This window comes from Ochrovirga pacifica (assembly GCF_000220525.1).
In the GTDB taxonomy this organism is placed as follows: domain Bacteria; phylum Bacteroidota; class Bacteroidia; order Flavobacteriales; family Flavobacteriaceae; genus Ochrovirga; species Ochrovirga pacifica.
On the sequence record NZ_AFPK01000029.1, the window covers coordinates 115343 to 173013 of the forward strand.

At 33.9% G+C, this 57671-nt stretch carries 49 protein-coding genes and 1 tRNA gene (2 of these 50 running past the window's edge); 21 read left to right on the forward strand and 29 right to left on the reverse strand.

Annotation, left to right across the window (positions count from 1 at the left end):
- From FS85_RS0105190 to FS85_RS0105225, 8 genes are all read left to right on the forward strand, one after another.
- A protein-coding gene (locus tag FS85_RS0105190) for an NAD(P)/FAD-dependent oxidoreductase (protein WP_010135031.1) crosses the window boundary here: on the forward strand, positions 1–473 show its end. It extends 853 nt beyond the left edge of the window; 473 of the gene's 1326 nt are visible here — the last part of the coding sequence; the start codon falls outside the window, past its left edge; it ends in the stop codon at positions 471–473.
- Positions 474–562: 89 nt separating this feature from the next.
- The gene (locus FS85_RS0105195; RefSeq protein WP_010135032.1) at positions 563–2176 is read left to right on the forward strand and encodes a 4Fe-4S binding protein; all 1614 of its coding nucleotides are present in this window, start codon (positions 563–565) and stop codon (positions 2174–2176) included.
- On the forward strand, positions 2173–3036 hold the full coding sequence (locus FS85_RS0105200) for a toxin-antitoxin system YwqK family antitoxin (protein ID WP_010135033.1): 864 nt from the start codon (positions 2173–2175) through the stop codon (positions 3034–3036). Before FS85_RS0105195 ends, FS85_RS0105200 begins: the two co-directional genes overlap by 4 nt.
- Complete coding sequence (locus FS85_RS0105205; RefSeq protein ID WP_010135034.1) at positions 3029–3724, forward strand: glycosyltransferase family 2 protein; 696 nt, start codon at positions 3029–3031, stop codon at positions 3722–3724. The genes FS85_RS0105200 and FS85_RS0105205 overlap by 8 nt, the downstream gene beginning before the upstream one ends.
- Before the next feature lie 15 nt (positions 3725–3739).
- The gene (locus FS85_RS0105210; protein ID WP_010135035.1) at positions 3740–5347 is read left to right on the forward strand and encodes a cellulose synthase family protein; all 1608 of its coding nucleotides are present in this window, start codon (positions 3740–3742) and stop codon (positions 5345–5347) included.
- A 49-nt stretch (positions 5348–5396) separates the two neighbouring features.
- Complete coding sequence (locus tag FS85_RS0105215) at positions 5397–6734, forward strand: glycosyltransferase family 58 protein (protein ID WP_010135036.1); 1338 nt, start codon at positions 5397–5399, stop codon at positions 6732–6734.
- Entirely contained in the window at positions 6731–7153 is a 423-nt protein-coding gene (locus FS85_RS0105220) for a DUF523 domain-containing protein (protein ID WP_010135037.1), read from the forward strand. Before FS85_RS0105215 ends, FS85_RS0105220 begins: the two co-directional genes overlap by 4 nt.
- A gap of 77 nt (positions 7154–7230) precedes the next feature.
- Positions 7231–7839 carry a superoxide dismutase gene (locus FS85_RS0105225; protein ID WP_010135038.1) on the forward strand — a complete coding sequence of 203 codons (609 nt, stop codon included), beginning with the start codon at positions 7231–7233 and terminating at the stop codon, positions 7837–7839.
- A 63-nt stretch (positions 7840–7902) separates the two neighbouring features.
- On the opposite strand, the gene uvrB is transcribed toward FS85_RS0105225, so the two are convergent.
- The 4 genes from uvrB to FS85_RS0105245 all read right to left on the reverse strand — a co-directional run bounded on the left by uvrB (position 7903) and on the right by FS85_RS0105245 (position 16791).
- Positions 7903–9891 (reverse strand): excinuclease ABC subunit UvrB, encoded by a 1989-nt coding sequence (gene uvrB / locus FS85_RS0105230; protein ID WP_010135039.1) that lies wholly within the window; start codon positions 9889–9891, stop codon positions 7903–7905.
- 66 nt (positions 9892–9957) lie between these two features.
- Entirely contained in the window at positions 9958–10884 is a 927-nt protein-coding gene (locus FS85_RS0105235) for a transglutaminase family protein (protein WP_010135040.1), read from the reverse strand.
- Positions 10884–13439 carry a circularly permuted type 2 ATP-grasp protein gene (locus tag FS85_RS0105240; protein WP_010135041.1) on the reverse strand — a complete coding sequence of 852 codons (2556 nt, stop codon included), beginning with the start codon at positions 13437–13439 and terminating at the stop codon, positions 10884–10886. The genes FS85_RS0105235 and FS85_RS0105240 overlap by 1 nt, the downstream gene beginning before the upstream one ends.
- 10 nt (positions 13440–13449) lie before the next feature.
- A complete protein-coding gene (locus tag FS85_RS0105245) occupies positions 13450–16791 on the reverse strand; it encodes a transglutaminase family protein (protein ID WP_010135043.1) in 3342 nt (1113 codons plus the stop codon).
- 410 nt (positions 16792–17201) lie between these two features.
- Between FS85_RS0105245 and FS85_RS0105250 the strand changes: the two genes are divergently transcribed.
- Both FS85_RS0105250 and FS85_RS0105255 read left to right on the forward strand, forming a co-directional pair.
- Positions 17202–18668, forward strand: a complete 1467-nt coding sequence (locus tag FS85_RS0105250) for a circularly permuted type 2 ATP-grasp protein (RefSeq protein WP_010135044.1) — start codon at positions 17202–17204, stop codon at positions 18666–18668.
- 6 nt (positions 18669–18674) lie between these two features.
- Complete coding sequence (locus tag FS85_RS0105255) at positions 18675–19616, forward strand: alpha-E domain-containing protein (RefSeq protein WP_010135045.1); 942 nt, start codon at positions 18675–18677, stop codon at positions 19614–19616.
- A 72-nt stretch (positions 19617–19688) separates the two neighbouring features.
- Here FS85_RS0105255 and FS85_RS0105260 read toward each other — a convergent pair whose 3' ends face one another.
- The 13 genes from FS85_RS0105260 to pdxA all read right to left on the reverse strand — a co-directional run bounded on the left by FS85_RS0105260 (position 19689) and on the right by pdxA (position 30227).
- Positions 19689–20168, reverse strand: a complete 480-nt coding sequence (locus FS85_RS0105260) for a GNAT family N-acetyltransferase (RefSeq protein ID WP_010135046.1) — start codon at positions 20166–20168, stop codon at positions 19689–19691.
- 126 nt (positions 20169–20294) lie between these two features.
- The gene (eno, locus tag FS85_RS0105265) at positions 20295–21587 is read right to left on the reverse strand and encodes a phosphopyruvate hydratase (protein ID WP_010135047.1); all 1293 of its coding nucleotides are present in this window, start codon (positions 21585–21587) and stop codon (positions 20295–20297) included.
- Positions 21588–21751: 164 nt separating this feature from the next.
- Positions 21752–22225 (reverse strand): ExbD/TolR family protein, encoded by a 474-nt coding sequence (locus FS85_RS0105270; protein WP_010135048.1) that lies wholly within the window; start codon positions 22223–22225, stop codon positions 21752–21754.
- A gap of 10 nt (positions 22226–22235) precedes the next feature.
- The gene (locus FS85_RS0105275; RefSeq protein WP_010135049.1) at positions 22236–22856 is read right to left on the reverse strand and encodes an ExbD/TolR family protein; all 621 of its coding nucleotides are present in this window, start codon (positions 22854–22856) and stop codon (positions 22236–22238) included.
- A 12-nt stretch (positions 22857–22868) separates the two neighbouring features.
- Complete coding sequence (locus FS85_RS0105280; protein ID WP_010135050.1) at positions 22869–23309, reverse strand: hypothetical protein; 441 nt, start codon at positions 23307–23309, stop codon at positions 22869–22871.
- A gap of 8 nt (positions 23310–23317) precedes the next feature.
- Positions 23318–24127: a MotA/TolQ/ExbB proton channel family protein gene (locus tag FS85_RS0105285; RefSeq protein WP_010135052.1), complete on the reverse strand. Its 810-nt coding sequence runs from the start codon at positions 24125–24127 to the stop codon at positions 23318–23320.
- Between the two features lie 109 nt (positions 24128–24236).
- On the reverse strand, positions 24237–25193 hold the full coding sequence (locus FS85_RS0105290; protein ID WP_010135053.1) for an asparaginase domain-containing protein: 957 nt from the start codon (positions 25191–25193) through the stop codon (positions 24237–24239).
- A 71-nt stretch (positions 25194–25264) separates the two neighbouring features.
- Positions 25265–26617, reverse strand: a complete 1353-nt coding sequence (gene accC / locus FS85_RS0105295) for an acetyl-CoA carboxylase biotin carboxylase subunit (RefSeq protein WP_010135054.1) — start codon at positions 26615–26617, stop codon at positions 25265–25267.
- A gap of 49 nt (positions 26618–26666) precedes the next feature.
- Positions 26667–27161 (reverse strand): acetyl-CoA carboxylase biotin carboxyl carrier protein, encoded by a 495-nt coding sequence (gene accB, locus FS85_RS0105300; RefSeq protein ID WP_010135055.1) that lies wholly within the window; start codon positions 27159–27161, stop codon positions 26667–26669.
- 55 nt (positions 27162–27216) lie between these two features.
- On the reverse strand, positions 27217–28212 hold the full coding sequence (locus FS85_RS0105305; protein ID WP_010135056.1) for a beta-ketoacyl-ACP synthase III: 996 nt from the start codon (positions 28210–28212) through the stop codon (positions 27217–27219).
- A gap of 163 nt (positions 28213–28375) precedes the next feature.
- Positions 28376–28570, reverse strand: a complete 195-nt coding sequence (rpmF, locus tag FS85_RS0105315) for a 50S ribosomal protein L32 (protein ID WP_010135057.1) — start codon at positions 28568–28570, stop codon at positions 28376–28378.
- 12 nt (positions 28571–28582) lie between these two features.
- Entirely contained in the window at positions 28583–29116 is a 534-nt protein-coding gene (locus FS85_RS0105320; protein ID WP_010135059.1) for a YceD family protein, read from the reverse strand.
- A 73-nt stretch (positions 29117–29189) separates the two neighbouring features.
- Positions 29190–30227, reverse strand: a complete 1038-nt coding sequence (gene pdxA, locus FS85_RS0105325; protein ID WP_010135060.1) for a 4-hydroxythreonine-4-phosphate dehydrogenase PdxA — start codon at positions 30225–30227, stop codon at positions 29190–29192.
- Positions 30228–30280: 53 nt separating this feature from the next.
- On the opposite strand from pdxA, the gene FS85_RS0105330 reads away from it, so the two are divergent.
- Positions 30281–30865, forward strand: coding sequence for a riboflavin synthase (locus tag FS85_RS0105330; protein ID WP_010135061.1), 585 nt, complete (start codon positions 30281–30283; stop codon positions 30863–30865).
- A 71-nt stretch (positions 30866–30936) separates the two neighbouring features.
- Here FS85_RS0105330 and FS85_RS0105335 read toward each other — a convergent pair whose 3' ends face one another.
- A complete protein-coding gene (locus FS85_RS0105335) occupies positions 30937–31704 on the reverse strand; it encodes a glycosyltransferase (RefSeq protein WP_010135062.1) in 768 nt (255 codons plus the stop codon).
- 184 nt (positions 31705–31888) lie between these two features.
- On the opposite strand from FS85_RS0105335, the gene FS85_RS0105340 reads away from it, so the two are divergent.
- The 3 genes from FS85_RS0105340 to FS85_RS0105350 are packed head-to-tail and all read left to right on the forward strand — an operon-like array spanning position 31889 to position 37681.
- Positions 31889–34972 carry a membrane protein gene (locus FS85_RS0105340; RefSeq protein WP_010135063.1) on the forward strand — a complete coding sequence of 1028 codons (3084 nt, stop codon included), beginning with the start codon at positions 31889–31891 and terminating at the stop codon, positions 34970–34972.
- A gap of 2 nt (positions 34973–34974) precedes the next feature.
- Entirely contained in the window at positions 34975–36171 is a 1197-nt protein-coding gene (locus FS85_RS0105345) for a hypothetical protein (RefSeq protein ID WP_010135064.1), read from the forward strand.
- Positions 36161–37681 (forward strand): glycoside hydrolase 5 family protein, encoded by a 1521-nt coding sequence (locus tag FS85_RS0105350; RefSeq protein ID WP_010135065.1) that lies wholly within the window; start codon positions 36161–36163, stop codon positions 37679–37681. Before FS85_RS0105345 ends, FS85_RS0105350 begins: the two co-directional genes overlap by 11 nt.
- On the opposite strand, the gene FS85_RS0105355 is transcribed toward FS85_RS0105350, so the two are convergent.
- Both FS85_RS0105355 and FS85_RS0105360 read right to left on the reverse strand, forming a co-directional pair.
- Positions 37678–38856 carry a glycosyltransferase gene (locus FS85_RS0105355; RefSeq protein ID WP_010135067.1) on the reverse strand — a complete coding sequence of 393 codons (1179 nt, stop codon included), beginning with the start codon at positions 38854–38856 and terminating at the stop codon, positions 37678–37680. The genes FS85_RS0105350 and FS85_RS0105355 overlap by 4 nt on opposite strands.
- 97 nt (positions 38857–38953) lie before the next feature.
- Positions 38954–40201: an oligosaccharide flippase family protein gene (locus FS85_RS0105360; RefSeq protein ID WP_010135068.1), complete on the reverse strand. Its 1248-nt coding sequence runs from the start codon at positions 40199–40201 to the stop codon at positions 38954–38956.
- 157 nt (positions 40202–40358) lie between these two features.
- Here FS85_RS0105360 and FS85_RS0105365 point away from each other — a divergent pair, with 157 nt between their 5' ends.
- The gene (locus FS85_RS0105365; RefSeq protein WP_010135069.1) at positions 40359–42449 is read left to right on the forward strand and encodes a tetratricopeptide repeat protein; all 2091 of its coding nucleotides are present in this window, start codon (positions 40359–40361) and stop codon (positions 42447–42449) included.
- Here the strand turns inward: FS85_RS0105365 and FS85_RS0105370 are convergent.
- The 7 genes from FS85_RS0105370 to FS85_RS0105400 are packed head-to-tail and all read right to left on the reverse strand — an operon-like array spanning position 42441 to position 48679.
- Positions 42441–43214 carry a LytR/AlgR family response regulator transcription factor gene (locus FS85_RS0105370; RefSeq protein ID WP_010135070.1) on the reverse strand — a complete coding sequence of 258 codons (774 nt, stop codon included), beginning with the start codon at positions 43212–43214 and terminating at the stop codon, positions 42441–42443. The genes FS85_RS0105365 and FS85_RS0105370 overlap by 9 nt on opposite strands.
- Before the next feature lie 9 nt (positions 43215–43223).
- Positions 43224–43541, reverse strand: a complete 318-nt coding sequence (locus FS85_RS0105375; RefSeq protein ID WP_010135071.1) for an Hpt domain-containing protein — start codon at positions 43539–43541, stop codon at positions 43224–43226.
- Between the two features lie 3 nt (positions 43542–43544).
- Positions 43545–44588, reverse strand: a complete 1044-nt coding sequence (locus FS85_RS0105380; RefSeq protein ID WP_010135072.1) for a sensor histidine kinase — start codon at positions 44586–44588, stop codon at positions 43545–43547.
- Positions 44588–45721, reverse strand: coding sequence for an FIST signal transduction protein (locus FS85_RS0105385; RefSeq protein ID WP_010135073.1), 1134 nt, complete (start codon positions 45719–45721; stop codon positions 44588–44590). Before FS85_RS0105385 ends, FS85_RS0105380 begins: the two co-directional genes overlap by 1 nt.
- Positions 45722–45729: 8 nt before the next feature.
- Positions 45730–47706, reverse strand: coding sequence for a PAS domain-containing sensor histidine kinase (locus tag FS85_RS0105390; protein ID WP_010135075.1), 1977 nt, complete (start codon positions 47704–47706; stop codon positions 45730–45732).
- A gap of 15 nt (positions 47707–47721) precedes the next feature.
- Positions 47722–48258, reverse strand: a complete 537-nt coding sequence (locus FS85_RS0105395) for a heme NO-binding domain-containing protein (RefSeq protein WP_010135076.1) — start codon at positions 48256–48258, stop codon at positions 47722–47724.
- A 7-nt stretch (positions 48259–48265) separates the two neighbouring features.
- Positions 48266–48679 (reverse strand): response regulator, encoded by a 414-nt coding sequence (locus FS85_RS0105400; RefSeq protein WP_029489284.1) that lies wholly within the window; start codon positions 48677–48679, stop codon positions 48266–48268.
- Between the two features lie 272 nt (positions 48680–48951).
- Here FS85_RS0105400 and FS85_RS16715 point away from each other — a divergent pair, with 272 nt between their 5' ends.
- On the forward strand, positions 48952–49107 hold the full coding sequence (locus FS85_RS16715) for a hypothetical protein (RefSeq protein WP_160162389.1): 156 nt from the start codon (positions 48952–48954) through the stop codon (positions 49105–49107).
- 173 nt (positions 49108–49280) lie between these two features.
- Here the strand turns inward: FS85_RS16715 and FS85_RS0105410 are convergent.
- Positions 49281–49354, reverse strand: a tRNA-Ile gene (locus FS85_RS0105410).
- Positions 49355–49413: 59 nt separating this feature from the next.
- Entirely contained in the window at positions 49414–50385 is a 972-nt protein-coding gene (locus FS85_RS0105415; protein ID WP_010135078.1) for a polyprenyl synthetase family protein, read from the reverse strand.
- A gap of 138 nt (positions 50386–50523) precedes the next feature.
- On the opposite strand from FS85_RS0105415, the gene FS85_RS0105420 reads away from it, so the two are divergent.
- The 5 genes from FS85_RS0105420 to FS85_RS0105440 all read left to right on the forward strand — a co-directional run.
- Complete coding sequence (locus FS85_RS0105420) at positions 50524–51123, forward strand: TetR/AcrR family transcriptional regulator (protein ID WP_010135079.1); 600 nt, start codon at positions 50524–50526, stop codon at positions 51121–51123.
- A gap of 14 nt (positions 51124–51137) precedes the next feature.
- Entirely contained in the window at positions 51138–52472 is a 1335-nt protein-coding gene (locus FS85_RS0105425) for a TolC family protein (RefSeq protein WP_010135080.1), read from the forward strand.
- Positions 52473–52487: 15 nt separating this feature from the next.
- On the forward strand, positions 52488–53624 hold the full coding sequence (locus tag FS85_RS0105430) for an efflux RND transporter periplasmic adaptor subunit (RefSeq protein ID WP_010135081.1): 1137 nt from the start codon (positions 52488–52490) through the stop codon (positions 53622–53624).
- A 10-nt stretch (positions 53625–53634) separates the two neighbouring features.
- On the forward strand, positions 53635–57081 hold the full coding sequence (locus FS85_RS0105435; protein ID WP_029489285.1) for an efflux RND transporter permease subunit: 3447 nt from the start codon (positions 53635–53637) through the stop codon (positions 57079–57081).
- Positions 57082–57193: 112 nt separating this feature from the next.
- Positions 57194–57671 carry the 5' portion of an outer membrane beta-barrel protein gene (locus FS85_RS0105440; RefSeq protein WP_010135083.1) on the forward strand. It continues 116 nt past the right edge of the window, so only the first 478 of its 594 coding nucleotides appear in the window; its start codon is at positions 57194–57196; its stop codon lies beyond the right edge, outside the window.

The following is a 57671-nucleotide window of genomic DNA, read 5'->3' on the forward strand; positions in this document are numbered from 1 at the left end:
GAAGAGCTATTGAGGCAGTTTGGTACACGGGTAGAATGATGGGCGAGACCGTAGCAAGAACCATTTGCGGAAAACCCTCGGAATACCAACCTGGGCAGTGGTTTAATTCTGCTAAATTTTTGGATATTGAATACCAAACCTACGGATGGGTTTGGGCTAAACCTAGAGAAAACGAAGCTCGTTTCTATTGGGAACACAAAGATGGTAAAAAGTGTATCCATATTAATTACGACAAAGATTCTAAAGAATTTATTGGAATCAACACTTTTGGAATTCGAATGCGACACCAAAAGTTTGACCAATGGTTGCATGAAAAACAATCCGTACATCATGTGTTAGAACATTTAAAAGATGCCAATTTCGATCCTGAATTCTATGCACAACACGAAGATGAAATCTTAGCCAAATTCAACTTAGAAAATGGAACTGATTTAAAAGCTAAAAAGAAAAGTTGGAAACGAATTTTTGCTTAGTTACTTGTTCTTGGTTCTTAGTTCCTAGCTCAAAACAGCAAACCTCAGGACCATCAACCAACAACTAATAACCATCAACCAAAACAAAAATGAAAACAATTAAAAATACAGGATACATAATCACCTTTTTAGGTTTTGCTTTTTTTATAGGAAGCTTATTTGTCGGCACCTACAAGGTCACTCCAAAAGCTTATCAACAATGGATTGATAACAAAGGTATTAAAAGTGAGATTTTTATTAAAAACACCCAAAAGGAGCTTGTAAATAAAGAACTAAGCGCTTGGAAATTGTCTAACATCGTTCTAGACAACTTTAAGAAATCCAATACTTATCATAAAAATCAATCGAACATAGATTGGAACAAAGTTGTACATGTAAAATGGAGTAAAACCTCTAAAGAATACATTTACCCGTTGATAAGAAACGCTGCTACAGGTTGGTTTGTAAACCACACGTCTCTTTGGTTTTTCCTTACTTTTGGTTTGACAATTTTAGGTGGATTGATGGTGTTTGTTCCCGACTATAAGCTATTAGGACCTCCGGGAATTAAAAACAACGGAATTTTTCAACACAGTGCTACCAATAGAGGAATTATTGGTTTTATAACAGCCTTCTTTTTTATCTCATTTTATATACTTCTTTACTTTTTTCCCAACTATATTATCAATCCTATTTTGGCTGTGAATGGGGTTAGCAAAGCGCTGAATGGAAATCCTGCCAGCCAATGGTTTTTGTACGGATTTATGTATTGCTCAGTAATGACGGTATTTGCCGTTCGTATGTTTATAAAATACAGACACAATAAATATCAAACAATTCGTACTGCCGTAGTCTTATTTTTTCAAATTGCTTTTGCCTTTTTGATTCCAGAAATTTTAGTGGCTTTTAACAAACCTTGGTTCGATTTTAAGAATGCTTGGCCGCTGAACTACACTTTCTTTTTTGATTGGAATTTAAACAACTTACTCAACAGTGGTAACCTAGGAATTTTTATGCTGGTATGGGGAATTGTTTTAACGGCTATTGTAGTACCTGTAATGGTCTATTTTTACGGTAAACGTTGGTATTGCTCATGGGTTTGCGGTTGTGGAGGATTAGCAGAAACATTAGGAGATCCTTACAGACAATTATCTGACAAATCATTAGCTGCCTGGAAAATAGAACGCTGGTTGGTGCACGGTGTATTGGTATTTGCCATTGCTATGACGGGTCTAACTTTGTATGTTTACTTTGCTGAAATCCCTAGTTGGAAAGAAATTGGACTGGGAATTTCTGCCTACGATGTACAAAATTGGTACGGATTTTTAATCGGTTCCATGTTTGCAGGTGTTATCGGAACTGGTTTTTATCCTATTTTAGGAAACAGAGTTTGGTGTCGTTTTGGCTGCCCTTTGGCAGCTTACTTAGGTTTGGTACAGCGTTTCAAATCTCGATTTAGAATCACCACCAACGGAGGGCAATGTATTTCTTGTGGGAACTGTTCTACCTACTGTGAACAAGGAATTGACGTAAGAGCTTACGCTCAAAAAGGGCAAAACATTGTACGTGCTTCTTGCGTAGGTTGTGGAATTTGTTCTGCGGTGTGCCCTAGAGGAGTTTTAAAATTAGAAAATGGACCTGATACAGGAAAAACAAGAACTGAAGTGGATGACATTTTATTAGGAAATAATATTGATTTATTAAATATGACCAAAAAAAAATGATTAAACTTTTTTCATCTATATTTTTATTACTTCCTTTTGTTGTTCTTGCACAGCAAAAGGAAGTTTTACATCAAGAATATTTTAAAGATGGAAGTGTGCAGCACGAATGGTATATCCAAAACAACCACCCTGTAAAATATTGGAGAACGTACATGCACAATACCCAAAGTTATTACCAAAGAAATTACAACTCCAACGGAAAAATAGTATCAGAAGGATGGTACAAAGAACATCAAAAAACAGGATATTGGACAGAACAATTGCACCCACAAGGTAAGGCTTCAGGAAATTATATAAATAATTTAAAAGAGCTTTATTGGGAATACAAAACAAACAATCACCTTGATTCTGCAGGGTATTACCACCTCAATAACAAAACTAAAATATGGTCCTATTATATTCATCAACAATTGTCTAAACAGCAAAAATACCAACGTAAAGATTTATATTATCAAAAGGAATTTTACAAAAATGGCCAACTAAAAAACGAAGGCTGGTTCTTAAGAGACAAGCCGCACGGCTTTTGGAAAACTTATACAAATGATAATGTTTTAATAGCATCTGGCACTTATAAAAATGGGAAAAAAAACGGATATTGGCACTTTTTTAATAAGAGTGGTTTTCCTGTAAAAGAAGGAACTTATGATGAAGATAAAAAACAAAAATGGTGGATATTTTTTAATACTCTAGGACAAATTTCTCACAAATGCGAATTTAAAAACAACACAAAAGATGGGTTGTGCATTTTTTATAAAAACAACAAAATAGTAAAAGGAAGTTATTACGAAAAAGGGATTCGGAAAAAGGAATGGAAAGACTGGAAATCTTTTAGAAAAGACTACAAAAAAATACATGAATAAAGTACTTGTAATTATACCTGCTTTTAACGAAGAAAAATCGATTTCAAAAGTAATACATGATATTCCTAAAAAGGTAGTTGATGAAATTATAGTGATTAACAATAATTCTACTGACCAAACTGCTAACCAAGCTAAAAATGCTGGTGCTACTGTATTGTTTGAACCCAATAAAGGATATGGCTATGCTTGCTTAAAAGGAATGGAGTATGTAAAAAATCAAAATTTACAACCAGATATTATTGTTTTTTTAGATGGTGATTATTCCGATTATCCCGAACAAATTACAGAACTTATTTTACCAATTACAGCACATAATTACGATTTTGTAATTGGCTCTAGAAACAATCCACAAGTAGAAAAAGGAGCTATGACCCCACAACAAATCTTTGGAAACAAACTAGCGACCTCACTAATGAAACTCTTTTTTAATGCCAATTTTACCGACCTAGGTCCTTTTAGAGCTATTAAATACCCAGCTTTATTAGAATTAAAAATGCAGGATAAAACATATGGTTGGACTGTGGAAATGCAGTTAAAAGCATTAAAAAATAAATTAACTTGCACCGAAATTCCAGTAAAGTATAGAAAACGTATTGGTACCTCTAAGGTATCTGGTACCGTTAAAGGAACTATCTTTGCCGGAATAAAAATATTAACTTGGATTTTTAAATACACTTTAAAACGATAAATAGAGAACAATTCTATGAGTATTACAAACAATGAATTTGATTTTTGGTTTGCTTTCAGTTGGTTTTTAATAAGCATCTATTTCATCGCTTTAATTATGGTTCTTTTTTATGCTTTGGCCCAACTAAACCTTTTGTTCAACTACTTAAAAGCTTTAAAGAAAAATAAAGAAGTTGAAAAAAACTGTCTAAAATTTGACCTTAACAAGCCAGAAGAGGTACCGTATGTAACCATACAGCTTCCTGTTTACAATGAAAAATATGTAATGAAGCGCTTGTTAAAAAACATTGCCACTATAGACTACCCTAGAGAGCGTTTAGAAATACAAGTTTTAGACGACTCTACCGATGAAACAGTGGAAAAAACTAGAGAAAGAGTACAAACACTTGCAGATACAGGTCTTGATATTGTTCACATTACCCGTACCAATAGAGAAGGTTTTAAGGCAGGTGCTTTAAAAGAGGGACTCGCAATTGCTAAAGGAGATTTTATTGCAATTTTCGACTCTGATTTTTTACCTGAACCTAATTGGTTGTACAGAACAGTTCCTTATTTTAAAAATCCCAAAGTTGGAGTTGTACAAACCCGATGGGGACATATTAACAGAGATTTTTCTTTGTTAACAAAAATTCAAGCTTTTGCTTTAGACGCACATTTTACCCTAGAACAAATGGGCAGAAATGCCAAAGGACACTTTATAAACTTTAACGGTACTGCGGGTATTTGGAGAAAGGAATGCATTTATGATGCTGGTAACTGGCAAGGAGATACCCTAACAGAAGATTTAGATTTAAGCTATCGTGCTCAATTAAAAGGATGGGAATTTAAATATTTAGTTGATGTAGAAACCCCTGCAGAATTACCTGTAGTAATTAGTGCTGCACGTTCTCAACAATTTAGATGGAACAAAGGAGGTGCAGAGAACTTTCAAAAAATGTTTAAAAAAATCATGTGTTCTCAGTTGCCTTTCAAAACCAAAGCACATTGTGTATTACACCTGCTAAACAGCACCATGTTCTTAAACGTATTTATTGTTGGTTTGCTTAGTGTGCCTATGTTGTACATTAAAAACTACTACTCCGATTTTAAATTGTACTTTATTGCTATGAGCTTTTTTGGCTTAAGCACGCTTATTTTCTTTGTTTGCTATTGGTACGTGTACAAAAATATAAGACAGCAATCTGGTTTAGGACTTTTTGTAAAATATACTCGTACTTTTTTTACTTTTTTTAGCGTAGCTATGGGCTTGTCTCTAAACAATTCTGGAGCAGTTATTGAAGGACATCGAAGAAAGAAAAGTGAGTTTGTAAGAACTCCAAAATTCAATATAAAAAACCTGACCGACAATTGGAAAAACAATAAATATTTGCGTAAAAAACCCTCTAAAAATGTGGTATACGAAGGCTTACTTTGTATATACTTTTTGTTTGGAATTGCAAGTGCTTGGTTGGTTAGGTATATTGGTGAGAATGACAGAAACACCAACTATCAGTGGAACACAAAAACATTATTTGCTGCTAACGAATGGTATATGCCTTTTGATTCTGGTATGCTTATTTTTCATGTCATGCTATTTTTAGGTTTCGGATTTATATTTTATAAATCTGTATTTAAAAAAGTTTAATGTAACATTTTGTGCACACTAGCGACCAAAAGCGTGTAAATTTTATTGAATGTTTTCTTTCTTTTCTTCTTTAAAAATAACCAAGCTACATAGTGCCCTTTTGGTTTTGTGGACTTGTATTGTTTATTTTTTATTTGCTTACCAAACCAACAGAACCGATTTTATACAAGTATTAACGCTGTACAGTTTGTTGTTTTTAAGCTTTGGTTTGTTGTATAATTATAGTGTGTTTCAGTTTAAAACTTTGCTTGGAGTTGGTCTTGTATTTCGTTTCTTATTATTGATAGCTCTTCCAAATTTATCAGATGATTTTTATCGTTTTATATGGGATGGCAGAGCTTTCATTCAAGGCATCAATCCATATTTAATTCTCCCTGAAAACAACCCTGATATCATTCAAGACGGAGCTTTGCTGTACAAAGGAATGGGACAAATGAATGGAAGTCACTATACTTGTTACCCTCCTTTAAATCAATTTGCTTTTGGGATTCCGGCTTTGCTAAAAAACAACAGTCTTTTGGCCAGTACAATTCTTATGAGACTTACACTAATTATTGCAGACCTCATCACCATATATTACGGAGTTAAATTGCTAAAATTGTTTAGCATAGCTCCCAAAAAAATACTTTTATATTTTCTTAATCCATTCATCATTTTAGAACTTACAGGAAACTTGCATTATGAGGGAATGATGTTGGCTTTTTTAAGTGCAAGTTTGTACTACCTTTTTTGTCAAAAAAACAATTTATCGGCTGTATTATTTGCTGGGGCTGTTTCTATCAAACTAATTCCCTTAATTTTTCTACCTGTTTTCTATAAAAAATTAGGACTAAAAAAAATAATTGTATATGCAATGCTTGTAGGTTTGGTAAACCTTTTGTTATTCCTTCCTTTTTTAAGTCAAGATTTAGTCACTAATTTTATGTCTAGCATCCATTTGTACTTTCAGAACTTTGAATTTAACGCTAGCATTTATTATATCGTAAGAGCTATCGGTTATCAAGTTAAGGGCTACAACATTATACAAAGTGTAGGAAGCGTAACTCCTTTTATTGTAATTGCTATTACGTTGGTATTGTCATTAATCCCCAAAAACAAGCACCACAAAACTTTAATGACCAGTATGCTTTGGGTGATTTGTTCTTATTATTTTTTATCGAGTATTGTACACCCTTGGTACATAACCATTCCTTTATTTTTAAGTCTATTTACTCGATTCAGATTTCCTATACTTTGGTCTTTTGTAATTATCTTTAGCTACAGTGCCTATACAAATGCTAGTTACCAAGAAAACTTGTGGTGGGTTAGTTTAGAATATACACTTTTGTTTTTTTGTTTGATGATGGAACTTTTTAACTGGAAAATATTTTCTAAATTCAAAACATGAAAATCGTTAGTGCCTGCTTGGCAAACATTCCCTGTAGATTTGATGGCAAAGCAAAACCCAATCAGCAAATTATAGAGTTAGTAGCACAAGGAAAAGCTATTACAGTTTGCCCCGAAGAATTAGGAGGCTTGTCTACACCTAGAATTTCTGCAGAAAAACTAGGAGACAAAATCATCAATAAAAACGGAGAAGATGTTACGCAACAATATCAAAATGGAGCTCTAAAAGCATTGAATATTGCTTTAGAAAATAAGTGTACAGAAGCCATTTTAAAATCTAAATCTCCTTCTTGTGGTTGTGGAAAAATTTACGATGGTACTTTTACAGGGCAATTGGTTCATGGAGATGGCGTATTTTGTAAGCTATTAAAAAAACATCATCTAAAGATCTTAACAGAAAAATCACTGAAAAGCAAGTAGAAAATACTCGCTTATTTTTCGTCAAAAAAAAATTAGTTATTTATCTTTGATAGATAATCAATAAAAACAATTATAAAATGGCATTTGAATTACCAAATTTACCGTATGCAACGGATGCATTAGAACCAAATATTGATGCGAAAACTATGGAAATACACCATGGAAAGCACCACGCAGCTTATACATCTAAATTGAACGCTGCTATTGAAGGAACAGACTTAGAAGGAAAATCTATTGAAGAAATCTTAGGCAACTTAGATATGAGCAATGGAGCTGTTCGTAACAACGGAGGTGGATTTTACAATCATAACTTGTTTTGGTCTGTAATGTCGCCTAACGGAGGAGGAGAACCTACAGGAGAATTGGCTGAAGCCATTAACAAAGCATTTGGATCTTTTGAGGAGTTTAAAACAGCTTTTTCTAACGCTGCTGCTACTCAGTTTGGATCTGGATGGGCTTGGTTATGTGTTGCCAAAGGTGGAGAAGTAAACGTTTGTTCTACTCCTAACCAAGACAACCCATTAATGCCAGGTGTTACTTGTGGTAACCAACCAATTTTAGGTTTGGATGTTTGGGAGCACGCATATTACTTAAACTACCAAAACAGAAGACCAGATTATATTGAAGCGTTCTTTAATGTAATTAACTGGGAAGCTGTTTCTGCAAATTATGCTGCTGCTAAATAATTAGCCAGTGTAACTTTATAGTTTATACAAAAAACACTCTCTGATATAGAGAGTGTTTTTTTGTTATGACAACTTTGCCTTTAAAGCTTTAATATCGTCTCTTAACTTAGCTGCAGTCATAAAGTCTAGTTCTTTAGCAGCTTTTTCCATTGCTCTTTGTTTTTCTCTTATTCGCTCTTCAAGAGCTGGTTTAGATAAGTAATCTAGATCTTCTTCTGCTGCTAAATTGTGCTGAATTTCTTCGTAATTAGTTCCTGAATTGTCAGTTAGGTTGTTTCCTAAATCTTTTTTTATTTGTGTAGGAGTAATACCGTGTTGCGTATTGTAAGCAATTTGTTTCTCTCTTCTTCGAGCCGTTTCATCAATGGTAAGCTGCATGCTTTTTGTAATTTTATCCGCATACATAATTGCCATTCCGTTTACATTTCTAGCAGCTCTACCAACGGTTTGTGTCAAAGATCTATGCGAACGTAAAAAACCTTCCTTATCGGCATCAATAATTGCTACTAAAGATACTTCGGGCAAATCAAGACCTTCACGTAGTAAGTTTACTCCTATCAATACATCAAACAAACCTTTGCGTAAATCTTGCATAATCTCTACTCGCTCTAAAGTATCTACATCAGAGTGAATGTAACGACATCGAACCTGTATTCGGGTTAAATACTTAGCTAGCTCTTCTGCCATACGTTTGGTTAGTGTGGTTACCAAGATTCGCTCATCTACTTCAATTCTTTTCTGAATTTCTTCAATCAAATCATCTATTTGGTTTTGACTAGGCCTTACTTCTATAATAGGGTCTAACAACCCTGTTGGTCTAATAACTTGTTCTACCACTACTCCACCCGATTTTTCTAACTCATACTCTGCAGGAGTAGCTGTTACATATATTACTTGATTTTGCAAAGCTTCAAACTCTTCAAACTTTAAAGGTCTGTTATCCATCGCTGCTGGTAGTCTAAAACCGTATTCTACTAAGTTTTCTTTTCTAGATCGATCGCCTCCGTACATGGCATGTGTTTGCGGTACGGTTACATGGCTTTCGTCTATAACCATTAAAAAATCTTCTGGAAAAAAATCTAACAAACAGAAGGGTCGTGTTCCTGGTTCACGACCATCTAAATAACGAGAATAGTTTTCAATTCCGCTACAGTAGCCTAGTTCACGAATCATCTCTAAATCAAACTCTGTGCGTTCTTTTAATCTTTTGGCTTCTAATGGTTTTCCTGTTTCTATAAAATAATCGTATTGTTTCATTAAATCCTCTTGAATTTGATGAATTGCATTTTGCAGAATTTCTGGTGAGGTTACAAATAAATTCGCCGGATAAATATCCAATCTATCAAAACGTTCTACCACCAATTGATTTTCTAAATCATACGATTCTATTTCTTCTATCTCGTCACCAAAAAAATGAATGCGATATGCATAATCTCCGTATGATGGAAACACGGTTACTGTATCTCCTTTTACTTTAAAATTTCCGCTTTTCATTTCCTCTTCTGTTCTTGCATACAAACTCTGTACTAGCTGATGCAAAAACTTAGTTCTACTAATTGTTTGGTCGACTTCTATAGAAATGACATTCTTTTTAAACTCCTGCGGATTTCCAATTCCGTACAAACAGGAAACTGAAGCAACAACCAATACATCTCGTCTACCAGATAGTAAAGCCGAAGAAGTACTTAATCGCAATCGTTCAATTTCATCGTTTATAGACAAATCTTTTTCTATATATACTCCTGTGGTAGGGATGTAAGCTTCAGGTTGATAATAGTCGTAATACGACACAAAATACTCTACAGAATTTTCTGGAAAAAAGTTTTTAAATTCTGAGTATAGCTGAGCTGCCAATGTTTTGTTGTGAGCTAATACTAAAGTAGGTTTGTTAACCTCTTGTACTACGTTGGCAACAGTAAATGTTTTTCCTGACCCTGTAACACCTAACAACGTTTGGTATTGTTCTCCGTTTTCTATTCCTTGAGACAATTCCTTAATAGCATTGGGCTGATCTCCTGTGGGAGTGTATTTAGATACGACTTTAAAATCCATACAACAAAATTACACAAAATGGTTTACAGAGCACCTTGTAACCTCCCGCTTGTATTGTTATTTAACTTATTGTTGTTGCTGCTGCTGCTGTTGCTGATTTTCTTCTTCAGCAGGTCGGATGTCTACAGAAACCTTTAATCGGCTTGCACCACTAGTATACAATACTCCTTTTAAGGGAGCTACGTCGTAATAGTCTCTTCCCCAAGCCACAATGATGTGTTGGTTTTTAGGAACTTGATTGTTGGTAGGATCAAAATCTACCCAACCAAATTCTGGTAAAAAAACAGAAAACCAAGCATGAGAGGCATCGGTACCAATCAACTTTTCTTTGCCAGGCGGTGGTAGTGTTTCTATATAGCCGCTTACATATCTGGCAGGTAATTTTACGGAACGTAAACACGCAATGGCCACGTGTGCAAAATCTTGACAAACTCCTTTTTTTTCTTTCATTACTTCCGAAATAGGAGTTGCTACGTTGGTAAAACTAGTGTTGAATTCAAAGTCTTTAAAAATACGTTCCATCAACTCATAAGTTGCCTCATAAACAGATCGGTTAGGTTGAAAAGATTGCTCTGCATATTCTTTAATGTTTTTATCAATGTCATGTAACAAAACAGAATCTAACTGAAATTGCCTGGCATCTAAAATTGCAGGTTCATAACCTTTTAACATAGCCAGTGTTTCTGTCAAAGTTCTGTTTTTTGCTTTCGGATGTACATCAATGTCTTTTTGTTGGGTATAGTCTCTACGTACCAAGCTTGTAGCCGTAACTTTTAATTGCTTGTGATGTTCTTGAATTGAAAAACGAGTAATGGTGTTCTTAAAAAAGTCTTCCCTTTCAGAAAACTCTGCTGGTTCTGGAGTAATTTCTAACTGATAATCTACCAAAGCTTGCCCCTTTATGTCCTTGGGTTTTAGAACAGCCATGTTGTGACAAAAGGTTACTCCCTCATCATAATTGTACACAGTGGTATGTATAACTCTGTAAAGCATCAGACTTCTATTTTTTGTTGTACCATTTGAGTTTGTTGATAGGTATGATCAAAATACGTCGTGGCAATTGCCAACGATGTTTCGTGTAGCAAATCACTTAATTCCGACAAAGTTTGCTCTAACAACTCTCGTTCTTTGTTCTCTGCATTAGGGATTAGCATTTTTTGCACATCTACTTGTTGAATAATTTCGCAAGCAAGTCCTATTTTTTCTTGACACATAGCAAATCCTAAAGTATTCTCTGGCACAGGCAATCGTTGAATGTCTTTTTGCATTCTTCTTAACTGATAATGTAGCGATTTCTTAAACTCTCTATCTAACATAATCAGATTGATCACATTCTCCGTACTTAGATAAGATTGATAGCTATATCGATAAATATTAAGACTTTCGTGACTGTTTAGCAACGATTCTAAAATTTGATAGTTCATTTGTTCTTCAAAATCAAAAACAATCATAGATCTAAATTTGGCTATATTCATAGAAGCTTGTTCCATTTGCAGGCCAATAAAATAGAGAATCAATCCCTGATTTACCATAATACTTTCTTCTATCAAAGCCATAAAAGCAACCAATCTAGTAATGGTTCTATCCAAAATACGAATTAGACTATTGATAGAATGTTGTTTATTGGTATCAATATCTCTCCACAACTTTTTAATGCTCTCAAACACTCTCCAAATGTCCTTAGACCACAAATTTCTTAGTCCATAATACGAGTTGTTAAAGCTCTGTAAAGTTTGTGCCAATGTTCCAATGCGATTTTTATCTAAAATTACCGACTGCAATTCTTTTAACGGATTTTTTAATTTGGTTTCGCTTCCCTGTTCTACAAACCCAGGAAAAGTAGAAGTAATATTGGTTACTGTTTTAAACAAATGCACCAGTATTTCTGTATCCATTCGTTTGGTATTGTAGTGTTCATTGTTCATGTTCTCTAGCACCATCCTCAAATACCTAGACGTTATAAGAGCACGTCCTAAATACCTACCAGACCAAAATAAATTTTCGGCCGTATTACTTGGCAAATCATTAATATTGGCTGCTCCTAAATTTTTGTTGATAGAAAAAACAGGTGGAGGCAATGCTTCTTTTTGATCGCTTACGACCCAACAATCTTTACTAATTCCACCTCTTTGATTGGACACACGCAATTCTTTTCGTTCTGAAGCTACCCTTACCAAACCTCCCTGCATTACAGAATAGCCGCCAGCACTGTTTGCAATGCTAAACGTTCTACAAAGCACGTTTCTTGGTTCTAACTTGCCCTTGTGGTAATTTGGTGCTGATGAAAAAGAAATTTTTTCTTGAGCTACAAATCGATATGGATGCTTATTGATCTCTATTGTTAGAGCATTTAGTTCTCCTTCTGATAAAAATTCGCAGAAATAAATACTTTCTCTATTAGATCTGTCAATTCTTTTTACTACATAATTTTTTAGGTTCTTTAGAACAAAATCTTTTTCTTTTTGCTGACCACACCACCATGATGCAATCTGTGGTAGAATTAAATCTTCTTTAAAATAATAATTACAAATAGCATTCATAAAAGGAGTCAGTCCAGAGTTTTCTATCACTCCGCTACCCACTGGATTTACAATAACTACTTTCTGATTTCTAACCACTTCTAACAAACCGGCAACTCCCAAGTAAGAATCCTCTCTTAGTTCTAACGGATCTACAAACACATCATCTACTCGTCTTAAAATTACGTCTACTTTTTTTAATCCTTTAAGGGATTTGATCCACACATATCCATTTCTAACAATTAAATCGTTTCCTTTTACCAAAGGATACCCTAACAAGGTAGACAAGTATGCGTGTTCAAAATAAGTTTCGTTATGGGGTCCTGGAGTTAAAATTACCACATTGCTATTTTCTTCTTCTGATGGAGAAGCTTCCATAAGCATTTGGTTGAATTCTTTTAAAAAATCAGACAACACTTTTACGTGGATGTTTTGAAACAAATCTGAAGCAATTCTTCTTGTAGTAATTCTATTTTCTAAAGCATATCCCATTCCAGACGGAGCTTGGGTTCTGTCATTTACAATCCACATTCTTCCGTCGGGGCCTCTAGACAATTCTGCCGAGTAAACCATTAAATTCTTTTGTGTAGGATATTGTATTTGATCACATTGTCTTAAAAAACCACGGTGTTCAAAAATCACTTCTGGGGGAATGATTTTGTTCAAAATCAATTCTCTTTTTCCATAAATATCCTTCAGTACTAAGTTAAGCAACTCGGCTCTTTGCTGAATTCCTTTCTCTATAAACTTCCATTCATTTTCATGAATCACAAAAGGAACCGCATTCAACTCCCACGGTCTGTTTAATCCATTAGGTTCGTTGTATACGTTGTATGTTACCCCATTTTCTGCCATCAACCAGTTGATTTCTCTTTGCAAATCTTCTAGTTTTTGCATCCCAATAGCAGAAATGTTGGATAACAAAGGTTGCCAATTAGAGTTTATTCCCTTATTGGGCTTTAATACCTCATCGTAGCTTTTAATTTCTGCTACGTAAGATGTTAGTAATTTATTGGAATCATCTATCATTTACGATGTTCTATTTTTTACGCAAATCTAAGGTATTTGGAAATTCTGGATCAACAGGAATGGTAATATATGTATATTCTCCTTTCTTTTTTTGTTCTTGAATTGTAGCGGCTTGTACTTCTCTTTCTTCTTGAAGCGTATTCCTTTCAAAAGAACCGCTTGTTGTAGGTCGTGTTTCTCCTATATTCCAAAATCTATTGATTCTTCTAGACTCCGCTTCTAGGGTATTTACTGGGAATGTTTCATAAGACCTACCTCCTGGATGAGTTACAAAGTATTTACATCCTCCAATAGATTTTTTGTTCCAAGTATCTACAACGTCAAAAGCCAAAGGAGTATCTACTCCAATAGTAGGATGTAAGGCTGAATACGGATTCCATGCCTTGTATCTAATTCCAGCTACATATTCTCCCTTTATAGAAGTTGGCTGTAACTGAACTTTAACCCCATTACAGGTTAGCACATACCTTTCGTTTACAAAATTACTTACCTTAACTTGCAATCTTTCTAAAGAAGAATCTACATAACGAGCAGTTCCTCCTCCTGTCATTTCTTCACCCAATACATTCCACGGCTCTATTCCTGCTCTTAATTCTAAATGAATATCATTGATATCAACCATTCCATGCAATGGAAATCTAAACTCAAAGAAGGGATCAAACCAGCTTTCTTCAAACTCGTATCCTGCCTCGTTTAGTTGTTCTACAATATCTTTAATATCTTCTCTTACAAAATGTTCTATTAAAAATTTATCATGCAATTGTGTTCCCCATCGAACTAAATTGTGCTCGTAAGGTTCTTTCCAAAACCAAGCAACAAGGGTTCTAACCAAAAGCATTTGTACCAAACTCATTTGCGGATGTGGTGGCATATCAAACCCTCTTAACTCCAAAATTCCCAACCTTCCTGAAGAAGAATCTGGCGAATACATTTTATCGATACAAAATTCTGCTCTGTGTGTATTTCCTGTAAGGTCTGTTAGCAAATGTCTAAACAAACGATCTGTTAACCAATACGGAACCTCTCCTCCTTTAGGAATTTGGCTAAAAGCAATTTCTAACTCGTATAAATTTTCCATCCTAGCTTCGTCTATTCTTGGTGCTTGGCTAGTTGCTCCTACAAATGCTCCAGAAAACAAATAAGACAAACTAGGATGATGTTGCCAAAAGGTTAATAAGCTTCTTAACAAGCTAGGCTTTCTTAGCAAAGGGCTATCTGACGGAGTAACTCCTCCTAAAGTTACATGATTTCCACCACCTGTTCCCGTATGTTTTCCATCAATCATAAATTTTTTGGTTCCTAAACGAACCTGCTTTGCTTCATCGTACAAAGTCATGGTATTGTTTACCAAATCTTTCCAGGTTTTGGTAGGATGCACGTTAACTTCTATTACTCCTGGATCTGGAGTAATCTTCATAGATTCTATTCTGTTATCGTGCGGTGGATTGTACCCTTCTATAATTACAGGAACGTTCAATTTTTTAGCTGTAGCTTCTATAGAAGCCATCAAATCTAAAAAATCATCAATTGTGTTAAACGGAGGTAAAAACAAATACAGTTTGTCTTCTCTTATTTCAGTACACAAAGCTGTTTTTACAAAATACCTTGGCTTTTTGTTATCAAGTCCGTTTTCTTTAAAGTCTTTATAACGTTCTTTTACCAACTTTTGATAGTTTGGTAAAGGATTGTTTTCTTTAAACAAATCAGGTTGATAAAATGGAAACACACCATAGTCAGGGTCTGATAATAGAGATTCTAAAGGCAATCTTAACCCTACGGGAGATGTACCTGGGGTTAAAAACAAGTTTTTACGTCTAAACGACCACTGGCTTGTAAACCATTTTTCTTGATGTCTATTTAAAGGCAATACATATCCTACAGCTTTATGTGTTCCTCTCTCTAAAATTTCCGCAATTCTTTTTCGAATCAGTTCCTCACTATTTTCTTTAGATATATCAATATCTGCAGGAAGCTGTCCTTCTTCCCACAACATATAAAAAGCATCTTCGTAAGCTGGGTTTATGTGTGATTTGTCTATGTTTAAATAATCACACAAGATTTCCATAAATTTTTTATCTGTACCTTTTGGTACCTTTGGATTGTCTGAAAAAGACGATAATAGCTTTTCGTTTTCCCAAATTACTTTTCCGTCTTTTCTCCAATAAATTTGTATTTCCCATCTTGGTAAAGGTTCTCCTGGGTACCATTTTCCTTGTGCGTGATGCAACATGCCTCCTTTACCAAATTTATGCAACAAACGCTCGGTTAAATCATTTGCCAACTTTCTTTTGTGTGCTCCATCGGCATCTGTATTCCATTGTTCAGACTCCATGTCGTCTATAGAAATAAACGTAGGCTCACCTCCCATAGTCAAACGAACATCACCTTCTTGTATGTCTTTTTCTACTTTATTACCCAACGCATCAATCGCTTTCCATTGCTCTTCTGTGTATGGCTTGGTATCTCTTGGCGACTCTAAAATTCGAGTCACTGAATTCTCAAACTCAAATTCTACCTCACATTTATCCGAAGCTCCTGTAACTGGGGCTGCACTTGCGTAATGTGGGGTACACGACAAAGGAATGTGACCCTCTCCTGCTAACAAACCTGATGTTGCATCAAAACCAATCCACCCAGCACCTGGTAAATAAATTTCTGCCCAAGCATGCAAATCTGTAAAATCTTGTTCAGGTCCTGAAGGTCCATCTAGCGATTTTTCATCAGCGGTAAGCTGTACAATGTATCCTGATACAAATCTGGCTCCAAAGCCTAAATGTCTTGCTACTTGTACTAGCAACCACGCATAATCTCTACAAGATCCTGTTTTTAGTTGTATGGTTTCTTCACAAGTTTGTACGCCTGGTTCCATACGGATATTGTATTTTAAGAACTCATTTATTTTTCTATTGATATCTATTAAAAAGTAAATGGTCTTTCTAGGCGTAAAATCAATCGATTTGATAAAATCTATTAACAAAGGCCCTTTGTCGTTAATTTCTAAATAAGGAAGCAGTTCTTTTTTAACCTCTTCTGTGTATTTAAAAGGGAATTCTTCTACACTTTCTTCTACAAAAAAATCAAATGGATTGATAGTTTTTAAATCTGCTACAATCTCTACATCAATAGATAGTTCTTTGGTTTTTTCAGGAAAAACAACCCTTGCCTGATAGTTTCCAAAAGGATCTTGTTGCCAATTAAAAAAATGTTCTTCTGGTTGTATTTTTAACGAATAAGATTCTATTGGTGTTCTACTATGCGGTGCGGGTCTTAATCTAAATATATGTGGAGATAAACTTACCGAGCGATCATACTTGTACTTGGTTTTGTGAGATATTACAACTTTCAATGCCATTTTTTATTGTTTTTATAGTTGCTTCTTTACAAGCAATTCTTGGGTATCATAGTTAGACTAAATTACTAAAATTCCTGTATGAAATTAGACCAATTTTTATCACTAGAAAGAATTAATAACATGTTCATTTTCAAACAATATCGTTTACGTTTTCTTAACATTAATACGCTTTTATTCCCTAATATTTTACTAGTATTAGTATAAAAAAGAGATGCTTAATGAAACTATTAAAATTGTCTATTTTAATAAGTAAAACTATAGGTTTAAACAAAGGGTACAGACAGCATTTTACGTATCTTAATGTGTTTTTTAGCAGTAATAGAACAGGTATAAAAACAGAGAAACTACACGCAAATGGGAACATTACATTCAATTGTAATCTTTAACTTTCATGATATAAAAAATTAAAAATGACTGAGTATAAAGAATTACCTATTTTTTCATCTTACGATCTTAACGACAGGTTCTATGATGAGATATTTACCAAAGACAAAAAGGTGAGGTCTATTTACGAAACCTTATTTAATTTATTTAGTGAATATAAAATTGACGACTTCCAATTACTAAACGAGAAAGCCAAAGCTTCTTTTTTAAATCAGGGAATTACTTTTCAGGTTTATGGAGCAAAAGAAATTAAAGAAAAAGTTTTTCCTTTTGACTTGTTTCCAAGAATAATTTCTGCCGACGAATGGGAACATTTAGAAGCCGGTGCACTGCAAAGAAGTGTAGCCCTTAACTTATTTTTAAAAGATTTATATCACGAAAAACTTATCATAAAAGAAGGGGTAGTTCCTATAGAACTCATCAACTCTTCTGCCAATTATTTAAAACAAATGGAAGGCCTAAAACCTCCTGGCGGAATTTATAATCATATTTCAGGTACCGATTTAATCAAACACAATGACGGTAATTATTATGTGCTAGAAGACAACATAAGATGTCCTTCGGGTGTAAGCTACGTAATAAGCAACAGAGCTGCTCTAAAAAGAACTTTGTACGGTGCTTTTAATCATTATCCAGCTTATACTGTAGATAATTATGCCGAAAATTTATTGACCATTATGCAGTCGGTAAAACCTACAGGAGTAGATAACCCTACTTGTGTTGTTATTACTCCAGGAATTTATAATTCTGCATATTACGAGCACTCCTACTTAGCCAAAGCCATGGGAATAGAACTGGTAGAAGGAAGAGATTTGTTTACAGAAAATGATTTTGTATACATGAAAACTATTTATGGACCTAAAAAAGTTGATGTTATTTACAGAAGAATAGATGATGCCTTTATAGATCCGATGGAATTTAACCCTGATAGTGTTCTTGGAGTTAAAGGCTTGTTTAAATCTTATAAAAAGGGAAATGTTTGTTTGGTAAACGCACCAGGAACAGGAGTGGCAGACGACAAAGCTATTTATACTTATATGCCTCAAATTATAAAATACTATTTAGGCGAAGATCCTATTTTAAATAATGTACACACTTACCATTGCAGCAACTCTAAAGAGCTAGATTACGTGCTAAATAACATTGCCAATTTGGTTATTAAACCTGTAGATGAATCTGGTGGATATGGTATCTCTATCGGAAATAAATTGAGCAAAGAGGAGATTGAAAAAGTAAAAGAAGTAATTAAAGAAAATCCTCGAAAATACATAGCGCAACCTATCATGTCGCTATCTACCCACGCCACTTATATTGATGAAGAACAAAATTTTGAACCTAGACACATAGACCTTAGAACATTTACTTTATTAGGACAAGACAAACAGTTTGTATTGAAAGGAGGGCTAACACGTGTAGCTTTAAAAAGAGGAAATTTAATTGTAAACTCTTCTCAAGGAGGAGGATCTAAGGATACTTGGGTCTTAAAAAAATAAGAAAATATGCTAGCTAGAGTTGCCAATAATCTATTTTGGATGGGAAGGTATTTGGAGCGAACAGAGCACATTGCTCGTTTTATGAATGTAAACTACTTCTCTTCTTTAGATGCTCCCAGCGAAGTTTCGCAATCCAGAAATTTTGTATTAAAATCTATCTTATTTCTTGTAAGTGGAGAAATAGCCGAGGACAAGAATGTAACGGATGAAAAAAAAGTATTGTATGATGTTGGATTAAATCCCGATAATGACTTTTCTATACTTAATTGTTTTAAGTGTGCCAGAGAAAATGCAAGCGGCTCTAGAGACTTGCTTTCTACAGAGCTTTTTGAGTCTATTAACAGCTTACACCACTACATTACCAACTATCCAAGCGAACATTTTGTTGCCAATGGCCTAGACGAATTTACATCAGCAGTGTCTAGAGGAATTATTTTGCTACGTGGTAAAATTATTGAGACCCTTATTCACGACGAAGCTTTTGCCATTATTTCATTGGGAATGAATTTAGAAAGAGCCTCTCAGGTAATCCGAATCATCAACACCAAATATGTGGATGCCAAATCATCAAAAACAGAATTCCACAATAGTTTTACCAATAGCTTCGAGTGGACCACACTGCTAAAGTCCATTCAGTCTTTTGACATGATGAAACGCTATTATAAAAAAGCACCGACTAGTGCTGACACATTAGACTTTTTAATTCTAAACCCAAGCTGTCCTCGTTCTGTAATGAGTAGTTTAAATAGTGCTGCCAAATACATAAAGATATTAACAAAAAATGAAAAAAGAGACAGTTCCTCTTTTTTAATCAATAAAATTAGATGCGAATATAGTTACACTTCTATTGATGAAATTGAAGGACGTTTTGCAGATTTTATTGAAGAAATAATAGATAAAATTACTGAAATCAGTATCCGAATAGAAGAAGAATTTTTTAGCTATTAAATCTTATAACCAATACTATCTTTCTCCCACTTTTAAAACTCAAAGGACTATTAGCCTTTGAGTTTTTTTTAATTATATATGTTTGATATAATCGTCTAATTGTTGTTGGTTCATTTGTACTATTCTCCAATCTTCAAAAATATCAGCACCAGAATTTTTATAAAATTCAACTGCGGGTGTGTTCCAGTTCAATACCGCCCACTCTACCCTACGCACCTGTAGTTGATGAGCATACTTTAAGACTTCATTGTACAACAATCTCCCAACCCCCTTACCTCTTGCATCTTCTTTTACAATTAAATCTTCTAAATGAATCGTTTTTCCTTTCCAGGTAGAATAACGGTAATAGAACAAGGCCATACCCAATACTTTCTCATTATTTTCTGCAATAAAGACTTCAAATTTTGGTTGCTCTCCAAAACCATCTTCTTCTAAATCTTGAACTGTAATTTCTACAGCTTCTGGTTCTTTTTCAAACACAGCCAATTCTTGTATTAAACTATAAATGGTGGGCACATCTTTACGTTTTGCTTTTCTAATGGTATAATTCATTCTTTTCTAATTTAACATGTATTCTTATTCAAAAAATAGATTTTTTCTAGATAAAGTACGAAAGTTAACAAAAAAGCCTTCCTAAAAAGGAAGGCTTTGCTTTATTTTGATATTTTGTGGTAAAAATTATCTTTTTACTTTAAAAGCTTTGTCTTGTGGGTAGTAAGCTACCTCTCCTAATTCTTCTTCAATTCTTAACAATTGGTTATATTTAGCCATACGGTCAGAACGAGAAGCAGATCCAGTTTTAATTTGTCCTGTGTTTAAAGCAACTGCTAAATCAGCAATAGTATTGTCTTCAGTTTCTCCAGAACGGTGAGACATTACAGAAGTGTAACCAGCGTTGTGAGCCATGTTTACAGCTGCAATAGTTTCAGTTAAAGTACCAATTTGGTTTACTTTAATTAAGATAGAGTTTGCAGTATTAGATTCAATACCTGTAGACAAACGCTCAACGTTAGTTACAAATAAATCGTCTCCTACTAATTGCACTTTACCTCCAACTAGCTCAGTTAAGTACTTCCATCCATCCCAGTCATTTTCGTCCATACCATCTTCTATAGAGATAATAGGGTACTTCTCACACAATTCAGCTAAGTATTCAGCTTGTTCTTTAGAAGTTCTTACAGCACCAGATTCTCCTTCAAATTTAGCGTAGTTGTATTTTCCTTCTTCATAAAACTCAGCAGAAGCGCAGTCTAGTGCCAACATTACTTCATTTCCTGGTTTGTAACCAGCTTTTTCAATAGCAGCCAATACAGTCTCAATAGCATCTTCTGTTCCGTCAAAAGTAGGAGCAAATCCTCCTTCATCACCAACTGCTGTAGACAAGTTACGTCCGTGTAAGATTTTTTTCAAATTATGGAAAATTTCAGTTCCCATTTGCATTGCATGCGTAAAGTTCTCTGCTTTCACAGGCATAATCATAAACTCTTGAAATGCGATAGGAGCATCAGAGTGAGATCCACCGTTTACAATGTTCATCATAGGAACAGGTAAAGTATTAGCAGAAACCCCACCTACATAGCGGTACAAAGGCATTTCTAATTCGTTAGCAGCAGCTTTAGCAACCGCTAAAGAAACACCTAAAATAGCGTTAGCTCCTAATTTAGCTTTGTTAGCAGTTCCATCTAATTCGATCATTGCTTTGTCGATAGCATTTTGTTCAAAAACAGAATACCCTATCAATTCTTCTGCAATTACAGTGTTTACGTTGTTAACAGCATTTAACACACCTTTACCCATGTATTTATCACCACCGTCTCTTAACTCTACTGCTTCGTGTTCTCCTGTAGAAGCTCCAGAAGGTACAGCAGCTCTTCCTAATACACCGTTTTCGGTAACTACATCAACTTCTACAGTTGGGTTACCTCTTGAATCCAAAATTTGTCTTGCATGAATGTTAACTATAACGCTCATAAGTTTATGATTTAAAATTATTATTATTAAAGTTTATGCTGTGCAAGATACACAACATGTAAAATGAAAAGTACAATAAAATTGAATTGTTTCGAAAACCTATTCGTTAACAATGTACTTGGTTGAAGATAAAAAAAGGCAGTGAAAAATCACTGCCTTTTAAATTATTTAAAGTTGTTAGATACATCTCCTGTTCCGGATGAATAACTAATCTTTAAAGCATTTACTTCAATTAACTGATCTTTAATATCAGAAACAGTACCAACATTTGTTTTGATATCTGCTTTGATAGAAGTAACCATTGCTTTTTGCTCTTCAGCATCGTGTTTATCTCTTTCTGAGTAGATAAAGTTAGTGACATCGTTTACAGTTGAAATTTTATCATTTAACTGTATTTTGTCTCCTTTTCCTCCAGATGCATCTTTTGCTTTACCAACATAGATTGTACTAACCAAGCTTTTATGTTCTAACTTTTTTACCTCTGTTGCACTAGGCAATTTTGGTGCTTTAATTAAAAGTGTAGTTTCACGCATGGTCGTAGCAACCATAAAGAAGAATAAAAGCATAAATACAATATCTGGTAAGGCTGCTGTGTTTACAGCAGGCACATCTTTTTTCTTTTTTCCAAACTTTGACATACGCTTCTAATTATTTAATTGGTTTTGCATCGGCTAAAATCTCTGGGTAAGCTTTCTTTACCTTTTCGATTGCAGCTTTTACATCTAAATTTTCTTTATCAGCTTTCTGAATTTTTAACAAGTCTTCGTAAGATAAACCTCTATACTTTCCTGTTAAATATTTTCTTGCATATCTATTTCTTAATTCTGTATACGCAGCCAACAATTCATTTTGTACAGAAATATACATTCCGTAAGAAGTTGTTTGTGCTGTTTGAACAGAAATAATTGCCTTTGCGGGATGCTCTGAAGAAGACTCCTCTTTTGCTCCTTCACAGTAATCACAAATTTTTCCTTCTGCACTTCTTCCTGCACCGTTGTCTATAAAATCAATAGCCATTTGTCTTACGTCTGTAATCTTAGCGGGCTCGTCTTCTATTAACAATTCGTCAAAACGGTTGATGTTTACCTCAAAGATATTTCTTTGTTTAACATCGGGTTTTGGTGCATTTGGATCTGGTTTTTCAGGTAATTTTCTAAAGACACCCGAATCGGTATCCATAGTAGTTGTTACCAAGAAAAAGATAAGTAGCAAGAAAGCAATATCTGCCATAGAACCTGCATTGATTTCTGGTATATCTCTCTTTGCCATATCTGTTTATTATTATTTAATTGCTGATTTAATTCCTCCAAATCCTACTGCTGCTAAGGCAATAGCTCCTAAATACACACTGTAGTTAATAATGGTACTTATTAATTTTGAAGTTGATCCTGCCTCTCCACCTTCTAATACCTGTCCTTGAACGTCAAGTACAGCAGCATCAGATGCAGTGACATAAGCAATTACATAAACAATAGCTAAAAAGACAACATTGATTGCAATCTTTTTCAAATCTTCTGGAGATTTGAAAATGTTAACTACAGCAAATACTACAGTTATTGCACCTGCAATGTATAGCAACCATGCTGAAAACTCAACCATTGGGCTTACACTACCTGCTACAGCATCTTCATCTGCGGTTAATACACCTGCAAATAAAACGATACCAATAATCGCAATAACTAGTATTACAGCAGTTAATATTTTTGATAAATTACTACTCATAATACTTCTTATTTTTTGTATTTCACTAATAAATCGATTAAAGAAATAGATGCATCTTCCATTTTGTTTACAATGCTATCTACTTTTGCAATGATGATATTGTAGAAAATCTGTAAGATAATTGCTACAACCAATCCAAATACAGTAGTTAATAAGGCTACTTTAATACCTCCTGCTACTACAGCTGGGTTAATATCCCCTGCTACTTGAATTGCATCAAACGCATCAATCATACCAATAACTGTTCCCATGAACCCTAACATTGGTGCCAATGCGATAAATAAAGACAACCAAGAGATGTTTTTCTCTAACAATCCCATTTGAACTCCTCCGTAACCAACTACAGCTTTTTCAGCAGCATCGATTCCCTCAGTAGATCTGTCTAAACCTTGGTAAAAAATAGAAGCGATAGGCCCTTTTGTATTTCTACAAATGTCTTTAGCTGCCTCAACTCCTCCAGAAGCTAATGCTTCGTCTACTTTTGCTACTAATTTCTTCGTGTTAGTAGTTGCTAAGTTTAAATAAATAATTCTTTCAATTGCAATTGCCAATCCTAAGATTAATGCAACCAATACAATCCCCATAAATCCAGCACCCCCTTCAATAAAACGTTGCTTTAAAATCTGGTGAAAAGTTGCTTCAGCTTCTGGTTGAGCTTCTTCAACAACTGGAGCTTCTTCTTGTGGCTCTTCAGCTACAGTTTCGGTTGCTGCTACGCTTGTAGAGTCTACAGTAGCTTCTTCTTCTTGTGCAAATGCATTTGAAGTTCCTAAAAACATTAATCCTGCAATAGCTAGGATACTAAAAACTTTTTTCATTTCTATTCTAATTAAATACTATTAATGATAATTGATAAACGATGAGCAAGTAACAAAAAAATGTTTACTTTAAAAAATATTCTATCATTAAATATTCTTAACATTATTATCACTCTCCTCTCAATGATTCTTCAAAGAAAGCTTGAAATTGTTGACAATTTAGCTCTTTTGTTGATAAGTATAATGCCTTTGCCAATGCGGACTCTGTTGTTAATTTACCTCCGTTTGCAAATCCTAAAGATTCGGATACCAAACTGGATGCGTACCTTCCTAATTGAATTCCACCCCTTAAGCACTGAGTTACAATTACTACTCTAAATCCTTTAGAAATTTTTTCTTTAAAAAGCTGTTTTAATTCCATATCAAAGTCGGGTAAATTACCTGCTCCAAACACTTCTAAAACGATACCATCTAAAATATTTAATTCTAAAATTTTCTTTAAATAATTATTACTATTAAATGGATTTAATTTAAAAATAGCGAACTCTGCTTCTATTTTTTTTTGAATTTTAAACTCCATTTTTGACAAATCTATCTCTCTTTTGTTAGGATTTGGAGCAATATAAGCTTCTAAATTCTGTGTTTCAACCTTGGTAGATAGCACTGCACGCCTCCATTGATGATGAAAATAGATTCCAACTTCGTTTAAAAACTGCTGATTTAGCAATCCTAAAACAGCTTCTTTTAGATTGTCTTTACTATCAGATTTTTCTGAGAGTAACGGTAACTGCCCTCCTGTAAATACAATGGGTTTAGACAGTCCTTCTGTACAATAGCTTAGCAAAGAACTAACATAAGCCATAGTATCTGTTCCCATCAAAATTAAAAAAGCATCAAAATAATGATACTCTTGTTCTACCATCAAGGCCAATTCGCTAAATCTTTCTTTGGTAAAATCTGAAGAGTCTATAGGTGTCTTTGTACTAAAAAATGAAATGTTTTTCTTAGAAAACTCTTGCATTACAAATTTCTGAATCGCTTCTATACCTCTTGGTTGCAGAGAATTACTTATTGGATCTTTTTCCATACCAATAGTTCCTCCTGTGTAAATAATTGCTATTTTCATACAAATGAAACTAATAAAAAAATGAGAGCTTTAAAAGCTCTCATTTTCTAATTTATGTATATACTCTTTTTTTAAGATACAGCTGGTTTTTCTATCACGAAGTCTTCCATAAACTTAGTTGTATAGTTTCCTGCAACATAATCAGGATGGTCCATTAGCTGACGATGAAAAGGAATGGTTGTTTTAATTCCTTCAATAATAAACTCATCCAAAGCTCTTTTCATTTTTCCGATTGCTTCTTCTCTAGTTTGTGCAGTACAAATTAACTTTGCAATCATAGAGTCGTAGTTTGGCGGAATGGTATAACCTGCATATACGTGTGTATCCAATCGAACTCCGTGTCCTCCTGGTGCATGAAAAGAAGTTATTCTTCCTGGAGCTGGTCTAAATCCATTAAAAGGATCTTCGGCATTAATTCTACACTCTATAGAATGTAACTTTGGATAATAATTTTTACCCGAAATTGGAATTCCTGCAGCTACCGATATTTGTTCACGAATTAAGTCGTAATCTACTACTTCTTCAGTAATAGGGTGTTCTACTTGAATACGTGTATTCATTTCCATAAAGTAAAAGTTTCTATGTTTGTCTACCAAAAACTCTACTGTACCTGCTCCTTCGTATTTAATATATTCTGCGGCTGCAACAGCTGCTTTTCCCATTGCCTCTCTTAACTCATCGGTCATAAAAGGAGAAGGTGTTTCTTCTGTTAACTTTTGATGACGTCGTTGTACAGAACAATCTCTTTCTGATAAGTGACATGCTTTACCAAATGCATCACCTACAACTTGGATTTCGATATGTCTTGGCTCTTCAATTAGCTTTTCCATATACATATCATTGTTTCCAAAAGCAGCTTTTGATTCCATTCTAGCAGAATCCCAAGCATCTTTTAAATCTTCTGGTTTCCAAACAGCACGCATTCCTTTTCCTCCACCTCCGGCAGAAGCTTTTAACATTACTGGATACCCTACTTCTACAGCCAATTTTTCACATTGTTCAAAATCCTGAATGACTCCTTCACTTCCAGGCACACATGGCACACCAGCAGCAATCATAGTAGATTTAGCATTGGCTTTATCTCCCATTTTATTAATCATTTCTGGAGAGGCTCCAATAAATTTAATATCATGATCTTGACAAAGTTTAGAAAACTTAGCATTTTCTGATAAAAAACCGTATCCTGGATGAATTGCATCAGCATTGGTAATTTCTGCTGCCGCAATAATATTTGCCATTTTTAAGTAAGAGTCTGTACTTGGTGCTGGTCCTATACAAACTGCTTCGTCAGCAAAACGTACATGCAAACTTTCTGCATCTGCAGTTGAATATACTGCTACCGTTTTAATCCCCATTTCTCTACATGTTCTAATCACACGCAAAGCAATCTCACCTCTGTTGGCTATTAATATCTTTTTAAACATTTGTTACTTTTTAGAAAATTTGTACTTAGACTTTAACTAAATCTATTTCTTAAGATGGATCTACCAAAAATAATGGTTGTCCAAACTCTACTGGAGTACTATCTTCTACTAAAACTTTTACAATTTTACCTGAAACTTCAGATTCAATTTCATTAAACAACTTCATCGCTTCAATCACACAAACAATTGAGTCTGGTTGAACGTTATCTCCTACCTCTACAAACAATGGTTTATCTGGAGATGGTTTTCTATAAAATGTACCGATCATTGGTGAAGTAATGGTTACATATTTAGAGTTCTCATCATTAGATGCAGGTGCTGCTGGTGTTGCTTCAGCTGCTGCAGGAGCTTGTGTCGAAGCTACAGGTGTAGGTGCTGCTGCCATAGGCATAGGTGCCGCTTGGTGCAAAATGGTAGTTTCTGTTTTACCATCTGCTGCTCCTGTTTTAATGGTTATTTTAACATCTTCCATTTCTAACTTTACTTCGTTTGCTCCAGACTTAGCAACGAATTTTATCAAATTTTGAATGTCCTTTAATTCCATAATCAATAGATAATTAAGTAAGTGTTGTTTTTATAATTTATACTGTATGCATCTTTTAAGAGTTGTACGCCCATTTTAAATAAATAGACCCCCAGGTAAATCCTCCTCCAAAAGCTGCAAATAGGATATTATCTCCTTTTTTTAATTGCTTTTCGTAATCTGCCAGCAGTAGTGGTAAAGTTCCAGAGGTTGTGTTTCCGTAATTTTGAATATTCATCATTACTTTTTCTTTATCCAGTCCTACTCTGTTTGCTGTGGCATCAATAATTCTTGTGTTTGCTTGGTGTGCTGCTAACCAATTAATATCATCTTTGGTTAGGTTGTTTCTTTGCATAATTTGCTCGGCTGCATTTGCCATATTAGATACTGCGTATTTAAATACAGTTCTACCTTCTTGTCTTATAAAGTGTTGTTTGTTGTCTACTGTTTCGTGGCTTGCTGGTAAAAGTGAACCTCCTGCTTCCATTTTCAAGAATTCTCTTCCTACACCATCACTTCGTAAATATTCATCTTGTAATCCTAAGCCTTCTTCATTAGGTTCAAAAAGTGCAGCTCCTGCACCGTCTCCAAAGATAATACATGTCGTTCTATCTTCGTAATCTATGATAGAAGACATTTTATCCGCTCCTATAATCAATACTTTCTTATACCTTCCCGATTCTATATAAGCTGCTGCTGTAGACATTGCATACAAAAAACTAGAACAAGCTGCTTGTAAGTCGTAACCAAATGCATTGGTAGCTCCAATTTCTGTAGCCACGTAAACGGCTGTAGAGGCAACATTCATGTCTGGAGTAGCTGTTCCTACCAAAACCAAATCTATTTCTTTAGGATCTAATCCTTTTTTCTGAATTAAATCTTCTGCAGCTTTAATTGCCAAATAAGATGTTGGTTTGTTTTTATCTTTTAAAATTCTACGTTCTTTAATACCTGTTCGGGTAGTAATCCATTCGTCATTGGTGTCAACAATTGTTTCTAACTCCTTATTAGTTAACACATAATCAGGAACGTATTTTCCAACAGCTGTAATCGCAGCACTTATTTTTGCCATAAAATGATTGTTAAGAAATCTTTAACCAAAATCGTGAGCCAAAGTAATAAAATTTATTTCTAAATGAAGATTAAAAAAGCTCCTTTTTTTGTTTTCTTTAATTGAATTTAACAAAGAAACCCTCATAAAATGAGGGTTTTATAAAATATATAACAGAGATATCTTATGCTTCAGCTTCGGTCGCATCGATAACAACTTGTCCTCTGTAGTATAATTTTCCTTCGTTCCAGTGTGCTCTGTGGTATAAGTGTGCTTCTCCAGTTGTTGGATCTACAGCAACTTGAGGAGCGACAGCTTTGTAGTGAGTTCTTCTTTTATCTCTTCTTGTTTTTGAGATTTTTCTCTTTGGATGTGCCATTGCTATAAATTTTTATTTTTTATCTAATAATTGTTTTAATTGATCCCATCTAGGATCTGTACTTTTTTCTTTGGACTCTTCTTTTGATTGTTTTTTTAACGATGCTTCTAACTCTTCGGCATCTGCTAATAAATTTCTCTCTACTTCTGGTTTTACTCTTTTTTGGGGCACGGACAATACAATTAGTTCATAGATGTATTGCTGCACCTCTATTTGATAAGCTTCTTGTGGTAATATTAGCAAATCATCGTGCTCATCATTGTAAGCATCTCCAAACTTTACTACCAAAGACAGTTTCCCATTTACAGGCAAATCAAAATCATCACCTGTTACATCACAAGGAACTTTTACCGAACCATTTGCTTCAAAATCCAACTCTAACAATGTTGTTTTTTTATTTAACAACAGGGTTACATTAAAATCTGCATCTTGAAACTCATCGTATCCAAAAGCATCAAAGAACTTTTTATCAATCTGAAAATCAAACTGATGAATTCCTTCTTTTAAACCAACAAAAGGTATTTTATACTCTTTAAACTGTCTCATCTAAAAAACATCAATTTGAGCCTGCGAAGATATAAAACATTTCTTTTTAAACAAAGCTTAAACTTCTAATTTATTATTTTTTAGGCTTTAGCGAATTTTTTGTCAATTCTTGGTACTGTTTTCTACTTCTACAAATAGCAATACCTTGCTCTAAAGCTTCTTTAAAAGAATCTGCATTGGCCAATCCTTTTCCTGTCAAATCAAAAGCAGTTCCATGGTCTGGAGATACTCTTACTTTCTCCAAACCTGCTGTAAAATTAACTCCTTTACCAAAAGACACCGCTTTAAAACCTACCAGTCCCTGATCATGATACATGGAAATAACTCCATCAAAATTAAGGTAGCTTTTGTTTCCAAAAAAGCCATCTGCTGCATAAGGCCCGTAGATTAACTTTCCTTGTTCTTGATACGATGTTAAAATAGGTTTTATCAGTTCATCATCTTCGGTACCTATAACGCCATGATCACCACAATGAGGATTGAGACCTAAAACGGCTATCTTGGGTCTAGCTATGGCAAAATCTTGTAACAGGGATTGATACATTATATCAACCTTTTTTTGGATTAATTCTGCATTTAGAGACTTGCTTACCTCCGACACAGGAATATGTCCTGTTACCAATCCTATTTTTAAGTCTTCTGACATTAAAATCATCAAACTTTCTCCTGCTATTTTAGATTCTAAATACTCTGTATGTCCAGGAAAATTAAAACTTTCAGACTGTATGTTTTCCTTACTAATGGGTGCAGTAAGCAACACATCTACTTGATTATTTTTTAAAGCTTCAGTAGCTGCTTCTAGTGATTGAAATGCTTTTTGTCCTGATACTTCTGTTGGGGTTCCTGGCTGAATATCTACAAACTCCGTCCATGCATTTACTATATTTAACTTTCCTTCTTGCAGTTTGGATGCATCCGAGGTTACATGTACTGGGTGGTTGTGCTTTAGCTCTTTTTTATAATAAGTTATTACTTTATCTGAAGCAAAAACTATGGGTGTACATAGCTCAAACATACGTTTGTCTTCAAAGGTTTTTAATATCAACTCTACTCCTATTCCATTCAAATCTCCTGTAGAAATTCCAACGCGAATTGTATCTATTTCTTGCATTATAATATTACTTTTGGGTTTTCAAAATTAGTCATTTAAAACAAATCCATATCATGTTTACAGGAATTATTGAATCCAAAGGAATTGTAGCCAACCTTCGTAAAGAGAACACTAATTTACACATTACTGTAACATCAGATATAACGAGCGAGTTAAAAATTGATCAAAGTGTTGCTCACAATGGTGTTTGCCTCACAGTTGTTGCCATTGATCAAAATAACTATACCGTTACAGCCATCGAAGAAACTTTAGAAAAAACCAATTTAAACGAATTAAAGGTAGGAGACGAAGTTAACTTAGAAAGAGCTATGAAGCTAGGCGATCGATTAGATGGACACATTGTTCAGGGACATGTAGATCAAGTAGCTACATGTACTCGTATAGAAAACAAAGACGGGAGTTACATTTTTAGTTTTGAGTACGATGCTAGCCTAAACAATATTACTATAGAAAAAGGCTCTATTACAATTGATGGAACTAGCTTAACTGTAGTAAACTCTGGCAAGAATACTTTTAGTGTTGCTATTATACCATACACTTATGAGCACACTCGTTTTAAACATTACCAATCAGGAACTATTGTGAATCTTGAATTTGATGTGATTGGGAAGTATGTAGCTAAAATTACAACATTGTAAAATTTTAAACCATAAAAAAACCGAGGTAGTCACTGTAACTATCCTCGGTTTTTATTGAATAAAAATGAAAATTAATTTGCTGAAAACACTACTGATGTTGTTGGTTTTAAGATGCTGTATGCAACCCAAATGCTAAGTAATTTGTATGGAATTTGAATGGCATCTTTCATTCCTAATTTAGAATCGTCCATGTGTACCCATCTTGTTAAAGGTTGTTCGTGCATTTTATGCATTACCTCCGAAGATCCGTAGAATTTTTTTAATCGGATAAAAATCTCTACATCAAACAACCAACGAGTTAAGAATTTCTCTGCATAAGCAACTCCTATAATCTCTTTTCTAAATACTTTTGCTCCACACTGCGTATCTTCTATTGGCAACCCTAAGATTAAGAAAACAATACTTTTTACTATTTTAGAAAAAACGTTGCGGAAAAAATTTCTTTTGATTTCTCCTTCTCCCTTTCCTCTTGATCCGTATACAAAAGTCAAATCGTCGTTTTTCTTTAAGGTAGTTACCAAGCTCTTAAAGTCCTCAAAATCTGTACTTAAATCAGCATCAATAAATCCGATAAACTCTATAGAATCATCTTGGCTTAACACCTTTACTCCTGTTCGTACTGCGGCTGCTTTTCCTGCGTTGATTTTTACATCGACCACACTAATATTTTCTGGTGATTGAGCAGCTACAGATTCTAAAACTTCTAAAGTATGATCTGCACTTCCATCGTTTACAAAACAAACATGGTAATCTGCATGAGACTTTGCAAAGTTTACAAAAGCTTCTTGGTTTAATCTTGTCGCTTCGTTGTAGCATGGGATGATGATTCCAGTTTTCATAATATTTAGGGTTTGTTGGTTACTAATTACACTTCAAAGGTACGTTCGCAATCACCCTATTTTTCAGCTTTTTAGACTAGACAACCTCCTCTTTAGACCAATATTAAACTTAAAACGATAAAACCTTTTATCGATAAAAACAATATTCTATATTTAGATGAACGGTTAGACGAATGGATTTTTAATGAAACAAAGCACCAACAAATACTTAATTACAGCACTCTTAATTGGTTTGATCTTTCATGGGGCTGCCATGTTTTTTACTATTGAGAAAACTTACGATGCGTTAATTCACTTATTTTTTGCGGAGCATTACGCCAACAGTTGGTTTGAGCCTTGGAATTTTAAATGGTACACAGGTTTTACAGTTATGAGCTATCCGCCATTAGTACATCAAAGCATAGCATTGCTTTCTTACATAGGTGGTTTTAAATTTGGTTTGTTTACCGTTACGTTAATTGCTGTTGTTTTATTTGTTACGGGTGCGTACCGATTTTCTTTATTGATTACTGCCAACAGATCTTCAGCAGGGTTTGCTGCCATTATCGCTACCTTATCTTCTACATTTATAGAAACGCTACATATTTTTGGGCAACTCCCTAGTATTGTAGGAATTTCTATCCTACTTCACTCCCTACCTGAAATCTATTTGTGGCTAAAAAAAGGGAGAATTAAATATTTTTTCACATCTACCTCATTAATTGCTGTTACGGTAACCTCACACCATGTAACTCCTATTTTTGGAATGGTCTTTTTTATTTTTCCGTTAATCGGAACTACGATTATAGACTATGCTGCAGAAAAAAAAGGATCTGTGATGAAAATAAATTTTTGGGATTTTTTAATAGGATTCAAAACTTTGTTTCCAAGAATTATCTCTTTTGGACTTACTTCATTATTTATCATTATATTCTGTATGCTCCCATACTGGATCAATTCTAAAAATAATCCTATAACCCAAGTTCCCATTCCGCATGGATCTAGAGACAATTTTTTAGAAATAACCTCATCTGGTCTTGCTTTTTTTCTAATACCATGGGGAGCCGTATTGTTTTTATTGCCTTACATTTTTTACAGGTATTATAGTAAAAGATACATTTGCTTTGGTTTGTCTATTTCTATGTTAACCTTATTGGGTACCGGAGGCACCACTCCACTCCCTAAAATGATTCTAGGTGCCAACGCTTTTAACATACTTACTTTAGATAGATTTACTTTATGGGCAGCCATCATGTCCATCCCTTTGATTGGTGAATTTATTTATCGATTTACACTTACCGATATTAAGGAGCTATTTCAAAAAAAACTAGGTTCTATCTACCATCGATTTGCTGGTGCATTTCTAGCCTTGTGTTTTTTGGCCATGGCAATTTTTACCATTAGTCTTGGTTATTTTAGACCTACCCAACCCAAAAAAATAAAAATGCTGCCCATTATTAATTTTTTAAACCAAGATCATCACGATCAGTGGAGGTATTTAACCCTTGGGTTTGGAGATCAAATGGCTTGGCTATCAACCAACACAAAAGCATTAACAGTAGATGGAAACTATCATTCTGCTAGAAGATTGCCCGAACTAACCACCCGAGCTGTTGAACGTTTAGAAAATTCTAAATTTCTTGGAATTGAAGGAATTGGTTCTTTGCAGCAATTTTTAACAGTTCCTGACAAATACAACCTAAAGTATGTGTTTTCTAACGATAAATTTTACGACCCTTTGTTGTATTTCTGTGGATGGCAACGTTTAAGGCAGTTAGACAATGGAGTTATGGTTTGGGAAAAACTCAACGTTCCTCCCTTAAGTGTTATTTTACCAAGATTAGATGTTGCTACTTGGCAAAAAATACATTGGGGAACAGTTCCTGTAAGTACTGTAATATTCGCCTTGCTTCTAAATATACGATCGGTATTAACACGAACCTTAAAAACTAAAAAAACAAGCAACAACGAATATCTCAAAGAAGAATATGTTGCTCGTAAAATTCCTTGGTTCTTAATTGTATTTAAACACCTTTGGGCTGTTCTAATTATTATTATTTCTTTTTATGCTTGCTATGTTTTTTATATTAAAAACGACTCACAAAAAAATCCAGAAAATGCCATTTTAACTTATTACGATGCCTTGGACTTTAAACGATTTGAAAAAGCACACAGCCTACTAAATCCAGAACACAAAATTTCTATAGCTCAGTACATGTTGCAAATTGCTGTTACCGATGGATTGTACAGTTCCTATGCTAAGTTAGATAGCATACACATTACAACCTTAAAACAAACCGACTCTACCGCCACTGTTAGAGTAAAAACAGAATGGATTACTTCTTTGCAAAAAATTAAAGACAGTTGCATTCATACCTTGTCAAAAAAGAAACATCAATGGTATGTAAACCCCGAAGAACAAAGTAAAGATTTACCTCCTGATCAGTTGTTTGTAGAAAACAAACCTATTTTTTTCAACCAAGGAAGAAGAAGGGTTACTACAGAACAAACTTATCACGAAGATGTTTTAAAACAACCTGTATTAGAAATTTTAAACGCCAAACTTATCAAACACAATAACCGATATTCTATAATTGGAGAAGTACAAAACATAGACAATGTTCCTGCCGATGTAGTGCTAAAAGGAACACTTTACAATATTTTTGATGAAGAAGTTGCCACTTACAATGCAAAAGACCAAACTAAGCACAAGCTAATGCCCAAAGAAACATCTTCTTTTAAAATTGATTTTGAAGGAACTGCATGGGTTAACTTAGACGAAAAAGCTCCAGCTACTTTTGATCCTGATTTATTTACAGAGATAGACACCACTAAAGTACCTGTTAAGTTTAACCTACAAGCTACAGGAAACGTTTCTGGTTCTGATTTGTATAAAAAAGTAGCCATTTCTGATTTAAAAATAACCGATCAACTAATTTCTGGAACTTTATTCAATGCAGGTACAGCACAATCAACCATACCTCAAATTCTTATTTCTTATTACGATGAACATCAAAACATATGCTTTGTAGAGGATTATTATTTAACCGAAGGAATTAGACAACAACGAAAAGCTTTTTTCTCTTACAATATCAATCAAAAAGAAGCAGAACTTATTAACCATGATATGAAAAACTGTTTTGTAAACGGACTTCCTAACAAATCAATTGTACAAAGCATCCAAAAATACAGAGGAATTTCAACAAACCTACATCTACAAAAAATACAACACCCAATATACAAGTACGCAAAAATTGAAGTAAACAACTATACAGGTGTTCCTTATTAATCATGAAGTTTATTTTACGTTACATATTGTTCTTTTTTTTATTTAGCAGTACCGCTTATACACAGCAGATACAGCTTCTTTCTCCGCAACAAACCTATGTGGCTGGAAGCAACATTACACTAAAGTTTAAAAATCTAAAGAACACTTCTGCTCGTCTGTACATCAGCAACAGTTATGCTAATACAATAGTAGCTCCTACTGTAATCAACACTATGACTACCTATGCTCTTCCCAGCTTTATTACTAAAAAATCAGGATGGCTGTATTGGCGACTACAGACAGACCAACAAACTATTGAAGGAAATTTAAAAATTCTTCCTGTTCAATTTACACATAAAATTGAGACTTATTTAGGTCCGCCTAGTATTGTTGTAGGTTTTGATGACAAGTCTATGTTAGTTACCATTCCATCCGACAGCCTTAACAATCCACTACTTCCCAACACAGCGGTAACAATTAAAAAAAGACTGCACAATCGTTTAGATTCTACAAACGTAAAAACAGACGGAATGATTGCTTATAAATACATTTACGGAAGTACCAAAGCGGGTAGAGCTTTATTAAGTGCCGAATGTCTTAACTTGACATCTAAAGAAATGAGTTTGGAAATTTTACCTGCTCCTCCTGTTGATTTTACTATTTCTTACCAAAGGGTTCACGAATATGCAGATGGAAACCAAATTACCAATTTTGAAACCGAGCCAATAACAGACCTATATGGCAATACAATTGCCGATGGAACGTTGGTAAACTTTAGCATAAAAAACAAAAGCGGAGTTTTGCTACAAACACAAGCACCGACTATAAATGGAGTAGCCAATAGTCAATTAATACATCCAGACCATGAAGATTTATGGAATGTAAAGGCTTTTGTTGATGGCTTTAGTCAAAGTAATTTGCTAGAAATTCCATTTAAAAAGGCAATTGAGGATTTTAAAGCAATTTATCATCCTCATAAAAAATCTGTGACTGTAGGACCTTTTAAAAGCTTTATGAATCAAGTTTTGCCCGACGGATTGATTGTTCACTTGACATTATCTCACAAAAATCAACTTTTAAAAACCTTTACCCAACAATCTGAAAAAGGATTTGTTACTTTTAATCTAAAAAATTTTGTTGGCCCCAATAAACAATACAACATCCGTATAGAAACTGCGGAACTAGTAAAACATTTAGAGATTGAAACCTATGACAATTAGCCTTCATAAAAACGCCATAAAAGCCTTGTTAGTTTTAAGTTACATTAGCCTATCTATGGTAATTGTAGTAGGGTTAAGTGCAGTGCTTACCTACCTAAATACTGGAGCAGATAGGAATATTATGCTACATAATAAAATCCACGAAACCATCCATTACCAACCCACTATTCAATGGAACACTGAGCACAACTTAGGAAGAGCAATGGATGATTTTACCCTACAAAAAATTGAAAAAGATTATTTAAACGCATGGTATGTAAAACACATTGCTTTTTATAAAAACACCTCTAAAGGACTAAAAGATTATTATACCAAGAGTGCTTTACAAACTTTATTGTCTGGTATTGAGTTCAACCAACAAAACAATATTCACATCAATGCAACGACTTTAAACCACCATACAACTCTAGATTTTTTTAGTGAAGACGGACAGCTTGTCGTATTAACAGATCACAACGTAAAGGAATTTAAGCAAGTTTATACTGATAACCAAATTCAGACCAACACTACAGAAATTAACACCTATAAAGTTCTACTGCTTTTAGAAGATGCTTTTTGGAGAATTAGACACATTGTAAAAGTACAACCCACCCAACAGCATATAAGTCAGCATCCAACTGTAAAAATAGATTACAATATAAAGGGGATTAATTACTACCCACAAAATACTCCTTGGGACATGTTTGGTGATGAATTTGATCCAAAAATTATTGCTAAAGATTTTGATATTATTCGACAAGCAGGCTTAAATACCATCCGTATTTTTATACAATATGAAGATTTTGGAAAATCCGAAGTCCTTTCTGATAAAATTAAAAAACTACAAACGGTATTAAATCTTGCCGATCAAAAGCAGTTAAAAGTAATTCCTACTTTGTTTGATTTTTATGGAAATTACGATGTATTGGACTGGACACTAAACAACAAACATGCAAAAACAATTGTTAAAGCCTGTAAAGACTATAGTGCTCTATTGGCTTGGGATATTAAAAACGAACCCAATCTAGATTTTGAATCTAGAGGAAAAGAACGTGTTTTGGCGTGGTTGGCACAAATGATTGCTGTGGTAAAAAATGAAGACTCTGTTCATCCAGTAACCATTGGATGGTCTAATGTAAAAAGTGCTACTCTTTTAGCAGACAAGGTAGATTTGGTAACTTTTCATTACTACGAAGATTTAAACTCACTAGCCACAAAACACCAACAGTTACAAAAAGAAATTCCCCATAAAAAAATAATTTTAGGGGAATTTGGTCTTTCTTCTTATCGTGGTTTGTGGAATCCTTTAGGACATTCTGAAACAGACCAAGCAGAGTACCACAAAAAATTTCAGGAAATAGCCCAACAAAATGGTATTGATTTTCTTTCTTGGACTTTGTACGATTTCACCAAAGTTCCTAGTTCGGTTGTAGGAAAACTTCCTTGGCGAAAACATCAGCAAAAACATTTTGGTTTTATTGACAAAAACAAAAAACAAAAAAAATCATTTCAATACATTGCTAAACCTTAGCCTTTGCTTTTTATTTTTTTAAAGTTTTGCACATACATATCTGCAATGGTGGTCATAGGATACGCTGTAGCTGCTTGGTAATTGGCTTTTCCTAATGCTATTCTATACGATTGATCTTCTGCGATTTTTTGAATCGCATCTGCCAAACTGCTTACATCGGTAGGATTAAAAAATTCTCCTTTGTAACCTTCGTCTTTTATTAACAAAGCCAAATCACCTAAATCTGGCATCACTACTGCTTTCCCATAACTCCCCGCTTGATGCAAAACTCCAGAACTTCCTGTGGTAGAGGTATATGGAAACACCACCACTGCACTGTTTTGAAAAAGAGGAGCTACTTGATTTTCTTCTACATAGCCTGTAAAACGCAAACCTGAAACATTTTTGTATTGCTCTTGTACTCCTGCCAAATACCCAGGTACATTAGGGTTATCTGTTCCTGCAATCACAACTTCCAAATCCAAATTGGTTCTTTTCCTTATCATTTCTACAGCTTCAATCATCATTTCTACTTTTTTGTAGGTTCCAAATTTTCCAAAAGCCATTATCTGCAATGGTCCCTCGGGTGTATGATACGTAGGTGTTTCGGGAATTTCAAAAGTTCCATGCGGAATTAAAATCACGTTGTTTACTTTGTACTTTGCTGTTAACACATCTACATATTTTTTTATGGTTACAGCAACCATATCTGCTTGTAAAATAAGTTTGGTTAGCGTAGTACCTATAAATCCATAAATAGATTGCATTAACTTATTAGAAGTAAATCCTGCAGTTCCTAAATCTACTTCTTCCATAATGTTATGTAACAAAACCATTGTAGGAATTTTTTTCATTTTTAAAAACCATGGCAACATTAACCCCATGGCTGCTACTACTTTTTTATCACCAAACTTCATAAACTGTAAGTTGAACAATACAGCATCGGGTTTGGTTTCTTTTACTGCTTTTTTTACCGTTTTAATATTTCCATAACTATTAAATTCCCAACATTCTTTTACCGTAATTTTACAGCCAGATTCCTTAAAATCTAAATCCTTGGGTTCCGTAGTTGTATCTGTTAACAAAATTAATTCTGATAGTTCTTGGTGTTGTCTAAAACTCTTTACTAAATGGTAAGCATACTCATTCAACGTAATTTTACTAGGTGGATAGGCAGTTACAATAGCTAATTTCATATGTGTGTTTATTTTTTTTTTCTAAAATTAAAATGTTTGTTTAACCCGGAGTTTTCTACTCGACTAAATGCTATTTATTATAGATGAACAGAAAGTATCAAGCGTTTTTTTTAACTTGCTGTGTACTATCCCAAGTAAAAAAGAGTAGTTGAATCAGCAACAAAGAAAACATAGCAATCATCTGCATATGCACTACTTGCTCTAAGGTATTGTGATATAAAAAAATTAACAAAACTTGCAATCCACCAAAAACAGCAGAAACAACAACAGGTAAGTACCGATCTAACGATAAAAAGTAGTAAGCAAAAATATTTGCTACAGCAAAAACTCCTGTAGCAAAAGCATATTTCCACATTAAAGGGGCTATAGACACATAAGCATTTCCAAACAATAATTGCACTATTAACACCGGATACAACTTACACACTATAATAATTAAAAACGCAATAACCGAAATATAAACCACATATTTGGCCAGAACTTTTGCTGTTTTCTTACCTTCTTTTTTTAGTTGTACTACAGTGGGTAACAACAACATTACAAACATCCAAGCAATAAAGTATACAATTCTACCAATCAACGCTAAAGAAGCATATAGCCCGGCCGCATGAGGTTCAAAATAATGTTTTACTAGTAAGATATCACTATTGTTTATAATAATTTGAGACAGTTCATAAAAAGCGGTAATTGCAAAAAAATGCCTGATGTTCTTAAATTCCTCTACTGGAAAATTTGCTTTAAATTTAAAATAGTTCTGATTGAATTTAAATGGAAACAAACCCACAAACAAAGAAATTAAAACCCCTAAAGCAATTACCTCTGATGAACGATTAGGAAACAAAAACACCAACAAAAGCGTAATTCCTAATCTCGAAAGCATTTCTGTTTGATATGTGATAGACAGCAATTTGAACTCTTTTTTCCCTTGATACATCCCTCTGTTTACACTCATAAAAAAATACAAAGGGATTCCTATTCCAAAAATGGTAAACATATTTGCTGTTGTGGTATGAAAAAGTTCTTGCAATTGCGGAGCAAATACTACTACCATTGCTCCACAAAAAATGCCTACTATGGCTGCATTTTTATAGACCTTACTTACAAAAACATCAAAATAATCTGTAGGAATGGTTACCGAAAACTTGGCAACCACCAACTGAAATGTCATGGCTACAAAAGAAAGAATCAAGAGCATCGTAATGAGAATGGCAGCATCAGAAAATTGTGCGGGACCTAGAATTCTTCCTAACAAAAGATTGTACAGATAATTTCCTCCATTCACCACCAAGGCACTTAACATAAATAAGTTTTCCTGGCTTAGAATTTTGCTTTTTGTAGACAACATAGCAAGCTTTTTTTATTTTTAGTTCTAAATTTACAACAAAGATTTTTTATTTCTAGGTGATTTTTTTTGATATTCGTTAAACTGTAATTTTTACCCGACGAGTTACTTATTTCCCTTAGATATATGTAAATTGTTTCAAAAAAGAAACCCAAGCCCTATGAAAAAAGCTCCTATTATTTTTTTCCTATTTTCTTTGATTTTCACCTCTGGATTTTCTCAAAACATGAAGCAAGGTTTTACTTATTTAGAGACAGGAAAATACGCACTTGCAGAAACTTTTTTTGAAAAAACTCTTAAAGAATATCCCAATAACAAAACTGCTAAACTCTGTTACGGTAGAGCCGTAGGTTTAAACGGCAATGCCAATAAGGCTGTAGGTATTTTTACAGAAATGTTAGCAACCTATCCTAACGACTTTGAAATTGAGCTTAATTATGCAGAATCTTTATTATGGAGCAAACAATACAACAAAGCTGAAAGTTATTATCAAACACTAGTTGCTAAAGACTCCAAAAGTTTTGCAGCACTTTTAGGATATGCAAATACCCTTTCTAACCTAAAAAAATACAATGATGCTCTTAACTATGTAAACAAAGCCCTAGAAGTATTACCAGGAAACCCGAACGCTTTGGTCTCTAAAAAATACATGTATTTGGGATTGGCTAATGAACAAGCACAAAATCAAAATTACCAAGAAGCAATTGCCACCTTAAAAAAAGATTTACTATTGTTTCCTAATGACAAAGATATCCTATTAAATTTAGCCAATATATACATTATAGCAAAGGAGTACAACCAAGCCGAAAGCTTGTATGTAGCAATGAAAAAAGACAGTTCTTTATATTTTACTGCTAAAAACAGTTTGTCTTTGGTAGCACACCTTAAGGAAAAGGATAAAAAAGCACTGAAAATTAGTGATGAGACATTAAAAGAGTTAACAGAAAACACTAATGAAAAGGATACAAAACAAACGCAAGAAAGATATGCTCAGGCATTGATATGGAATGGACAATACCGAAAAGCCAAAGAATATATTCATAAAATCGAGTATGGAAAAGAAAACGAAAATTGGATTTTGGGTTTAAAAGCTACACTTTATACTTACACAGGAGATTTTGCCAACAGCTTAGACTTGTACAATCAAATTTTAAAAAATGATATTGCTTCCTTCGACGGAAACCTAGGTAAAGCCAATGCATTAAAAGCCAACAACAAAATAAAACTTGCATTATCAGCTGCCGAAACTACTTTGGAACATTTTCCGAATCAAAAGGATGCATTAAACTTTATCAAACAAGTAAAAATAAACTATCTGCCTACGTTACACACCAGAGTTAGTCATAGTTTTGATAATGGAGAAAGTAAAAACAACACCTATCAACTTGCTCTAAATTTGCCTGTAAGTATAAAAACAGAAATTATTGCTTCTTTGGAACAAAAAGATGCTAAAAATGATGTTACAGATAACGAAAGCACCTCCGAAACCATTAATCTTGGGCTTTCATATCAATTATTCCCAAAAGTAAACCTATCAGGAACACTGGGAGTTAATCGTGTAGAAGGAACCGCTAAAGGCATTAAAAATGAATACGAACAAACTACTGCTTTGATTCAATTTAAAACAACTCCTTTTAAACGTCAATTGCTAGATTTTGGTTACAAAAGAGAAACGCAAAACTTTAACGCAGAGTTATTGAATCAAGAAATTGTTCAAAACAACCTGTTCTTAAACTACAATCTAAACACGACTTTTAGATTGGGTTGGTTTACGCAGTATTTCTATACTTTTCAAAACGATTCTAACAAAAGAAATCTTTTGTTTACATCCTTGTATTACAATTTTGTTAAAAAACCTGCTATTAAGGGGGGAATTAACTTTCAGTATTTAACGTTTAAAAATCAGGTACCTACAGTGTACTTTAGCCCTTCCTCATTTAAGGCTGTAGAATTGTTTATTAACCTTATAAAAGACAAGGCTATTGCCAAAGACAATCAACTTTTTTACGGATTAACAGCTGCTTATGGTTATCAATATACAGAGCAAAATCCCAAAACAAGCTCTTACCGTGTGCAAAGCAATCTTGGCTACAAGTTTAATGACTTCTGCTATTTAGAAGCATATCATACCATAAGTAGTATAGCTCCTATTGCGGCTGTAGATAGCTCCAATGGGTTTGAGTACAACGAACTTGGACTTAAGTTTTTATGGAAATTTACCGAAAAACCTCTATTTAGGTCACTACAGTAGATTAAGTCTTTTCATCAGCTCAGGTCTGTTAGATCTGCTTACAGGAACTACATCTTTCTTTATCAATACACTATTATCTTCAATATCAATAATCTTTTTGGTATTGATAATGTAAGACCTATGTACTTTTAAGAACAAATCCTCAGGAAGTTTTTCTTCTATTTTTTTCATGGTAGAATGCACCACGTAGTTTTTTTCCTCTGTTTTAATTTGGATGTAATCCCCTTTTGCTTCCACCAAATAAATACTTGAAATATTAATTTTCACCAACCTTCTATCAATATTTACATACAGGTCTTTTCCTGGTGATTTGCTATGTTGAGAAACATCAGCCGTTCCTTCATCGGCCACTATGTTAATGTCTGCAGATTTTACTGATGGCTGTACTACAGGTTCTGTTTGTTGAACTGCATTAGATATTTTCTGTACTTTTTGAATCGCTTTTAAAAATCTAGGCAATTCTAACGGCTTTACAATATAATCTACAATACAATCGTATTCAAAAGCATCTATTGCAAAATTTCTATCAGAAGTTATTAAAATAATTTGAGGTGGATTTTTTATGGTTTGGATAAAATCAAAACCTGTAAAATCTGGCATATGAATGTCCAGAAAAATCAAATCAACATGATTTTGATTTAAAAATTTAATTGCCTGAATAGCATTTGGAAATTCTTCTAAAACTGTTAAATTTTCTTGTACACCACAAAGTTTTCTTATCAGTAATCTAGACGTTGCATCGTCATCAATAATAATACAGTTCATATATTTTTTTTAGAGCGATGCCAAAAAGTCCGTCATGTTTTGTAGCGTTTTTTCAAACTCCGCTTGTTTTTCAAAACTATGCTCTCTTAAATTTTCTTCGTAGACCATCGCAGTTTTATAACTTTCTTCTAAACCCAATATACTAATTTTATGTTTAATTTTATGAACTATTTCTGCAATACCTCTGTAGTCTTTTACTGCTAGTGTTTGATGGTATGTAGCTACCTCTGTTGGAAATTCTTTTTGGATTACCTGAATCATTTCTTTTTGAAAATCAGCATCTCCGCCAGAAATTTCTTTGATATAATTTAGGTTAGGCTGTTCCATGTTTTATTTTTTTAGTGTAAAAAAGAAAGTAGTTCCTTTATCCAATTCAGATTCCGAACGAATTGTTCCTCCATACAACTCTACAATTCTCTTTACAATAGAGAGTCCAAGTCCTATAGATTCTGGATTGTTCTCAAGCTTAAAAAAGGCTTTAAAAATTTTATCTAAGTAAGGGGCTTCTATTCCTTTTCCGTTATCTTTTACGTAAAATTCGTACAAGTTTATCTTGTCATTAAACCCAATTTCAATAACCCCTCTTTCTTTATCATTGTAGTTGATAGCGTTTACAATTAAGTTCTGAAACAATTGCTGCATACGGTGTCTATCTCCATTAACTATCGGTAACTTTTTAGGTATTTTTATCTGAATATGATTAGGTAAATCTACATAAGTTAGCAGTTCTCTTACCAACAAATCTAAATCTACATCATAGGTTTTATGATCGCTTTTACTTACAGTAGAATACTCTAAAATTCCTGTAATTAAAGCATCCATTTTTTCTACATTTTTTCTAATCAACCCTAAAGTTTCTCTTCCGTTCTCATCCAACACTTCTGAATAGTCTTCTATCAACCATGAAGCTAAAGCATCTACACTTCTTAAAGGAGATTTTAAATCGTGAGAAACAACATGAGCATACTCGTTTAATTCCGTATTTTGATGCTCTAATTCCTTTAACAACTGATCTCTTTTTTTGTTAATATGCACAATTTCTTTGGCTTGTTGTTCTATTAAGCTAGACAAATCGTTATGATGGCTGTTTTCCTCTAACTCTTCTTCATCTGCCCCTTTTAGAACACCTATGACACGTTTTAGCTGTTGTATAATTTCTTGTTGCTTTTCCGCATCTAGTTTTAGTTGCTCGTTGGCATCGTTCAGTTCGTTAGAGCTTAACATCATCGCCCTTTGTAACATACCAAACTGTTCTTCGTAATTTTCGTAAGATTTACTGATAGCGTCAACAAACTTTTTAAATCCCGGATTCTCATCCAAGTTCAGCTCGTCTATTCCGTATTGTTTTAATTGTCTTCTTAGTAATGAATTCATTATTCGCTCAGTAGTGTAAGGGTGATGGTTTGATTGTGAAGTTTACATTTAGACTCTCCGTTAAAAGGAACTATTTCTCCGTAGGAATAAAAACCACAGAGCACTGTGTCTTTTTCTACACCGTTTTTTACATTTTCCATCTCCTCTTCTACTCGTTGATCTAAGACCAATTTACGCCCTATACAACTTACAAAAAGAACCATTTCTGCTTTTTGCGTTCTTCCCATATTAGCAAGTTCTATGGCTTTTTCGGATGCATAAGCCAAATTATCTACATTGCTCATCATCAAATGGACTTTGGACTGCTCTTTTATATCTCCTGCTAGAATAATAGATTTTTCTGCTTCATCAACCCCTAAAACACTTCTTACAATAGATTGTTCTTCCTCACTGGTTAGAACATCTAACGGATATAGTAGTGCCGAACTAGGCAACTCTTTAGACTTATCACCTAAATACATCTTATAAAGATCTAGGGCCGGCTTTCCATCTAACTCGTACAACACATTTCCTTTTGATTTGGTTACAATTCTCTGAGGTCCAAATCGTGTCCAACCTCCTGAACTAGAAAAAGAAACCTCTAAAGATTCTCCGTACAAACCAACAGCAACAATTTCTCCTTCTTTTGCCTCTTGATTGTAAGACACCAATGTTTTTTCAAAGCGATCTGCATCCCCACACATACCTCCTGTTACCAAAGCTTTTTCTGTGTTTTCAGATTCAATTCCTTCTGTTAAACTACTCCCATTAACAAAACTTCCTTCGGAAATAATAATTACATGCTTTAGTCCTTCTTTAGGAAACTGTTCCATAAGCTCTTTTCCTGCTTTGTAACTATCTTCTTCAAAATCTAGGATGTTACTTGTTTTGATTAGAAATGTTGATTTTTCAAACTCAATTGCTGTCGCAATAGGATTGTTTTCTTCTAATGCATTGTTAGAAACTTGTCCACAGGCAGAACCTATAACAATGTGTCCATTGGGATATATTTCTTTAAGCTCTTTGCACACTGGATTCGCTTCTAAAACTTTGCGATCTCCAAAAACTAAAATCAAAGGTTCTTTTAAAACTTGCTTGTTTCCTATAAAGTCCCATGTTCCTTTACTGCTTCTTTTTAGTTGTGCTTTTTTCATACTTAAAGTTACTTTTTTAGTGTAAAAAAGAAAGTTGTTCCTTTCCCTAACTCACTCTTTAACCATATTTTACCTTTGTGTAATTCTACAATCTTTTTTACTATAGAAAGGCCTATCCCAGAGGAATCTTTTCTTTTGTGTAAAGAATTAAAAATCTCAAATATTTTATCAAAATAAGCTTTGTCAATCCCTATTCCATTGTCTTGAACAGAAAACTGATGGTAATCTCCTACCTCTTTGTAAGCAATGTTTACAATACCTTGTTCTTTATCACTAAATTTGATGGCATTGCTTAATATGTTCTGAAACACCTGTTGCAATTTTACTCGATCCCCCATTACTTTAGGGAAACTTGTATCAAATTGTACCTGAATATGTTCTGGAATATATAGAATTGTAATTAAATCATCTAATAACAACTGAATGTCTACATTTTGATCTAACTCTAAATTTGCACCTACACTAGAATATGCCAACACATCAGAAATTAAGCATTCCATCTTTTCTAACGTTTTTTCAACCAAATCAAAGTTTTGAAGTGTCATTTCGTCTAACTTTCCTTGGTTATCTTCCTTAATCCAAGTGATTAGTGCATCTATACTTCTTAATGGTGATTTTAAATCGTGGGATACCACATGTGCGTACTCCTGTAGATTTTCATTACTTTTTTCAAGTTCGTTTAACAATTCTTCTTTTTGATTTTCTAGAGCTTTTAAATTGGTGATGTCGTAATTAATACCAATAGTTCCTATAAAATCTCCGTTTAAATTGTAGTTAGGTGCCCCACTAAACAGCCAGTATCTTTTTTCTCTTTTTTTATTTAGAACTACAATCTCAAAAGAATCAGAAAGTCCGTCTTTTCTTTTTCCAACGTAATCTTTTTGGTCTGCAGCTCCAAGCAATAGTTTTACTCCGTTTTTACCAATCAATTCTTTTTTGCTGTAGCCAGACATATCCATAAAGCCTTGGTTTACAAAAACAATATCGTTATTTAGGTCAAACTCTACCAAGCCTAAATTCATATTATTGATAATGTTGCTGTATTTTTGCCTTTCGGCTTCTAAACTTTTTTGGTATTTTCTATGCAGTGTAATGTCTCTAAAGTTCCACAAATGTCCTTTGTAAGTGTTGTCTTTTATAATAGGTACATATTGTCTTTTGTAAATGCTTCCGTTAGCAAACTCCACTTCATCTTCAAAAAGTTGTTCTTTATTTTGAATGGTGTGATTGGTTTCCGTTAAAAAATTTGGAGACACTCTTTTTAAAACTCCTGAAGCCAAAATAACCTCCATGTAACTTTTTCCAATCAGATCTTCTAAATCGTCTTCAATTCCCAATAAATTACAAAAATTTTGGTTGGTAAGTACAATTTCATCGTGTTCGTTTTCTAACAAAACACTGGTTTCCAAATTCATTAGCAAAGTAGACATTCTTGCTTCAGATTCTATCAAATCTAACTCCGCTGCATTTTGCATCGTAATGTCTCTTAAAATACCTTGGGCTGCAATCGGTTTATTGTTCTCGTCATAAATAATACTCGCATTTACTTGAGCTAGTATTTTTTTATTTTTTTTTGTGACAAGTTTCGTTCTAAAGTTTGTAATTCTACCTGTATTATATAATATCTGAAAAGAATTTGCAATGTGTTCATATTCTTCAGGAAGCGTTAGTTTCATTAAATTTAACACACCATCTTCGTTAATCTTATAGCCTAAGACTCCTTCGGCAGCTGCGTTCATTTTTATAACATTCCCAAATAAATCCATCATAATGTATGGATCTACAATATTTTCAAAAACTCCTTTAAGCTCAGAGTTTTTTATTTTTAATAGTGCTTCTACTTTTTCTTTAGAATCTTTGTGCTTTTTATTAAGTTCGTATAGTTCTGCAGATTTTTTTTCTAGAATTTCTTCAGCCTGTTTTCTTGCTGTACGTTCTCTGGCAAGTGCTCTTTTTAATACTTCAATTTCATTATTAGCAATCATAAAATAACTCGGGTTCTATCGGATTACTATAAATTTCACCTCCGTACCGTCTTCCTTAAGTTTTTCACAGGTTATTTCTGCTTCTTGTCCAAAAACCTTAAAGGTTTGCTGCATCAAACCTTTTCCTAACATGTATAAACCTTTGTCCGATTTGTATATCATTTCTAATCTATTGTCTGATTTATCTACAATCTCAAAAGTTGGAAGCTGAGCATCTGGATATATTTTTTGAACCTCTACATGAATATGTCCTTCAATAGATGCTAATAAATCCATAGGATCTTTGTAGTGTTTAACCAAGTCTGGATGAGATTTAGTAAGCCCTGCAAACAAGTGTTCTGAAAAGACCATAAGCAAGTCATCGGCAGGAATTGAAGTGTTTTGGCTTAAGTTGGTTAGCAATTGTAACATTTCGGAAAAGTCATAAGTACCAATAGATGTATACGCACCTCCCGACTCTAATTCTGATTGGTTGATAATTTGGTCAACCATAGTCAGACCAAATTTTTCTTCAACAAGTTCTAAAAATTCAGTAAAAATGATTCCTTTCATAGCTATATTATACGCTGATTAATTGATTTTCACTCCAATAAGATATCAATACTTTTATTTTAGAAACATAATCTTCATATTTTAAAGGCTTTATAACATACCCCGCTATTCCAATTTTATAACACTCTAGCAAATCTTTTTTGTTATTAGAAGTACTTAATATAATAGTAGGTATGTACCTTAAAACTTCGTCCTTTTTTAGTATTGATAAAAATTCTATACCATTAATTTTTGGCATATTTAAATCTAGCAAAATAATATTAGGCAGCCTATCTTTTTGCTCTAAAAATTTCAGAGCTTCTTCACCATTAGCAGCATTATGGACCTTGTGATTTAAGTCCAGTACAGACAAAGCTCTTTTGAACTTCATCACCTCAATAGTATCGTCTTCAATAAGAAGTATATTTAACAATGGCTTCATGTGATTTGCTTTATGATTGATTGTCAAAAATAAATATAGAATGGCAATATTGTATCTTTTATCGATATCACCAGCATAAACCATAGACGAAATGCATTTATCTGTCGACGAATGAATTTCTCATCATTTAAAGACTAAAAATTCGTTTGTCGATAGTTTTTTACCAATAGACCAACAAAGACCTGTAATGAACTAAAATCTGAAAATAAAAAAGGATGTTTAAACGACCTTTGGGGTATCGAAAATAATTCACCCACGAAATATAAAGTAATATGAAAAAATTAACCTACACTCAGTACTTTGAAATTATTCAAAAAGCAAAACAACACAACCCTTATTTGTACGTATCTACCTACAAAGAAGCAAAAAAGAATCTTATTCCAGAGCAGTTTGTTTTGCTGCAAGAAAAAATATCAGCGGTTGCCTAAAAACAAAAACACTTCAATTAATTGAGGTGTTTTTTTTTAGTTGCTTCTTAATTTACTATTTCTCTACAAATTTACTTCAGTTTATCGCTGCAATCTTTTTAATACAGGGTTCTAACTAAAAGTTTCGCAAAAAAAAGCCCCACTATAGTAGTGAAGCTTTTAGCTTTAGGTAGTGGTCCCACTTGGGCTCGAACCAAGGACCCCCTGATTATGAGTCAGGTGCTCTAACCAGCTGAGCTATGAGACCTAAAGCGGATGCAAATTTACTATATTTTTGCTTTCACACAAATATTTTAACAGATAATCCTAAACGGTTCTTCCCATTAAATGATTACCAAAATCAATCAACTGATTTTTAGCCTCTTGTGTCATGTTTATTTTTTCTAAAACCTGAAAAGATTTTTGAGTATAGTTATTTATTTCTTGTTGAATTGCTGTAACTGCACCACTTTTTTTAAAAAATCTCTTTACTTCCCTAATTTTTTCTACCTCATCACAATCCGATGTACTGTAATAGGTTTTAAATTTAAGAGCCTCTGCCCCAGTTAAAGATTGTTGAGCCTTTAAGACCAAAAAAGTCTTTTTATTTTCTATAATATCACCTCCTACTTTTTTCCCAAAAGTTTTAGAATCTCCAAAGGCATCTAAATAATCGTCTTGTAACTGAAATGCCAATCCTAGATTTAAACCAAATTGATAAAAAGCATCTTGTTCCTCTTCGGTTGCTTGGGCAATAATAGCTCCCATTTGCAAAGCTGCCGCTATTAGTACAGATGTTTTTAGTCGTATCATTTCTATGTACTCTTCTAAAGTTACATCCGTTCTGGTTTCAAAATCCATATCGTATTGTTGTCCTTCACAAACTTCTATGGCTGTTTTTTGAAACAACTGCATCAAACTTTTATAAACCTTGGCATCGTAAACCTCTAAACATTGATTCGCCAAAATCATCATGGCATCCCCTGATAAAATTGCAGTGTTTACATCCCACTTTTTATGAACAGTTTCCTTTCCTCTTCTTATCGGAGCTTCATCCATAATATCATCATGCAACAGCGTAAAATTATGAAACACCTCTACCGCCAAAGCCGCATGCAATCCTTGTTTATAATCCTTTTCTAACGCGTGTAAACTCATCAAAACCAATAAAGGTCTAATTCGTTTTCCACCTAAATTAAGTATGTAGTCTACAGGCTGATACAGGTTTAAAGGCTGTTTTGTTTTTATCTTTTGTTTTAAAAAAGCTAAAAACTCCTCTCTATAAGCTGATAAATCCATGGGTTGCTTTTTTTGCTGTAAATGTATAACAATGATTGACTTTACAAAAACCTAACTTTAAATTTAAATTAAACTAAGGAAACTTTTTTTGTTTCCTAAGTTTCCATTTGTATATTTGCTCTCGAAAATTAGATCAACATGAAGGATAAAATTGTACAAAAGGCCACCGAAATGTTTTTAAACTATGGATTTAAAAGCGTTACTATGGACGATATATCCAAAGCATTAGGGATCTCTAAAAAAACATTATATACACACTTTAACAACAAAACACAATTGGTAAAAGAAGCAACCTCTTGCTTGCACGAACATACTGAGTGTGAAATTAGTGAAATTTTTAAACGAGATTTAAACGCTATACAAGAGCTATTTGAAGTAAAACGCTTTGTATTGTCCATTATTAAAGACGATGAGAGTTCACCACACTTTCAATTACAAAAGTTTTTCCCCGATATTCATGAAGAATTAAAAAAGAAACAATTATCAGCAATGATTAATAGTATCCTTAACAATATTGACAAGGGAATTAAAGAAGGTGTGTATAGAACCGAGATTCATAAAGAACTAATTGCTAGAATTTACTTTACGACCATGAGCGGAATTAAAGATGATGAAGTTTTTCCGTCTAAGCTATTTAAAAAACAAGAATTACTAGAAGCCGTTCTCGATTATCATATTAGAGCCATTGCAACCCCAAAAGGGCTAACCATATTAAATCAATTTACAAACAACCAATAAAACAATCACCAAAAATGAAAAAATCTTTTTTCCAAATAGTATGTACACTTGCATACATGCTATTTCCCATACTGGGATACACCCAAGAGAAAAAAAGCTTTTCTCTACAAGAAGCCATTGATTATGCACTTAAAAACAATACTTCTGTAAAAAACGCTAGTTTAGACATACAAGAAGCTAAATGGAAAAAGTGGGAAACCATTGCTACAGGTTTGCCACAAATAGACGGTAAAATAGAATATACCAACAACGTTATTCTACCTGACGAATTTAGTCAAGCAGCTCCAAGTGAAGATGGTGGCCCAAACTTACTATCGTTTTTGTTTCCTAAACAGCAAATGAAACCAAGTGTTACCGTAACTCAATTAATTTTTGATGGAACTTACATTGTTGGTTTGCAATCTGCAAAAGTGTTTTTAGAAATTTCTAAAAATGCAAAAATTAAAACCGATAAAGAAATTACTAAAACCATTACTAGTGCTTACGGAAATGTTTTGCTAAACACAGAAAGTCTACTAATTATAAACAACAACATAAAAAACATAGAAGATACGCTAAAAGAAAGTCAAAAACTTTTTGACAACGGTTTGGCCGAGGAAGAAGATTTAGAGCAATTAAAAATTACCTTAAACGATTTAAAAAACAACAAAGTTAGATTAGAACAATATCTTGATTTTTCTAAAGGTTTGTTAAAAATGTTGATGGGCTTAGAAGAAAGTGCAACTTTAGAAATTTCTGACTCTCTTGAAGACCTATCTGAAAACACTTTAGAACTTAAAGGATTTGGTGATAATTTTTCTGTATTTCAAAATATAGATTACCAAATATCTTTAAACAATGTAGAATCAAATCGTTTGTTATACAAGGCAGAACAAGCGAGAAGATTGCCCAGTCTCGCAGGATTTTTTAACCTAGGAAGCCAAGGTTTTGCTCAAGAGTTTGGAGACTTTCATAGCAACCAATGGTATACAACAGGAGCTATTGGAGTTAGCTTAGACATTCCTATTTTCACTTCTTTTCAAGGAACTGCTAAAAGAAAACAAGCAAAGCTAAACTGGGAACAAGCTGAAAACGAATTGGAAGAAGCGAAAATTAAAATTGGTTTGGATATTAAAAATGCAAAAGCAGATTTTCAGTTGGCTAAAAACACGTTAATCAACAAAAAAGACAACTTAAATTTAGCAGAACGTATTGAAAAGAAAAACAACGTAAAATACAAAGAAGGGGTTGCTACCAGTTTTGAACTAAGACAAGCACAAATGCAATTGTACACTAGTCAAAGTGAATATTTACAAGCAATGGTAGAAGTCATCAACAAAAAAGCAGAACTACAATCATTAACAAAATAAAACAACCATACCACCATGAAAAAAGGAATAACTATTACTGGAATTGCACTCGTTTTACTTGTTGCATGTCAGCCAAAAGCAAGCTCTACTGCAGATATAATTGCTAGTAATAACCTAAAAGATATCAAATCGCACAGAATTCAGTTGTTAAATGAAGTTGCTACACTAGAACAAGCAATCGAAAAATTAGATACAGTAAAAAAACTTGCTTTGGTATCGACCTTAAAAGTAGAAAACGAAGATTTTTACCACACCTTTGAAGTACAAGGAAACGTAGAAACAGAACAAAATATTCTAATTCAACCAGAGTTTAGCGGGAACTTACAAAGGATTTTGGTTAAAGAAGGACAGCGTGTTCAAAAAGGACAAGTTATTGCTATAATTGACGATGCTGGTATGAAAAATCAGTTAGCTCAGTTAGAAGCGGCTGCAGCCTTGTCTAAAACTACGTATGAAAGACAACAACGCTTATGGGATCAAAAAATTGGTTCTGAAATTCAGTTTTTACAAGCCAAAACCAACTATTTATCTCAAAAAAATCAAGTAGCACAGCTAAAAGCTCAGTTAGATAAAGTAAATGTAAGAGCTCCATTTTCGGGAGTTATTGATGACATTATTACCGACGAAGGTTCTTTGGTTAGTCCTGGTACAACTCCCATAGCTAGAATTGTTAACTTAGACAATATGACCATTACAGCTCAGATTCCTGAGATTTACATCACTTCGGTTACCGAAGGTAAAATGGTTAAAGCTTATTTTCCTGTATTAAACGTATCTGCAGAAACAAAAGTAACCCAAGCGGGTAATTTTATCAATCCAGCAAGCAGAAACTTTAAAGTAGAAATGGATGTTCCTAAAGAAGTTAACGCCAAACCAAACATGACTGTTAAATTAAACGTTAACGATTACCATAACGAACAAGCAATATTAATTCCTCAAAGCGTAATTTCAGAAAACGAACACAACCAACAATATGTGTATGTAATTGCAAAAAAAGGAAAAGATGCTATTGCTAAAAGGACGTTTGTAGAAACAGGTAAAACTCAAGGAGATTTAATAGAAGTTTTAAAAGGATTGTCAGAAGGAGATCAAGTAATTATAGAAGGTGCTAGATCGGTTAAGGATGATCAAGAAGTTTCAATCATCAAGTAAAAAACACATCATGAATACAAATAAAACCATCAAGGAATTTGTGCTATCCTCATGGGCGATCAATAACAAGACGACCATGTATGTTTTGATTGCACTAATTTTTATCTTGGGATTATCGGCCTATGTTAATTTGCCTAGAGAAGATTTCCCAGAAATTAAAGAAACCAAAATATACGTTAATGCCATTTACCCAGGTAACACGGCAGAAGATATAGAACGTTTGATTGTTGATCCTTTGGAAGAAGAACTAAAGGGAATTAGCAATGTTACCGAAATCACCTCTACTTCTCAGGAAGATGTAGCCATTATTGTTATTGAATTTGACGAGAAACTAACTGTAGAACAAGCAAAAATCAAAGTAAAAGACGAAGTTGATGGTGTAAAAGCAGGTGAAGACTGGCCAACTTTTAATGGTGCTAAGGTAGACCCGCAGGTGTTTGATCTGAATATTGCAGAAGAAACTCCAATCATGAACATTAATATTTCTGGTGATTATCCTGTAGAAAAGTTAAAAGAGTATGCAGAAATTATTCAAGATAAAGTAGAAGAAATTCAAGAAATTAAAGCAGCCGATATTCGTGGAGCTCAAGATAGAGAAGTACAAGTTGCTGTAGATATTTATAAAATGATGGCTGCTCAAATTAGTTTTGATGATATTTTGAATGCTATCAGACAAGAAAACGTAACAACATCGGCTGGGAACCTAATTGCCAGCGGACAACGTAGAACGATTCGTGTATTAGGAGAAATTGAAAATCCTAAAGAGTTAGAAAATATTGTCATCAAAACTCAGGGAGGTACAGTATACTTGCAAAACATTGCTGAAGTTACTTTTCAAGAAGAAGAAAAAACAACATTTGCACGCGAGTGGGGACACAATGTTGTAATGCTTGATGTAAAAAAACGTAGTGGTACCAATATGGTTGCAGCTACGCAACAAGTAAAAGAAGTTCTAAAAACAGCTCAAGAAAAATTATTACCATCAGACTTAACTATCAGTATCTCTAACGATACCTCTAACAAAACATTAAGTCAAGTAGACGAATTGGTAAACAACATCATCTTTGGTATTTTGTTGGTAGTTACCGTACTAATGTTCTTTTTAGGATTCCGTAATGCATTGTTTGTTGGTTTTGCTATTCCTATGTCTATGTTTATGTCTTTTATGCTAATAGAAGCTTTTGGATACACCATGAACACCATGATTTTATTTGGAATGATTATGGGATTAGGAATGCTTGTAGACAACGGAATTGTAGTAGTAGAAAATGTGTATAGATTGATGGAAGACGAAGGAATGACCAGATTAGAGGCTGCCAAAAAAGGGATTGGAGAAATTGCCTTTCCTATTATCATCTCTACTTTAACAACAGTTGCTGCCTTTGTTCCTTTAGGATTATGGCCAGGGGTTATGGGGCAGTTTATGAAATACTTTCCAATTACACTTTCCATTGTACTAGGTTCTTCGTTGTTTGTTGCTTTGTTCTTTAACTCGGTCTTGGTATCGCAGTTTATGAATATTGACCAAAAAATCTTATCGGTAAAACAGCTGATTCGTTTAACGATTATTTTAGGTGTTTTTGGTATTCCTATTTTACTATTTGGGGGCCCTGCAAGAGGATTGGGTAGTGTTATGTTGGTAACAATAGTGCTATTTTGGGCTTATAAGTACGCTATTAAAGGGGCAGCTATTTGGTTTCAAGAAAAAGCATTGGAATGGTTTGAAAATATTTATGAAAAATTCTTACGCTTTGCATTAACTAGCTGGAGACCTTACGTGTTCTTAATTGGTACTTTTATCTTGTTAATTGCATCGTTTATAGTGTTTGGTGCTTCTGTAGGATCTGGTAGAACAAAAGTTGAATTTTTCCCAGATAACAAGCCTAATCAAATTATTGTGTACCTAGAATATCCTGAAGGTACAGATATCGAAAAAACCAATAAGGTTACTAAAAAAATTGAAAAAGATGTATTTGCTGTGTTAAATGACAATTTATACATGGATGGTGATCATAACTTTATGGTAGAATCTGCCGTTTCTCAAGTAGGTATGGGAGCAGGAAATCCTCAAACCGATAGTGGTACTACTGAAATGCCACATCGTGGAAAAATTACTGCTTCGTTACGCGAATTTAAATACCGTAGAGGATTGGATTCTGAAGAGTTACGCATTAAAGTACAAAAAGCCCTACGCAACAAATATCCAGGATTGTCTATCTCTGTAGAAAAAGAAGCCGTAGGACCTCCAGCAGGATACCCTATCAATATTGAAATTCAAGGAGAGGATTATGATGAGTTGATTTCCGTAGCCAACAAAATGCAACGTTTTATTGCTGCCAAAAATGTACCTGGTGTTGATGAGCTTAAAGTGGATGTTAATAAGCAAAAGCCGGCTTTAGAAGTAATGGTAGATCGTAAAAAAGCAGGAGCTTTGGGAGTACCTGTTGGAATGGTAGCCAATCAGTTACGTAGATCTATTTTTGGAGAAAAAGCTGGAGTTTACAAAGAAAACGGAGAAGATTACGACATTTATGTACGTTTTAATGAAGAAGATAAAAACAACACAAGTGCCATCTTTAACCAAAACATTACTTTCCGTAGTCAGATTGATGGCCAAATAAAAGAAGTACCCGTTTCTGCGGTAACTACCCGAAAAAACACTTCTTCTTTTAGTGCCATTAAACACAAAAATGGAAAACGAACAGTAGTAGTGTACTCTGCCTTAACTCCAGGTTTTACAGATGCACAAGCTGTCGTGAATCAAATTATTGCAGAAATGGCTGATTTTGATGCTCCAGATACGGTTGAGTTTGATTTTACAGGACAGATTGAGGAACAAAACAAACAAATGGCTTTCTTAATGGGAGCCTTAATGACTGGTTTAGGATTGATTGCTTTTATCTTGGTATTCCAATTCAATTCTGTTACCAAACCTGCCATTATTATGTTTGCTATTTTCTTAAGCTTTACCGGAGTATTTTTTGGTATTATTGGTGCCAACATGAGTTTTGTAATTATGATGACCATGATGGGAATTATCTCTTTGGCTGGAATTGTGGTAAACAACGGAGTAGTATTGCTAGATTATACACAATTGTTGTTTGACCGTCGTGCCGAAGAATTACAATTACCCGAAGGAAATGTAATTAGTGTAGCCGATGCTTTTGAAGCTATTGTAAAAGGAGGAAAGGCTCGTTTAAGACCTGTAATTCTAACAGCCATTACTACTGTTATAGGACTGATTCCATTAGCTCAAGGAATTAATATTGATTTCTTTGGTTTGTTTAACGAAGGGGATGCACATATTTATGTAGGAGGAGATAACGTAATCTTTTGGGGACCTTTAGCGTGGACGGTAATTTTTGGACTGACCTTTGCTACATTCCTTACCTTAATTATTGTACCTGTTATGTTCTATTTATTGCACAAAATAAAAGTGAGAATAAAGAATAAATAAGTTTTAGTTTATCTTAAATTTTTAAAAGCTGTGGGTGTCCACAGCTTTTTTTGTTTATATAATTTAATACTTTATTAACATTTATAAATAACAATTACCTATTTTTGCTGCCATGAAAAAATTACTATGGATTGCAGCAGCTGTACTAGGTATAAGCACTGCACAATCTCAGGAAAACAAAACAAGTTTAATTGCTGGTTACACCAATGCCAATCTTAAGTCTAAAGTTGAAGCCTTTGACGAAACTGAAAGCGAAAACATTAAGTCTAACGGTTTTTTTGTAGGTTTAACACACCAAATTGACTTAAGCAATCAAGTAAGTTTTGTTCCTGGTTTTATTTACACACAGGTCAAAGCAGAAGAAGCTGATGAGTCTGACAACTATATTCAGGTTCCTTTGTTTTTAAGATATAGAGTGGCTGATAAGATTGCCTTTTTAGCAGGCCCTAAATTCGAATACTTAACAAATCTTGATGAGGAATTAGAAGATTACATTAACGAACTTTCTTTTGGTTTAGGTTTGGGAGTTGAAATTACAATTATTGAACATTTATCCTTTTTAGCAAACTACTCTTTTCAACTAAACAACT

Excerpts from the sequence above, each read along its gene's own strand:
- FS85_RS0105260 (WP_010135046.1), bottom strand. The coding sequence starts at position 20,168 with ATGAATTATACCATTAGAAAAGCAAAACGTAAAGATGTGCCCACCATT.
- FS85_RS0105200 (WP_010135033.1), top strand. The coding sequence starts at position 2,173 with ATGATTAAACTTTTTTCATCTATATTTTTATTACTTCCTTTTGTTGTT.
- FS85_RS0105435 (WP_029489285.1), top strand. The coding sequence starts at position 53,635 with ATGAATACAAATAAAACCATCAAGGAATTTGTGCTATCCTCATGGGCG.
- FS85_RS0105380 (WP_010135072.1), bottom strand. The coding sequence starts at position 44,588 with ATGAATTCATTACTAAGAAGACAATTAAAACAATACGGAATAGACGAG.
- FS85_RS0105420 (WP_010135079.1), top strand. The coding sequence starts at position 50,524 with ATGAAGGATAAAATTGTACAAAAGGCCACCGAAATGTTTTTAAACTAT.
- FS85_RS0105330 (WP_010135061.1), top strand. The coding sequence starts at position 30,281 with ATGTTTACAGGAATTATTGAATCCAAAGGAATTGTAGCCAACCTTCGT.
- pdxA (WP_010135060.1), bottom strand. The coding sequence starts at position 30,227 with ATGCAAGAAATAGATACAATTCGCGTTGGAATTTCTACAGGAGATTTG.
- FS85_RS0105280 (WP_010135050.1), bottom strand. The coding sequence starts at position 23,309 with ATGAGTAGTAATTTATCAAAAATATTAACTGCTGTAATACTAGTTATT.
- FS85_RS0105225 (WP_010135038.1), top strand. The coding sequence starts at position 7,231 with ATGGCATTTGAATTACCAAATTTACCGTATGCAACGGATGCATTAGAA.
- FS85_RS0105320 (WP_010135059.1), bottom strand. The coding sequence starts at position 29,116 with ATGAGACAGTTTAAAGAGTATAAAATACCTTTTGTTGGTTTAAAAGAA.
- FS85_RS0105205 (WP_010135034.1), top strand. The coding sequence starts at position 3,029 with ATGAATAAAGTACTTGTAATTATACCTGCTTTTAACGAAGAAAAATCG.
- FS85_RS0105245 (WP_010135043.1), bottom strand. The coding sequence starts at position 16,791 with ATGGCATTGAAAGTTGTAATATCTCACAAAACCAAGTACAAGTATGAT.
- FS85_RS0105275 (WP_010135049.1), bottom strand. The coding sequence starts at position 22,856 with ATGGCAAAGAGAGATATACCAGAAATCAATGCAGGTTCTATGGCAGAT.
- FS85_RS0105355 (WP_010135067.1), bottom strand. The coding sequence starts at position 38,856 with ATGAAATTAGCTATTGTAACTGCCTATCCACCTAGTAAAATTACGTTG.
- FS85_RS0105390 (WP_010135075.1), bottom strand. The coding sequence starts at position 47,706 with ATGATTGCTAATAATGAAATTGAAGTATTAAAAAGAGCACTTGCCAGA.
- rpmF (WP_010135057.1), bottom strand. The coding sequence starts at position 28,570 with ATGGCACATCCAAAGAGAAAAATCTCAAAAACAAGAAGAGATAAAAGA.
- FS85_RS0105255 (WP_010135045.1), top strand. The coding sequence starts at position 18,675 with ATGCTAGCTAGAGTTGCCAATAATCTATTTTGGATGGGAAGGTATTTG.
- FS85_RS0105235 (WP_010135040.1), bottom strand. The coding sequence starts at position 10,884 with ATGCTTTACAGAGTTATACATACCACTGTGTACAATTATGATGAGGGA.
- accC (WP_010135054.1), bottom strand. The coding sequence starts at position 26,617 with ATGTTTAAAAAGATATTAATAGCCAACAGAGGTGAGATTGCTTTGCGT.
- FS85_RS0105430 (WP_010135081.1), top strand. The coding sequence starts at position 52,488 with ATGAAAAAAGGAATAACTATTACTGGAATTGCACTCGTTTTACTTGTT.
- FS85_RS0105400 (WP_029489284.1), bottom strand. The coding sequence starts at position 48,679 with ATGAAGCCATTGTTAAATATACTTCTTATTGAAGACGATACTATTGAG.
- FS85_RS0105305 (WP_010135056.1), bottom strand. The coding sequence starts at position 28,212 with ATGGCAAAAATAAGTGCTGCGATTACAGCTGTTGGAAAATACGTTCCT.
- FS85_RS16715 (WP_160162389.1), top strand. The coding sequence starts at position 48,952 with ATGAAAAAATTAACCTACACTCAGTACTTTGAAATTATTCAAAAAGCA.
- eno (WP_010135047.1), bottom strand. The coding sequence starts at position 21,587 with ATGAGCGTTATAGTTAACATTCATGCAAGACAAATTTTGGATTCAAGA.
- FS85_RS0105210 (WP_010135035.1), top strand. The coding sequence starts at position 3,740 with ATGAGTATTACAAACAATGAATTTGATTTTTGGTTTGCTTTCAGTTGG.
- FS85_RS0105385 (WP_010135073.1), bottom strand. The coding sequence starts at position 45,721 with ATGAAAAAAGCACAACTAAAAAGAAGCAGTAAAGGAACATGGGACTTT.
- FS85_RS0105195 (WP_010135032.1), top strand. The coding sequence starts at position 563 with ATGAAAACAATTAAAAATACAGGATACATAATCACCTTTTTAGGTTTT.
- FS85_RS0105340 (WP_010135063.1), top strand. The coding sequence starts at position 31,889 with ATGAAACAAAGCACCAACAAATACTTAATTACAGCACTCTTAATTGGT.
- FS85_RS0105395 (WP_010135076.1), bottom strand. The coding sequence starts at position 48,258 with ATGAAAGGAATCATTTTTACTGAATTTTTAGAACTTGTTGAAGAAAAA.
- FS85_RS0105215 (WP_010135036.1), top strand. The coding sequence starts at position 5,397 with ATGTTTTCTTTCTTTTCTTCTTTAAAAATAACCAAGCTACATAGTGCC.
- FS85_RS0105350 (WP_010135065.1), top strand. The coding sequence starts at position 36,161 with ATGACAATTAGCCTTCATAAAAACGCCATAAAAGCCTTGTTAGTTTTA.
- FS85_RS0105270 (WP_010135048.1), bottom strand. The coding sequence starts at position 22,225 with ATGTCAAAGTTTGGAAAAAAGAAAAAAGATGTGCCTGCTGTAAACACA.
- FS85_RS0105370 (WP_010135070.1), bottom strand. The coding sequence starts at position 43,214 with ATGAACTGTATTATTATTGATGACGATGCAACGTCTAGATTACTGATA.
- FS85_RS0105250 (WP_010135044.1), top strand. The coding sequence starts at position 17,202 with ATGACTGAGTATAAAGAATTACCTATTTTTTCATCTTACGATCTTAAC.
- uvrB (WP_010135039.1), bottom strand. The coding sequence starts at position 9,891 with ATGGATTTTAAAGTCGTATCTAAATACACTCCCACAGGAGATCAGCCC.
- FS85_RS0105220 (WP_010135037.1), top strand. The coding sequence starts at position 6,731 with ATGAAAATCGTTAGTGCCTGCTTGGCAAACATTCCCTGTAGATTTGAT.
- FS85_RS0105425 (WP_010135080.1), top strand. The coding sequence starts at position 51,138 with ATGAAAAAATCTTTTTTCCAAATAGTATGTACACTTGCATACATGCTA.
- FS85_RS0105365 (WP_010135069.1), top strand. The coding sequence starts at position 40,359 with ATGAAAAAAGCTCCTATTATTTTTTTCCTATTTTCTTTGATTTTCACC.
- FS85_RS0105290 (WP_010135053.1), bottom strand. The coding sequence starts at position 25,193 with ATGAAAATAGCAATTATTTACACAGGAGGAACTATTGGTATGGAAAAA.
- accB (WP_010135055.1), bottom strand. The coding sequence starts at position 27,161 with ATGGAATTAAAGGACATTCAAAATTTGATAAAATTCGTTGCTAAGTCT.
- FS85_RS0105345 (WP_010135064.1), top strand. The coding sequence starts at position 34,975 with ATGAAGTTTATTTTACGTTACATATTGTTCTTTTTTTTATTTAGCAGT.
- FS85_RS0105240 (WP_010135041.1), bottom strand. The coding sequence starts at position 13,439 with ATGATAGATGATTCCAATAAATTACTAACATCTTACGTAGCAGAAATT.
- FS85_RS0105360 (WP_010135068.1), bottom strand. The coding sequence starts at position 40,201 with ATGTTGTCTACAAAAAGCAAAATTCTAAGCCAGGAAAACTTATTTATG.
- FS85_RS0105335 (WP_010135062.1), bottom strand. The coding sequence starts at position 31,704 with ATGAAAACTGGAATCATCATCCCATGCTACAACGAAGCGACAAGATTA.
- FS85_RS0105415 (WP_010135078.1), bottom strand. The coding sequence starts at position 50,385 with ATGGATTTATCAGCTTATAGAGAGGAGTTTTTAGCTTTTTTAAAACAA.
- FS85_RS0105285 (WP_010135052.1), bottom strand. The coding sequence starts at position 24,127 with ATGAAAAAAGTTTTTAGTATCCTAGCTATTGCAGGATTAATGTTTTTA.
- FS85_RS0105375 (WP_010135071.1), bottom strand. The coding sequence starts at position 43,541 with ATGGAACAGCCTAACCTAAATTATATCAAAGAAATTTCTGGCGGAGAT.